Consider the following 48811-nt stretch of genomic DNA (forward strand, 5'->3'; position numbering starts at 1 on the left):
GTCCCAGAAGTCATGAGACATCACAGGCACCCAGGGGTACGTACCGTCGTTGGAAGTGCCGAAGCGTTGGTGCCAAGTGCCGAACCGTCATGCGAAGTGCCGAACCGTCGCGCGAAGTGCCGAACCGTCACCCCGGGGTGTCCGGGGGCGATTACGCCAGGTCCGCGCCCGGGCGGTCATCTGCGCTCCGGCGGTCATGCGTGCGCCCGGGGGGCGTGCCGAGTTGGGTGCCAAGATCACCGGCGGGCGTCGTCAACGGTCGCGGTCCCTGTTCGGCACCCAGATGATCCCAACGGTCCCAACGAATCGTCCCCGCGAGCCGACACCGCCAGCCCGAGAACGTCCCTGGTTCGGCGAGTACGTCCGCGTAAGCCCGAGAACGTCCTTGGTCCGGTGAGTACGTCCGCGTAAGCCCGAGAACGTCCTTGGTTCGGCGAGAACGTCCTTATCAGCCCCAAACCCTCCCGAGGGTGGAGGGCTTGGGGATCACGAGGTCGTATTCGCCAGATCGGCGCCCACCGACCCCAACCACCACACCCTCAAACCGGAAGAGCCAGTTAACGGTTTTTTGAAGGCCTTTGAAGTACACGGCGGACCGCTAACTGGCGTTGCAAACGAAAACGCGACCACGGATCTGGCTAACCCGCGTTGTTGGTGGCCTGCCTGCAGGTAGCGCCCTTGATGAGGCGCTGACGCAGGGAGGCAAGAGTAGTGACGAGTATCGGGAGATCGCGTCGGGCGGTTGCGGCCACAATCTTGGGATCAACCTCCAGGTAGCCATGCGCAATGCGATTGCGCGTCCCCCTGAGAACGTGCCACTCGCCCTTACTAGCCTCGTCTCGAATATGGGGCGGGAGTGAGCCGAGTGCATCGATGCCTGCTGCCAGCCGAAGCGATATCGCATCGAGCGTCATCGGGTCTGTGAGGTCGCGCTGTGCGTAGGACCGGGCGAGCTCAAGGTGGTGGAGAGCCTCGTCAATGAGCTCAAGCGGTGTCCGGCTTGTTGGGCTCATAGGGGAACCGCCTGTTGTAGGACCCGATCGCGCATATACGGGGCTATGGCGGAGTCAGGGACGACGTCAACCCCGGTTCCGAGGATGCCTTCAAGGCGTGCCTCAAGCTGCGCCAGTTCCATGAGGCTCATGACTCGATCCATGTGGAAAAGCAGGTCGATGTCTGAGCCTTCATGTTCTGCGCCGCTGGCAACGGATCCGAAGACTCTTACGTGGGATCCACCCGCCTCTTTGATGCAGTTGATGACCTCCGTGCGGTGTTCACGTAACCGACGAGCAAGCGGGGTAGTGCCATGAAAGCGGAGGAGGCGCGACACCTCGGGTTGAGAACGACCGATTTGGTTGGCAATCTCGGTTTGCGTCATGCCTGCGCGATGGGCGGCACGTACTGCAGAGACGAGACGTGCGCGAGCCGCGCGTACGGTCTCGTCGGTCTTCCGGGCGATTGTTGCGAGCTCGGAGGCATGCGAGGGCGCCGACATGACTAGAGTATAGCAATTCTTATATCAGAAGGTAAGTCGAATGCGTGTGACCTGATCGCGTCTGCGCGGCGGTTGGTGAGGCGTCAGTCGTCTGAGCGCAGCTTGGCGCGCAGGTCGTCCCAGTAGGCCAGTCGCTCGCGGATGCGCCGCTCGTGGCCGTGATCGGTGGGCTCGTACAGGCGCTCGCGCTGCTTACGGGGCGGGAGGTCCTCGGGCATGTAGTCGGCGCCGGAGAATCCCTCCGGGGTGTCCGGGTCGTACTGGTAGCCCTCGCCGTAGCCCAGCTCTTTCATCAGGCGGGTCGGCGCATTGAGGATGTGCGCCGGCGGCATGAGCGAGCCGGTTTGCCGCGCCAGCTTCGTCGCCCGCCCCAGGGCCCGGTAGACACTGATCGACTTCGGCGCCGTCGCCAGGTAGACGACCGCCTGGGCGATGGCCAGCTCACCCTCCGGGGAGCCCAGCCGCTCGTAGGCGTCCCACGCGGCTAGAGTCATCTGCAGCGCGCCGGGATCGGCCATGCCCACGTCCTCGGAGGCGAAGCGCACCAGGCGCCGCACGACATACAGTGGGTCCTCCCCGCCGGCGAGCATGCGCGCCAGCCAGTACAGGGCGGCGTCCGGGTCGGAGCCGCGCATGGACTTGTGCAGCGCGGAGATGAGGTTGTAGTGCTCCTCTGAGGACTTGTCATACAGGGGTGCGCGGGAGGTGACGACGGCGGCCAGGTCCTCCTCATCCAGGTCAACCGGCCCGGTGGTAGCGGCGCCTGCGCGTATGGCGGAGTCCTCGGCCGCGGTCGGATTAGTACTCGCAGGTCGACCAGCGGGTGCGGTCGCGGCTGGGCTGGTGCCGCTGCTCTCCTGTGAGCCCGTCACCCCCTGGGAGTCCGCATAGCCGATCACCTGCTCGACCATGCCCAGCAGGTAGCGGCCGTCGCCGTCGGCCATGGTCAACAGCGCGCGGCGGGCGCCGTCGGTCAGGGGGAGCCGGCGCCCGAGCAGCGCCTCGGCGCGGGTGAGGAGCTCGGCCAGGGCGCCGTCGTCGAGCCGGTGCAGCACCAGAACCTGGCAGCGGGACAGAAGCGCCCCGTTGAGCTCGAAGCTGGGGTTCTCGGTGGTGGCGCCCACGAGCGCCACGGTGCCGTCCTCCACGTACGGCAGGAAGGAGTCCTGCTGGGCGCGGTTGAAGCGGTGGATCTCGTCGACGAACAGCAGCGTCCCCTGGCCGACCTCGCGGCGACGTGCCGCTGCGGCAAACACCTTGCGCAGGTCGGCTACGCCGGAGAAGGTGGCCGAGACCTGCTCGAACACCAGGCCGGTGCGGTCCGCCAGCAGCCGGGCGATGGTGGTCTTGCCGCAGCCGGGCGGGCCCCACAGGATGATCGAGGCCAGGCGTCCGGCGGCCACCATTCGTCCCAGCGGGGCGTCCGCGGCCAGCAGATGGTGCTGACCGACTACCTCGTTGAGCGTACGCGGCCGCAGTCGGTCCGCCAGCGGCCGGGTGGGATCGTCGATGATCGGGCCGCCGGCATCGGCTGCGGCGTCGAAGAGCGAGGGGGCGTCCTCCGTACTCATAGCTCCAGGCTACGGGGTGACCCCCGACACCGTCTGCGCGCGGCTACTGCGGCGTCTGCCAGGTGGTGGCGCTGCCCGCACCCTGTTCGCCGTTGTAGGAGCACGGATCCGGGGCGCGGGCTTGGCCAAGGTGGCACTGAATGCACCGCTTTAGGGGCCTGTCCGGGGGCGGGTGCTCGGTGATTCTGTGGAATCTGGCTGTTTCTGACAGTGTGGTGCGCGCGATGCGATTGAAAGTGGTGCATCTGGTGACAGGTGTGGGCCTGCGGGTGGGTGGCAGTACGGGAAGGGGCTTGCCGCTGACCGAAAAATAGCTATCATATTGCTATAGCTGTCGCGGGTGTCTGGAGGGTGTCGCCTCCGCCGCAGCGGCAAGAACTGGAGTCATCATGTCCACGGAGCCCCGCGTCCCCACCGCCCAGCAGGAGTCCAGTGCCGTTAAGGGACGAGTGGACATTGTGGAGCGTTCCGCCGCCAGTTCCGGATCCGGTGTGGCGTTCCTGGTGCTGCTCCTGCTGCTGGGGCTGTTCGGCCTGTCTGTCGCGGTCTTTGTTGCAGGCGCTATCGCCGTGGACCAAGGCAATTCAGGTGGGGTGCTGCGTCTGGGCGTAGGTGCGGTGGGCCTGATCATCCCGCTGCTGCTGTTCACCTCCTTCACCATCGTCTCCCCCGGGCAGACCAGCGTGCGCCAGTTCTTCGGCCGCTACATCGGCACCGTGCGCCGTACCGGCCTGGTCCTGGTGCCGCCGCTGACGTCCGGCAAGAAGGTATCCATCAAGGTCCACAACTTCGAGACCAATGAGATCAAGGTCAACGACCTTGATGGCAACCCCGTGGAGATCGCGGCCATTGTCGTCTGGCAGGTGGCCGACACGGCCCGGGCGGTCTTCGCGGTCGAGGAGTACGAGGCCTTCATCAAGGCGCAGGCGGAGTCGGCACTGCGGCACGTGGCCACCACCCACCCCTACGACGAGCCCGGCCCCGGCGAGACCTCCCTGCGTGGCGGCACCGACCTGGTCTCCGCCGAGCTGGCCGAGGAGGTGGCCGCGCGCGTGGCGATCGCCGGACTGGAGATCATCGAAGTGCGCATCTCCTCCCTCGCCTACGCGCCGGAGATCGCCCAGGCGATGCTGCAGCGGCAGCAGGCCGGCGCCGTCATTGCCGCGCGCGAGCAGATCGTCGAGGGTGCGGTCACCATGGTGGATCAGGCCCTCAAGCGGTTGGAGGCCGACGACATCGTCTCCATGGACGACGAACGCCGCGCCCAGATGGTCTCCAACCTGCTGGTGGTGCTCTGCTCCGACCAGCGCACCCAGCCCGTCGTCAACACCGGCTCCCTGTACGCCTGAGGTCGGCTCGGTGACGGAGGGCGCCGATGACGGGCGGTAAGCGCAAGCAGGTTCTGCTGCGGCTCGACCCGGCGGTCCACGCGGCCATCGCCAAGTGGGCCGCCGACGACCTGCGCTCGGTCAATGCGCAGATCGAGATCATCCTGCGGCGCGCCCTCGACGACGCCGGTCGGGGCGTCAGGGCCGCACCCATGCGGGGGAGGGGCCGGCCCCGGAAGTATGCCGGCGTCGGGGACGGCGGTGTCGAGGAGGGCGGTGTCGGGGAATGACGGCGCGCGTGGAGTCGACCGGTGGAGCGACAGCGCAGTCGAGCGCGGCAACGGGGCCGGAGCGGACTCTCGTGGTGTGCCGGAGCTGTGCCACACTCGATGCGCGTATCCCAACGGCTCTCGCTGAGGAGGACCGCCGCTTTGTGGAGGTCATAGCAGTCGACTGGCGGGGCGCAGCCCGGATGCGTGGTCGGGGGTACCGGAATCATGGGTGTCCGGATCTATGACAAACGGGTCCGGCGGCGTCGGTGACTGCGGACGAATCGCTGGAATCATGCGGGTGCCGGATCGGGGCTGGCGGGCATCGGTGGTCGTTTGTCATCGATTTTGACACCGTGTCTCCGGACAGCCGGTTCGCAGACCGCCGGGCGGACAGTGGGGCAAGGCCTGACCCGGGTGTGGCGCCTGGTACCAGATACGTCTCCATATAGGAACCGAATTCCTTGCCGAGCTCGTAGTCGGGGCCTCCGGGTGGCAGTTCGACGCCGCGAAGACGGAAGCCGGACGAGAAGCTGTGATAGTCCATTGGCAGTCAGCGCCCGCCGTCTTGAGCCAGATGCTCCGCCAAGTAGCGTCCCGTGATCGAAGCCGGGTCGGCGACCAGCTGCTCCGGGGTGTCGGCGGCGACCACGCGGCCGCCCGCCTCGCCGCCCCCGGGACCCATGTCGATGACGTAGTCGGAGTTCGCGATCACGTCCAAATCGTGCTCGATCACCACGACCGTCGCGCCGGCTCCGACGAGCCGGTCGAACACGTCCAGCAGCTCCTGCACATCCAGGGGGTGCAGGCCGATCGTCGGCTCGTCGAACACAAACACCGCATCCTCCTGCCGCCTGCCCATTTCGCTGGCGAGCTTGAGGCGTTGGGCCTCACCACCGGAGAGCGCGGGAGTGTCCTCCCCGAGCGTCAGGTACCCGAGTCCGAGATCATCCAGGACGGAGAGCCGCTCGTGGATCTTCTTACTGCCCGTGAACACCTCCAGGGCCTCGCTGACGTCCATGCCCATCAGCTGCGGCAGCGAATATGACTCCATGGAGTGTCGCGGCGTCCAGAGGATCTCCTCGGCGTCTTCGCCGTAGCGCTGTCCACCGCAGTCCGGGCAGGTGATGGTCACATCCGGCAGGAACTGCACGTCTAGGGAGATCTGCCCGGTGCCGTCGCAGGTGGGGCAGCGCAGTGAGCCGGTGTTGTAGGAGAACGCGCCGACCTTCAGGCCCCGCGCCTTGGCGTCATCCGTGCCGGCGAAGGTCTTTCGAAGATGGTCGAGTATGCCGCTGTAGGTGGCGACGGTTGAGCGGATGTTGGTGCCGATGGGTGAGGCGTCGATCAGGTTCGCCCTGCGAATGCCCTCGGCTTCGATGCGCCTGACGTGAGCGGGCAGTGCCTGCCCCTCGCACCGGGCCCGGAGCCCGGGGATCAGACTCTCCAGCACCATGGTGGTCTTGCCGGAGCCGGACACGCCGGTGACCGTGGTCAACCGTCCCCTCGGCACCTCCACGTTCAAGGCGTGGACCGTGTGTATGGGGGCGGTCTCCAGGAGGATCGTCCCCAGGTCGAACATCTCGGAACGGTCGGTACGGCGTCGGCTCAGCAGCTCCGCACCCTCGGCCAGGAAGGGAGCGATCTTCGAGCGCGGGTTGCGGGAGACCTCGTCGATGCTGCCCTGGGCGATGACGGTGCCGCCCTGGCTTCCGGCCAGGGGACCCATTTCGATCATGTGGTCCGCCCGCCTGAGGACGCGCACGTCGTGGTCGACGAGCACCACCGAGTTGCCGTCGGCGATCAGACTGTCCACGACCTCCATCAGGCCGTCGATATTCGACGGGTGCAGGCCGATGCTGGGCTCGTCGAGCACGTAAAGCACGCCCGTGGTCTCGTTGCGCACCGCGCGGGCGAGCTGGACCCGCTGCCGCTCACCGGTGGACAGCGTGCTGCTGGCGCGGTCGAGCGCGAGATAACCCAGGCCGAGGTCGTTCAGGCGCCTGGCGTTGTCCAGGAAGGAGGTGATGATGCTGTCCGCCATCGGCCGCATGTCCTCGGGCAGGGTGGCGGGAAGGCCCCGCACCCAGGGAACCAGCGCGTCCAGCGTCATGGCGGTGGCCTGCCCCAAGTTCCTGCCCGCCAGCGTGGTGGAGAGCACCTTGGGGCTCAGGCGGGTGCCGCCGCAGTCCGGGCAGTCGGCCGCGTGGAGATACTTCTCCACGCGTTTCATGCCCTTCTCATCCTTGACCTTGGACAGTGCGTTCTCCACGGTGTGCACCGCGCTGTAGTAGGTGAAGTCCATCTCGGCGGCCGTGTTGGTCTTCTCGTTGACGTACAGGAAATGCCGCTTCTCGGCGGGGCCGTGGAACACGAGCTCCCGCTCCTGCTCCGTCAGTTCCCGGAACGGGACATCCGTGCGCACGCCCATCTCCCGGACGATGTCCTTCATGAGCGACCACATCAGGTTCTGCCAGGGGGCGACGGCGCCCTCGTCGATGGTCAGCGACTCGTCGGGCACCAGGGTCGACTCGTCCACCGTCCGCACCGTGCCCGTGCCCGAGCAGGTGGGGCACGCGCCCTCGGAGTTGAAGGCCATCGCCTCCGCGCCGGGGCCGAAGAACTCCTCCCCGCAGACGGGGCACTTGGTCGGCACCATCAGGGCGACGTCCATGCTCGGCGGGCAGGGGTGCCCATTGGGGCAGCAGTGGCTGCCGAGTCGGGAGAACATCAGCCGCAGGCTGTTGAGCAGCTCCGAGGCCGTGCCGAAGGTGGAGCGCACGCCGGGGATGGCCGGCCGCTGGTGCAGGGCCAGGGCCGCGGGCACATGCCGGACCTCGTCCACGTCCGCACGGCCCGCCTGGGTGATCCGACGGCGCGTGTAGGTGGACAGCGCCTCCAGGTAGCGCCGGGAACCCTCCGCGTAGAGCACCCCCAGTGCCAGGGAGGACTTGCCCGAGCCGGATACGCCGGCGATGGCCACCAGCTTCCCGAGCGGCACCTCGACGTCGATGTTCTTCAGGTTGTGGACGCGGGCGCCGCGCACACTGATGGTGGTGGGGCTGGACCGAGCGGTGCCGGTGGGGGCGGTGGCGGACATGGGGCTCACGCTACGTTGAGTCGCCGACACAAACACCTCCATCGCTTTAGCATCCCTGCTCGATGCTTGGTGCATGAGGCGCTTCGATACCAATGCGGCGCCCGAGCTCATCCGTGCCGCACGACGTGACGTGGGGTTGACGCAGACTCAGTTGGCCGAACGCGCTGGCCTGCGGCAGCCGAGTCTGGCCCAGATGGAGTCGGGCAGGCGCCCCGTATCCGACGAAATGCTGGAACGCACATGGTTTCCGGCACCTCGCGAGACTCGTTCCATGGCGGCTCGGACGCCTATGACGTCGCATCAATGGTGATCATTCGGCTGGCGGCACTGTTCGAGCGACCCGAGTTCGCGCCGTATCTAACGGCTGTCACTTGCGAGGAGCGGCTGGCGATTAGCACGACGCGGAACATTGCGGGCAACACGGGTTACCGATCCATGAATGACGACCTGTTCTGGGCTGCGGTGACGCAGCGGGTGCCGGAGATTCTGGACCGCCTGACCGAGGAGTCGGCAGGGCGGGAGGACCGCTGACGGGCGAATGGTTCGTGGGGCGTCGCCCCGCTTGAGCCAGCGCTGGCCGCCACCGCCGTCCGAGACGGCTGCGAGGTGCGAGCCGGAACGGGACTGATTTATGTCGGTGGTCGCGCCTATCCTGGCTCCGATGTTGCCGACGTTGCCAGATGAGTTCGCTCCCGCCACGCGCGCCTGGTTTGACACCGCCTTCCCGGCCGGGCCGACGCCGGTCCAGCGGCGCGCCTGGGCGGCCATCGGCCGCGGCGAGAACGCCCTTGTCATCGCCCCCACCGGCTCCGGAAAGACCCTGGCGGCCTTCCTGTCGGCCATTGACCGCCTCTCCCGGTCCGCGGCGCAGGTGGTCCAGGGCGATGACCCCGCCCCGGCTGGCGCTACCCCGGCTGGCGCTACCCCGGCCGACGCCGCCCCGGACGGCGCCGTACCAGCCGAGCGCCGTCGCACGCGGCAGCCGCGCGGGCGCGGCGTGCGGGTCCTGTACATCTCCCCGCTGAAGGCCCTCGGCGCCGACGTGGAGCGCAACCTGCGCCGCCCCCTGGCCGGCATCACCGCGGCCGCCGAAGACCTGGCCGAGCCCGTCGCCCCCATCACGGTGGGCATGCGCACAGGCGACACCACCCCGGCCGAGCGCCGCCGCCTGCGCACCCGCCCGCCGGACATCCTCATCACCACTCCCGAGTCGCTGTACCTGATGCTCACCAGCGCCGTGCGCGAGACGCTGCGCAGCGTCGAGACCGTCATCGTCGACGAGATCCACTCCTTCGCCGGCCAGAAGCGCGGCACCCACCTGGCCCTATCGCTGGAGCGCCTCGACGACCTCCTGCCCCGCCCCGCCCAACGCATCGGCCTGTCCGCGACGGTGCGCCCGCGCGCGGAGATCGCCCGCTTCCTGGGCGGCATCCACCCGGTGAGCGTCATTGCCGACGACGACGTCCACGCCACTCCCGACGTGACCGTCGCCGTGCCCGTGGCGGATATGGCGCGTGTGCCGGCCACCTGGGACCGCCGCGAGCGGGCACTGCGGGGCACGCCCCACCGCGGCGGGACGGCGGGGGAGGGGATAGGCGCCGGTGGCCGTCTTACCGGTTCGCCTGCGGGTTCCGGCACCGGCGGCAGAAGCGGCAGACAGGCCTGGCGCAGCGACCGGGCGCTGCGCCAAGCCATGGCGGTGGAATCCATCGGGGCGACGGGTGCGCCTGTCGGCGGGCGTCTTGTCGGTGCGCCGACTGCCGGGCAGGCCACTACCGAAGGACTTGATGCGGATGCGGCATCCGTCGGTAAACGCGACACCGGTGCGGGCGCCCCGGCCCGCATGACGGCCTCCATCTGGCCGCATATCGAGCACGCGCTGCTGGAGCAGATCCTCGCCTACCGCACCACGCTCGTATTCGTCAACTCCCGGGGCGCCTGCGAACGCCTCACCGCCCACCTGAACGAGGACTACGCCGCCTACCTGGCGGAGCGCGGCGCCGCATCCGCCCTGGCGGTAGGAGACCAGGCCACCGCCCCAGGCTCACTGGCCGCCGAAGCCCCGGCCGTCGCGGAGGACGCCGTCACCGCCGACGTAGCTGCCCCGCAAGCTCCGGACGTGGCAGCCGACCTTCCCGACTCGCCCACCAGGGGCGAATCCGGCTACCTGGCCGACGCCGCGGTCCTGATGGACTCCAACCTGCCCGCCATGGGTGAGCCGGTCCGCCACCACGAGTCCTGGGAGATGGGGGCCTCCCAGCACACCCAGCCCCTGCCCGCGGGGGCGCCCGTGATCGCCAAGGCGCACCACGGCTCCGTCTCCAAGGAGCAGCGCCGCGAGGTGGAGGAGGAACTCAAGTCCGGCCGGCTGCGCTGCGTGGTGGCGACCGCCTCCCTGGAACTCGGCATCGACATGGGTGCCATCGACCTGGTCCTCCAGGTGGCGCCCCCGCCGTCGGTCGCTGCCGGATTGCAGCGCGTGGGCCGGGCCGAGCACCGCGTCGGCGGCAGGCCCCGCGGGATCATCTACCCCATCCAACGCACCCAGCTCGTGGACGCCGCCGTCGTCGCCGAGGGTATGCGCGCCGGCAGCATCGAGCACACCGCCCTGGTGCCCAACGCCCTGGACGTGCTCGCCCAGCAGACCGTGGCCGCCGTCGCCGTCGAGGACCGCAAAGCCGACGACTGGTACGCCACCGTCACTCGCGCCGCCCCTTACGCGACCCTGCCGCGCAGCGCATTCGACGCGGTCCTGAACCTGCTCGCCGGCGGCTACGTCTCCGCCGGCCTCGCCGACCTGGTCCCGCGGATCGTCTGGGACCGCGCCACCGGGGCGCTCACCGCCCGGCCCGGCGCGCAGCGGCTCGCCGTCGCCGCCTCCGGCACCATCCCCGACCGCGGCCTGTTCCCGGTGATGCTGCCCGAGGGCGACGCCGCCGCCGGCCGCCGCCGCGTGGGGGAACTGGACGAGGAGATGGTCAACGAGTCCAGCGTGGGGGACGTGATTACCCTGGGCACCGCCTCCTGGCGCATCCGCCAGATCGAGCCCGACCGCGTAATCGTCGACCCGGCCCCCGGCCGCAGCGCCCGCCTGCCGTTCTGGCACGGCGAGGGGGCGGGCCGCCCGGCGGCCACCGGTGCCGCAAAGGGCGCCTTCCTGCGTCAGGCCGCCGCGGTCCTCGGCGACGGCGGCCTCGCCGACCCGCCGGAACCGGCCCTGACGCAGCGATTGGCGCGCGCCGGCCTGGATGCGAGCGCCCGAGCGAATCTGGTGGCGCTGCTGCGCGAGCAGCGGGCGGCGACCGGCGTCGTCCCCTCCGACACCACCCTGGTGCTGGAGAGCTGCCGCGACGAGAACGGCAGCTGGCGACTGATCCTGCACAGCCCCTTCGGGCGTCGCGTGCATGAGCCCTGGGCCATGGCCGTCAAGGAGCGGGCCCGCCGCAGGCTGGGGGTCGACCCGCAGATTGTCACCGCCGACGACGGCATGGTGCTGCAGACCCCGCCCACCGACCGCCCGCCGGGCGCGGAGCTGTTCACCTTCGACGCCGCGCAGATCGAGCAGCTGGTGCGCAGCCGCGTCGACCATACGGCGGTATTCGCCGCCCGCTTCCGCGAATGTGCCGCCCGCGCCCTGCTCATGCCGGCCTCCCACCCCGGCCGTCGCGCCCCGCTGTGGCTGCAACGCATGAAGGCCGGTCAACTGCTGGAGGCCTCCCGCCAGTTCCCCGGCTTCCCCGTGTCGGTGGAGGCGGCGCGCGAATGCCTCCAGGACGTCTGGGACCTGCCAGCGCTGCGTGGCCTCATGGAGCGCCTCGCCGCGGGCACGGCCACGCTGGTGGAGGCGGTCACGCAAGTGCCGTCGCCCTTCGCCGGTCCGCTGCTGTTCGGCTACACCGGCGCCTTCCTGTACCAGGAGGACCTGCCGCATGCCGAGCGTCGCGCCCGGCTGCTCTCCCTGGACCCCGACGTCGTCGCCGAGTTCATTGGGGACGGTGGCATCGCCGACCTGCTGGATCAGGAGGTCATGGCGCGGGTCGACTCCGAGCTGCAGCGCCTGGCCCCCGGGCGGCGGGTGCGCGCCGACGCCGAGGGGCTGGCCGACCTGCTGCGCGAGCTGGGCCCGCTTTCGGTCGGCGAGCTCGTGGCACGCTGCCGGGCCGACGATGACGCCGCGGTGGGTGAGGCGCCAGCGCGTCAGGACTCGGACGGTGACGGCAGCGCAGATGCCGCTACGGATGCAGGCATGGATGGCGGAATGGATGCCGGCGTGGCTGTCGCGGCCGGGAGCGATGGCGGCGTGCGCGCCGGGCTCGCGGAACTGGAACGGGCGCGGCGCGCCTTCCCCGTGCGCGTGGGTGGGCGCGAGTGCTGGGCCCGCGCGGAGGACGCGGCGATGCTGCGCAGTGCCCTCGGCGTGGCGGTGCCCGACTGGGCGCAATGCCAGGGCGATGCGGATGCATCCCTCGCCGCGGGAGCGCGCGCTGATGCCTGCGCAGCCCTGGGCGGGCCGGATGCGGCCGACATTTCGCCGAGCCCCATCACCGTGCCCCGCACACCACTGGCCGACCTGTTGCTGCGCTACGCCCGCACCCACGCCGCGGTGACTGTTGAGGCTACGGCGAAGGCCTTCGGGCTGGGCCCGGCTGTGGCCATTGAGGTACTGCAGGCGCTGGTCGACGAGGGCGCCCTCATGCGCCTGGGCGGCGGCGATCAGGCCCGCTGGATGGCGCCCGGCGTGTTCACCAGGGTGCGCAACCGTTCACTGGCCAAGGCACGCGCCGCCGTGAAGCCGGTGCCGGCCGCGGCCCTGCAGCGGCTCGTGCTGGAACGCGCCGGCATTACTGCGCGTGCGGAGGAGGCGGGCGCCGTACCAGTGGCGGCGGGGTCGCGGGCAGCGCCCGGTACCGCCGTCGGCAGCGGTGAAATCGGCGTCGGCGTCGCGCCCGGACACGGCGTGGAGGCGCTCGCGGAGGCGATTGCCGCCCTGGAGGGCGTATGGCTGCCGGCCGGACTGTGGGAGGCGGTGGTCTTCCCAACCCGGGTCGCCGACTACCGTCCCGCCATGCTGGATGAGCTCATCGGCTCCGGGGAGGTGGTCTGGGTCTGCCGGACACCGGACGGAGCCGGGGCCGGACGGCGGGCCGAAGCGGATGCCGGGGCGGCGGACGGGACCGGGGCCGGGCGGTGGGCCGAAGCGGATGCCGGGGCGGCGGACGGGACCGGGGCCGGGCGGTGGGCCGAAGCGGATGCCGGGGCGGCGGACTCTGCGACGCCCTCCGCCGGGGCCGCCCCGAGGCCACCGGCGACGACCATTCCCCCGGCGGCACCCCGCGACCTGCCGGCCCCGGGCCGGGGTGGTGCCGCGCTGGGCGAGATCGCCTTCTTCCCCTCCGACTCCCCGCTGGCCCCCATGGTCGGTGATCCCGTGGGCAGGGACGAACTAGCGGCGCAGGAGCAGTGGGGACTGGTGCTCGCCGGGCGGCTCACGACCGAGTCCTTCGCGCCGGTGCGTGCGCTCCTCCAGCCGCGGCCGACCGCCGCCCCGCCCCGGCGGGTGCGCAGTCGTCGCGCCCGCCGTTACGGCGGATACCGCACCGGCTACTACACCGGCCGCGCTCGCCCTGCGGGAGCCGCGGGCTCGCCGCAATCGACGCAGCCAACAGCGCCGCCGTCGACTCCGCCCATAGCATCGACATCGTCGACCCCGCCCGCAGCACCGGCGCCGCCGGAATCGAGTCCCCGGCGACAGTCGGCTTCGAACGGCGGCGCTCCCACCTTCGGCAGCACCACGACCTCCCACGACCCGGCACTCGCCGCAGCGCTCGCGACCGCCTCCTGGCGCCGACTCTCCCCACCGCAGGCCACGGCCGAGGAGCAGGCCGTCGCCGACGTCGAATCCCTGCTCGACCGCTACGGCGTCGTCGGCCGGGACGTGGCGCTCGCCGCCGGAGTGCCGGGAGGCATCGGCCCGCTGCTGCCGGTGCTGCGCCGCATGGAGGATGCCGGCGTGGTGGCGCGCGGAGCATTTGTCGAAGGGCTCGGGCCGAGTCAGTTCGCCGACCGAGAGACCGTCGACCGACTGCGCGCCCTGGCCGTGAAGGATACGGATGCCGACGACATGCGCTCCGAGGCGGCCGACCACCTCGTTGCGTCCGCCGCTGCGGCGTCGAACGAGCCCACGACCGGGCGGGAGTCGGCACCCCCGCCCATCGCCCGCCCCGAGCCGCCGGTGGTCTTGGACCTGAAGGATCCCGCTTGCCTCGTGGGCGGCGTCGTCCCCTGGCCCGAGCCGGCACTGCCGCCCGAGTTGGCGGCACGGGCCACGGATATCGCAGGCGCCCCAGATGCCGGCGAGTTGCCGCGCCCGGCCGCGCGGCAGGGTGCACACGTCGTCCTGATCGGCGGGCGGCCGGTGCTGCATGCGGCCGAGCGGCTGCGCGCCCTGACCTGCTACACCACCGAGACGGCGGAGCTGGAACAGGCGCTGAACGCCGTCGTCGCCGCCGAGACCCGCGCCGCGTTGCGAGACACTGCCCGCCCGGGCAAACGCGTGGTGGAGACGCTCAACGGCATCTCCGCACTCGACCGGGTGGTCGGCGACCTGCTTCAGACGGCTGGGCTGGTGCGTGACCCGCGCGGCATGCGCCTGCACATCGACCCCTACCGGAGGTGAGCCGTGCCCGACCCGTGCCCGCTGACCGGAGCCCTTCTCGACTCACCCGTCCGGCCGGGGACAGGCTGGCCGGAGGACCCCGCCGACGCCGGGGCGTTCTCTGCTACGCCACTTCGGTGTTGGGAACGCCAGTTAGGGGTTTGCTGAAGGGTTCTGAGGCCTTCAGCAAACGCCTAAAGGGCGTAGCAGACGTTGAACTGGCGTAGTAAACGAGTTCTTCGTGTTCGCGGCTGTGGTGGTTCGGGCCGGCGGTTGCGGTGTGGTGGCCGTGTTCGGGTGTGAGAGGGCGTCGTCGGGCCGGAGGAGTGGACGGCGCTGTCGCCGCATCCCCGGCCGACGGGTCCTCACACGGGGGTCGGCTGCTGGCCGCGGTGGACGGCCTCCAGCATGAGGGTGGCCACGTCCGTGACGCGCACGTCGGCGCCCTCGGAGGCGACGCCGTCGGAGAGCATCGTGGTGCAGAACGGGCAGGCCGTGGCGACCACCTGCGCGCCGGTGCCAATGGCCTCCCGCGAGCGCTCCACCGCGATGCGCGTGCCGATCGACTCCTCCATGAAGGCGCGTGCCCCGCCCCCGCCACAGCAGAAACCGCGGTCCCGGCTGCGCGGCATCTCCACGGTGGTGGCGCCGGTCGCCTCCAGCAGTTCACGCGGCGGGGAGTAGATGCGGTTGTGGCGGCCCAGGTAGCAGGCGTCGTGGTAGGTGACGGTCGGGGCAGTAGGGGATGGGGCGGCGTCCCGCGGGAGGGTGTCTCGGCTACCACCCGCGGCCCTCGTGCCTCGGGCCGCTCCCGCCAGCCCCGCCACGCCTTCGACGCCCTCCCCCGGAGCGCCGCCGACCCCAGCCTCTGCGGCGGGCTTCGCCGTCTGCGGCGGGGCCGGGCGCAGCCGCCCCTCGCGCACCAGCCGGCTGAGCAGCTGCGTGTAGTGCACCACCTCGTAGTGCCCTCCAACCTGCGGATACTCGCGGGCCAGCGTGTTGAAGCAGTGGGCGCAGGTCACCACGATCTTCTGCGCGCCGACCTCATTGAGCGCCTCGACGTTCTGCGCCGCCAGCGTCTGGAACAGGATTTCATTGCCAGCGCGGCGGGCCGGGTCGCCGGTGCAGGCCTCGCCGTCGCCCAGGACCGCGAAGGACACCCCCGCGGTGTGCAGCAGCTCGGCGACCGCCCGCGTCGTCTTCTTCGCCCGGTCCTCGTAGGCGCCCGCGCAGCCCACCCAGAACAGGTAGTCGACCTCTTCGGCCGACTCGATGTCCTCACCGATTACCGGCACGTCGAAGTCCAGGCCCTTGGCCCAGTCCATGCGCTTGCGCGCCGCCAGCCCCCAGGGGTTGCCCTTGGACTCCAGCTTGCGGAACATCTGCCCCAGCTCCTTGGGGAAGGCGGAGGCCATGAGCACCTGCTGCCGGCGCAGGTCGATGATGTGGTCCAGGTGCTCAATGTCCACCGGGCACTGGTCCACGCACGCCCCGCAGGCGGTGCAGGACCACAGCACGTCGGCCGGGATCACCTCGCCGGCCAGGGGTGCCGGCCGCATGGCCACGCCCGTCTCAGTGGGGGCGGCCTTGGCGGCCAGGAGGGCGCCCAGCACATCACCGGTGTGGGCGCTGCCCGCGGCCAGGCCCAGATCGTCGTCGTCCTCCAGGCCGTCGGTCATGCCGGTCAGCCGCCCGAGCGGGCCGCGGGAACCTCGGCGCTGAGCCAGCATCTCATCGGTGACATCGTCGGGCTCGACCCCGAGCGCGCTGGCCGCCCGCAGGTAGGGGGCGGCGGCGGCGTGATGGTCGCGCAGGGCCAGGGTGAACAGCTTGGGGGACAGGGGCTTGCCGGTGTTCCACGCCGGGCACAGGTCCTGGCAGCGGCCGCACTCGGTGCAGGTGGAGAAGTCCAGCAGGCCCTTCCAGGTGAAGTCCTCGATGCGCTCCACACCCAGCTTGACCTCGGTGCCCGCCTCCTCGGCGGCCTCCATGGCGGCGTCGAGGTCGTCCAGGGTGTCAGCGGTCAGCGGCCGGCCGTCCGGCAGCGCCAGCGGCTTGGCGGGGCCGAGCGCCTTGGTGCCGTCGGTGTTGCGGCGCGCGTAGAGGTTCACGAAGGCCAGGAAGCGGTGCCAGGCCACGCCCATCGACGGCTGTCGGCCCACCACCACGAACCAGCTCATGGAGATGACGACCTTGATGGTCGCCACCACCGTGATAGCGGCCGCCAGGGTGTTCGCGCCCAGCGGCGCCAACAGCGGGCCGGTCCAGGCGGTCAGTGGGAAGTGGGTCCAGTGGGCCAGGGCGGCGTCGGCCGGGTCGGCGGACAGTGCGAGCTGGGCGTGCTCCAGCATTCGCAGCACCAACACGCAGATCACCACGCCGGCCACGACCGCCTCCACGAAGTGCGCCTGCCCCTGGCTGGAGCCGGCGAAGCGGGACGTGCGGGTGCGGGTGCCGCCGGCGGAGTCGGTGTTGAAGGGGGGTGCGGCGGCGCGGCGGCGGGTAAGGCGGCGGCGCACCATGATCAGGTGGACGATGCCCGCCAGGCTCAGCCAGGCGATGAGCTCAACCACCCACGCCCACCAGGCCTGCTGACCCAGCCACGGCAGCTCCCAGTGCGGGCCCGCCAGCACCTGGCCGTAGCCGGTGACCAGGGTCAGGAACAGCAGGGGGAAGCTGACCATCACCAGCCAGTGCGCGGCCCGGATCCAGGGGCGACCCTTGAAGGCGGTGTGGCCGAGGACCTCGCCGAGCATGCGCGCCAGGCGGCGGCCCACCGGGCGCAGGCGCTCGCGGGGGACGGGCCGGCCCACGCCCATGCGGTTGGCGATGGTGCAACAGGCGTGGCCGAATACGAAGACGCCGATCACCGTCGTGACTGCGACGATGATGGTGCACACGACGCGGATGCCCATCAGCCAACTCATGGCGTCAGCCTACGCAAGTGCACGGGTGCCGGGGTGCAGGCGTCACCAAGGCGCGGCTGGGATGCGAGTGGGATGTGGATGAAAGGTGCGTCGGGGCGCGGGTGAGGTGGCTGGGGCGGGGCTGGTGGCGGCTCGGGTGTGGGCGGAGGCTGTCGGCGTGGCGGCGGGGTGTCATTGGATGCACCACTTTCAGCGCCGTGACCGCTGCTCGTGCTAACGGTGATCGCGGAATCCTGCGGCTTCGTCGTGATCCTGATGGCGCCGCGATCCGAAAGTGGTGCATTCTGTGACAGGAGTGGGCGTTGGTTCGATGGACGGGACGCGGGAAGGCGTCCAGCGAGGGTGCTGGGGCGAACATGGCCGATGGCCGGGGAGGACGGGCGTTGGTTCTGCGGGGCACAGCAGGTGTGACGCACGCTCAAGAAACGAGTGTGTTGGCGGAAATGGCTTAATTTTGCGGTTTTGAGCAGGCGGTGTATGGCCCTGTGAGGCCTCCTGCGTGCGGCGGGGACGTCGGCGCACATGGGAGACTCCGCGGTGGATTCGGCAGTTTGGGGCGAAATGGCGGAATTTCAGTGAAAAGTCTGGTATTGCGGGAGTCGTGAAGGCGTCTTAAGCGTGCGGCTGGGCAGGTGGCAAGCGCAGATGCCTTGAGCGACACGGCCGGCGGCCATGAGGCCGCCGGCACGCCAGATGTAGGCGGTGTCGCCGGTGTCCACGCCCCGGTTGATAATCGCCGCGTTGAGGTGTGGGCTGGTTGGGGAGCGGGTCATGGCCCGGCGATCGCCTGGAGCGCGGCGAGGTGGGTCTGCCAGCGTGAGCGGCCCTCCTGGGTCAGGGACATCCAGGTGCGGGGCCGCTTGCCCACGTATCCCTTGCGGATGGCGACGATTCCCAGCTGCTCCAGTTGGGAGGCCTGGCGGCTGAGTACCGAGTCGCTGACTTGGAGGGTGTCGCGCAGCGTGGGGAAGTCGGCCTGCTCCACATTGGCCAGGGCGGCTACCAGGGAGAAGCGCACGGGGTGCATCAGCGCGTCAACAAGCTGGTGGCGCGGGTGCTGGGGCGTGTCCCCGGAGGCAGAGGCTGCGGGGTCTGTGGCAGGGCCTGTCATCGGACCTCCCGCAATGCGCCCCACACGGTCACGGCGATTAGCGCCAGGACCGCAATGATGGTGAACCATAGTTCACCGACCCAAAAGACGGTGCTGCCGAATGCTGTCACTCCCCAGACGGCGACCCACGAGAATATGGAGACGCGCCAGCGGCGGGTGAAACCCAGGCTGGCGGCGCGGGCGGTCATGACCATGGCGGCGATGAGCGCGCCGAGCCAGATCAGGAAGACGGTCAAGGGGAGCAGAATCAGCCTCTCGTCGGTGAGGCTGACCAGGTAGATGGCGACGGCCAGCATGGAGCAGAGCGCGCCAAGGCCGATGAGGAAGAAGGCGTAGGGGGTCCCGGCCCCCGAGGCGGCAGCGGTGCCCAGGTGGTCGGCCTGGCGTAGTAGATCGCGCGCCTGCTGGGGACTCACGCTCTGGAATTCGGCGGGATGGGGGCCCGAGGGGTGAAAGTGAGAGTCCGAGGACCCCAGGCCTGTCTGCTGAGGGTCGGCGGGGTGGAGGTCGTGGTCAGGCACAGGAGGTCTCCTTTGTGGCGGGAGTGGGCGTGACTGCGCGGGTGATGACCCAGGGGGTCACCGCACAGGAGATCGTGACGTGGAGTCCTATGACGCCGGCGCTGATCATGTCCGCGGAGCCGTGGACGAGGCCTGTGGCGATGGCGGCCAGCAGCGCGAGGGTGGCAATGGCCAGGCCGGCCGGTACCACAGGATGGTGGCGGGAGGCGCGGGATGAGTGAAGGGGCGGGGTCAACGGGACGTGGGCGGCGCCCGCGCTGCCGGGGGTGCCCGGTGTGTGCGGGCCGACGCTCGCGGCGTGGTCGGATATGAGATTCGATTTGGTTCTCATGGGGCGACAGTAGCAAGTACTTTCCAGATCGGCAAGTAGTTACCGAAGAGCGAGTTGTTTCGCAAGGGTGAGGTGGGTTCCCGCCTGGATGCACCCGTGGCGGATCTCGGAACGGGCTCGGCCTCATTGGGTGGTGCTCGTATGCACGCAGGTGGTGGTGGCCGAGGCTGCAGTGGCCCCGTTCATATCTGGGCACCTCGGCATGAACAGGCACCGATGACTACGCAGACCTCACCCCAGTCCACGGGCGCGACCGCAAGGTCCGGCCAGGATTCCGGCACTGATGCTGCTCCGGCCCTGCCCGAACCCGGGCAGGTTGTGCAGGTGCGGGGCGCCACCTGGGCCGTCACCGACGTGCGCGAGCAGGGCCTGCCCCACAGCCCCGCCGACGATTCTCGCACCTGCCTGGAGCACCTGGTCTCACTGCAATCGCTGGCCGAGGACCGCATGGGTGAGGAACTCACCGTCATCTGGGAGCTGGAGGTCGGCAACTCGATCGTTCCGGACCGCGGCCTGCCCGAGACGATCTCCACTGATGCCTTCGATGACCTGGACACCCTGGGCGCCCACCACCGCGCAGGTCGCGCGTGAGCTCAGGGGTGCCATTGTGATGCGTGCGCGGGCCGGTGAGGCGGGAAGCGGCCGCGCAATCACGCCAAGTTCGTGGTGGTGGATCACCAGATCGTGGTCGTCACGAGCGCGAATGTGTCCCGCAGCGCGGAGGAACAGAACGTCGAACTCGGGCTGCGCCTGGACGAGCCGCTGCTCGCCCGCGCCATCGAGGACCAGATGCGCGCCCTGGAGCCGCACGTCTACGAGCGAGTGGTCGGCGACTGAGTGCAAGGGCGGGTGCGAGCGGGTCCAGCTGCCGCGTGCGCGGGCCGCCTCGAGCCCTTCATGCGCGTCCTCCCGAGTGCTCAGTGCAGGCCGGTAGCTCGCGTCGGACTCCTGTGGCAACATCGACGTAGGCGGCATCCGCCGGCTCCGCCCGAGACCCTGACCAGCCGGCGAGAACCGAGGCTATCATGAGCGAGCGCGAAGACGTGCGTGGTGATGAGAGACAGTCGCAGGCCACGGCACTTGTCGGAAACGAGGGCGATGAGAAAGAGGCCGACCAGGAGCCTGAGTCGCAGAAGAACGAGTCGACGAATGGTACTGAGAATAAGACGGGGGCTGAGCAATCCGGCCGCGTACAGCGCATCCTGAGATGGGTCAGGGGCCCGCGCGCTGCGCAAAAAGATGACTCTGCGATCGTCCCTCTTGACCTTGGGCAGGACCCAAGTCTTGAGGAGGGTAAGGACGGTCGGATCGGCTCGAGGGAGAAACGAGACAAGCGTTATGAGCGAGGCTTAGTCTGGGAGCATGGTGGTAACATTGCTATGCTCACAGTGCCGGGGTTGCTGGGTATTTGCGTGTGGGCGTTGTGTGTAATGATTGACCATCACGGCGACAATTCTCCCGAGCTGTTGCTCTCGGAATTGGCGAAGATTAGGGCGGTAGGCAGGCGGTGCATAGCTGCCGATGTGACTACCGGAGTGGAGGGGCTAAATCGCTGCTCTTTCGGATTGGATGGATCTGTTTCAACGGGGGTGACGTTAGTGTCCGCACTGCTTGCGGCCGAGTGTGCCATAATTGCGGTGTTTGGATTTCAAGTCCGCGCATCTGTTAAACGGGTCGGGCGGCGCGATACGATAATGAACAGCGTATGGCGGACGCCTAGGGGGGCGCTGTTGTTCTGGCTGGCTATGTATTGTGTGTGGGTGCCCGCTTTATACGTCTGCTTGCTGTGGACGCCTGACCCGGCTGCGTTTCGGCAGGGGCCTAAGGTTGCGGTGCTGGTGTCGATCTGGCCCATATGGTCTGTTGCTGCTGTGTCAGTTGTAATTCCGATCTGGCTTTATGGGCGCGCGATCGACTATGTGACGGAGGATGTGAAAGCGCGTCGTCGCGCAATATGGTGGGAATATGAACAGGGGTATCTTCGCGTAATAAACAGGCATGTGCGTTGCCCAGGTGGCGATGAACTCTTAATGCGGAACAAAGTGTTGGAGCACGTTCGTAGCCGGGGAAAGGCTGTACGCATGTGTTGGTGGGTGGTGATGGCGTTGTTGCTTCTTATTGTTCCAATACTCCTCGCCGTCTTTTTTCGCTGGGGGCAGGCCGCTGTAATCATTACCGTGTCGTCGCTTGTCCTGGCCCTCTGTGTGCGTGCTTTCGCGTGGGGGTGTAGTTGGGGTAAGGGTCAGGGTGTCTTTTTGGCGGTAGTTGCGGTGGCGTCTAGTCTTATTGTGGGTGTTCTTGTGTTGCTGACCATGCTTTCGGGTGTCCTAGCTGTGCCCGATTTGCGTCTAGTTGTACGTATTTTAACGGCGTCTGCGTATCTCCTAATGACCTGTTTGTGGATGATAGTGATCATGTGTGGTTATGATGGTGCCCGTCATCCTATTGTTGTAACTTGCGCTCGTCGGGTGATGCGCCGTAGCGATGAGCTGGTGTGGCTGCGCGCGCAGGAGAGAAGACTTGCACTCATGGGGATGGGTGAGAGTGCTGTGAAAGCGCGGCTCGGAGGGCTCCGCCGTGCCGCGTCGCGCAAGCGCCCGTCAAAGCGCTTGCGTGGTGAACGCGTCGAGAGGACGCGTCGAAATGACAAGCGCTGCTGACGGCGCGTCGGAAGCACTGTCACTGAATGGATCAGCTCATTGGCTCCCCTGATGGGTCGCGTCGCGGAGGAAGGAATGCGGACATGACTTCGACGCGGGGGCGCACGCCGTGGCCACGCTGTTTCTCGACCAGCCCCATCTTGACCAGGCCGTTGATGTCGCGCGTCACGGTCTTCGAAGTCTTGCTCCGATACGCCTCGGCTAGACCCCGGTTAAGGATTGTTACGTCATCGACTGGGGTCCAAAGGCCGACGGGCAGGGCCAGCACGAGGTCTCTCATCCTGGTTCGCGCCTGAGTGTGCTGACCATGGAACCGCTCGTGGACGTAGGACTGCCACATGATGGATAACTGCATCTCCTGCACTTGCACGATCTGCTCGCGCAGACCATCCACAAGGCACTGTGCTGCGTAGTGGATAAAGTCCTCTGCCGGGTAATCGGGGCGTACGCTGGTCTGCTCCAAGATGGAGTAGTACATGTCGCGGGTTTTGTTGTAGTGGTCGGACAAGAGATGGGCGGCGGGTACTGGAACTCCAGCACGTATGAGTAGTTCAAACTCCAGCAGGCGGGACATGCGTCCGTTCCCGTCGCCGAAGGGGTGAATCCAAGTCAGATGCAGGTGGGCCAGCGTGGCGAGTATGAAGGCCATGGGCGTCCGCAGGGCGGGGTCGTCGCTCAACTGGGACAGCTCGTTGTTCAGCCATTCGCATAGACAGTCGACTAGATACTCGCAGTCTTCCGGTGGCGCGCCGCGGTAGCGTCCGACCAGCACATCGTGCGTACGGAACGCACCGGGAACAACGTCTTCGTTCTCCGGCTGACCTACCATCAGGCGAGCGTGTTGATCCTTTAATCGTGTGGCTGACAGCGGCGGGGCGTTGTCGGGCAGGCACTCTTGAATGATGTCGTTGAACAAAGACACTAGGTTCTCGATCTCCTGGCGTTGATACGCACGCGACGGTGTAGTTCTGGCTCGCCCTTCGACGATGTCGCGTACTTCGGCTTCGGTCAGAGTGTTGCCTTCGATGCTGGTTGTGCCGTACGTGCCACGCTCCAGGCTGATCCGGTTGAGTCCCTCTGCGAACGAGGGGGCATGGCCGATCCGGCCAGGTGCTCACATTTTGAGGTGGCCTCGCCTAGCAGAACCCAGGTCCTGGGATTCATTCTGTCCGCTCTGAACCTGAAGGTGATCCATGGATGAGTGCTGGGATAACGCCGATTGGGTGTGGTTGACACGATTATGACCACCTGTTCTGACCAATGACTGTGTCCACTGTGGTGGATGGCGTAACGGGCTGTGGCTGTCGGCGCATGCGGGACCGAGGTGAGTGCCTGCAGCCCCATGAACGTGGCGGTTGGGATGCGGGTGGGAAGGGATTGGGGCAGAACAGGTGCGGGCGTCGGGCCTCACTGACCTGTCTGGCGCTGGCCGACATGACGGGTGTCATGGGTGGTTCGCGTTAGGAGGTCGGCATCCCCCGTGTCCGATTCTGCCGCCGACATTCCCGCGCCCGGAAGCAGGGACGCCTGCAACGCTACTTCGGGGTTAACAACGCCTGTTAACGGCTTGCTGAAGGGCTGCGAGGTATACAGCAGGCCGTTAAGTAGCGTTGTTAACGCCTAACCGGCGTAGTAGACGCTTCAGCCACTGCGCCCCGAACATGAAAGAGTCGGGAATCGGTTCGGCTGTGTGGTTTGCGGGGCTGTTGCCGGTGCTCGTGGCGAGGGGCATTGCGTTGTAGGCGGCGGTGGGATGGGTGCATGGGGTCGGCGGGGGCCGGGATGAGTTGCGGCGCGAGGTAGCTGGAAGCTGGGGCGGGTCATGGTGCGGGGCCGGTCGAGTGAGTTTGCACGCATGCGGTTCGGGCGCGCGACCGGGATCGGCTTGATTCTGCGGTTTGGATTTTGTTGCGGGATGGTTGAGGGGCCTCCAGCGTGCAACGAGGGGTCCGCTGCACGCTGGAGGCTCAGGACCGGATTCTGCTGTTTTGAAGAGATCGGCGGAATCGCGGGAAAAAGTCTAGGAATGCGGGTTGTGAGGGAGAGGTTGTTGCGTGCAGTGCAGCCCCAGTGCCGTCTGGGGAACACGACCGTGGGCACCCGCCCGGAGCCCGGCCCCCAACGCAGCTCCAGCGGCGTTTGGACACAGGCGAGTTTCTCGCCCCGCCGAAGCCGATACGCTGCCTGCGCGTCGGTATCACCCGGGTGTGGGGCGGCCTTCTCGTGTCTGGCGGCGATACGCCGCCTGCGCGCTGGTATCACTGGCAACACGCGGGCGCTCCCTATACGCTGCGAGTGCGCAGGCTGATCACCACCGTCTGGGGATTCCCGTCAGCGCAGAGCTGGGAGCGTGCGAGCGCCTGCCAGCGCGCATTCGGGAGCGCCGCAGGCTCCTCGCCGTTGGTGGCGTTGCCACTGAAAAGCATGATCGCAATGGACCCTGGGGAACCATCATGAGCACACACCGGAAGACCGACGACCATCACGAGCCCGACGATCCCGACATTGCCCAGGCGATGCGGGCCCGCCGCCAGGAACTCGGCCTGAGCGTGCTGGAGATGGCTGCGCGCGCCGGCGTCTCCGAGCAGACCTGGCGCAACTACGAGGCCGGCCGCACCCAGGTGCGCGGCGACAAGCAGGCGGGCGTGTGGGAGGCCCTCGAATGGGAGCCGCCCATCCACGTGGCCGCCCTGGACGGCCTCCGCGCCGCCCTTCGGGGCGGCGCCACGTCGGCTGGCCCGGGCGGCGCGATGCCAATCGGTCCAGGCAGCTTCGGCCCCGGCTTCGACGGCCCGGGCGGATTCGGCACCGCCTTCGGCGTCCCTGGATACGACATCCCTGACGAGGCCTACGACCCCTTCGAAGGTCTCGACGCGGAGGACCTGGCCGCTCAGGCCGCGGCCGACCTACCCGTTCCCGACTGGGACGACATCCCTACCGTCCTGTCCGAGGTCTACTCCCCGCGGCTTGCACGTACACTCGGGGAGGACGCCGCCCGCTGCTTCGCCCTGGGGACCTTCCTGTTCGACATGTCCGTAGCCGAGGACCTCGAAGGCCTGGCCTCACTTCCCCGCGGTGCCCACCTGGGCCAGCTCGACGAGACCCACATCGGCTCCACCCTGCCGCAGCTGTGGCTGACCCGCTACGACTACGAGTTCGTCTTCCAGCTGCGCGGCACCGCCCGGGACATGACCCTGCGCCTGACCGACGCCGGCCCTGCGAGCGCTGAGCCGCTGGTACGCACCATGGCCGACGCCATCGTGCTCCATGACATCTTCAACCTCGGCGGTGTCATCGCCGACTCGCGTGGTGCCGGCATCGACGAGGACCGTTGGGAGGCCTGGGTGGACGCCCTGTCCGGCCCGGACCAGCCCGCTCACGCGCTGATCGCCATGGGCCTGGTCCCGCCCGCCGACGCGCCCGATCACTTCAACAACTGGTTCGCGCCGCTGCCGGCCCCCTTCATCCCTGACTGGGACGGCGCGCGCGACGGCTCCAGCCCGACGACGGCGCCGGCCGCCCCGGGCGACGCCACCGTCACCCCGCTGCGCCGCAGTCACTGACGGCGTCGCCGCCGTAGTCAATGGTGAAGTGACGCAACCGCAGGGGCGGCGATGGGTGTCACTGCCCGCCCTCAGGCCTCCAGCGCGGTCGCTTCGCCCACGCCCGGCACGACTCCGCTGCGGCGGGCGTGGATCTTGGCGGCCTGCCGCAGCGTCAGCTGCCGGGTCAGCGTCATGATCGCGCCGGATACCAGGGCGAAGGCAACAACCTCTCCGAGTCGGTAGCTGAGCACCTGATCCTCGTCCTGCGGCGCCGGCTTGCCGGTGACAGCCTTCCACCCCGCGGCCACGGCCCTCTCGGCGATAGCGCTCGAGGCCAGGAGCGAAAGAGCGGATGCGGCTGTCCAACCGAGACTGTTCTTCATGGTGACTACCCCCTGAAATCTGCTTGATGACTGGACACCTGACGGCGGCGACGGTAGGCGGGCCGCTCACCGCCCCGCCCCGATCCTGTCACACGGTATAGGGACCATATGCGTGGACTCACCCCACCTCGGGTTTTGCCCGGGTTTTTGCAGCGGCCTCGCAGGCGCTGTTCCGTGCCCCCGTCGGCTCCGGCCCGGAGCATTGGGCCGCGGCGCCCTGCGCAACGCAGCTGGCCGCCGCGCTAAGCTGGCCCCACAACGACAGGGGAGCGCCCCGTCGTCGGCGGGGCCGCCCCGCCCGCGGCCACGGCGCTGAGAGTGCGGGCAGCCGCAGACCCTCGAACCTGCTCCGGTTCGCACCGGCGAAGGAAGTCGAGATCTCCCCGGGCGCACCGACTGCGCCCGGGCCCTCCGGACCACCATCCAGGAGGAACATTATGAGCACCAGGAAGGCCGCCGTCCGCGCCGCCGCGTCACCTCTAACCGCCCCGTCCAACGGCGTCGCGCTTGCCGCATCGACGCGCAGCGCCCACCGGCTTGCCGCCATCCGCCCCAGCCGCCGCGCGCTGCTCACCGGAGGCGCCACCGCCGCCGTCGGCCTGGCGCTCGCGGCCTGCGGCTCCGGGACAGGCGGCTCCGGCACGAGCTCCACGGCCTCGGACGGTACCGTCACCGTCGTCACCTATGACTCCTTCGACCTGCCCGATGAGCTTATCGCCGCCTTCGAGGCAGACACCGGCTACACCCTGGAGATCGCCCGCTCCGGCGACGGCGGCGAGGTCGCCAACAAGCTGATCCTCACCAAGGACGCCCCGCTCGGCGACGCCGTCTTCGGCATCAACAACACCATGGCCTCCCGCATCCTCGCCGAGGGCGTCATCGACACCGACGTCGCCCTGAACCTGCCCGACGGCGCCGCTGACTACCTGGCGCCCTACATCGTGGACGACACCCCCGCGCTCGTGCCCATCGACTTCGGGGAGGTGTGCGTCAACGTCGACACCTTCTGGCTCTCCGACCACGGCCTGGAGGTGCCCGCCATCTTCGAGGACCTGACCGACCCCGCCTACAAGGACATGTTCGTCGCCATCAACCCCACCACCTCCTCCACCGGCATGGCCTTCCTGCTGGCCACCATCGGCCACTTCGGTGAGGACGGCTTCGCCCAGTACTGGAAGGACCTGGTCGCCAACGGCACCAAGATCGACGAGGGCTGGTCGGACGCCTACTACACCGACTTCACCGCCGGCGGCGGGGACGGCGCCTACCCGATCGTCGTCTCCTACTCCTCCTCGCCCGCCGCCACCCTCAACGACGACGGCATCGCAACCACCGCCGCCCTGCCACGCACCGCCACCCGCCAGGTCGAGTACGCGGGCGTGCTGGCCGGGGCCGCCAACCCCGACGGCGCCGCCGCCTTCGTGGCCTGGATGCTGTCGCGCGACGTGCAGGAGGCCATCCCCGACGCCATGTACATGTACCCCGTCGACCCCGACGCCGCCCTCGCGGACGACCTCGCAAACTTCGGTGCCACCGCGGAGGATCCGATCGTCGTCGACCCCGACGACATCGCCGCCCACCAGCAGGAATGGCTGACCACCTGGGCCCAGGCCGTTGGCCAGTGACGGTGGGAATGGAGGCCGGCCGGTGACGACGGCGCGTAACAAGTGCCGGTCTGGGCGTGTAACGAGTGCCGGTTTCGGCGTGTTACAAGTGCCGGTCTCGGCGGGGGCACGGGCGACGGCGGGGGAACGGATCGGCTGGGCCCTCGCCGTCGCCGTCCCGCTGGCCTTCCTCGGCGTGTTCTTCGCCTGGCCGGTGCTGACCCTCATCGGGCGCGGCCTGGCTCCCGACGGCGCCCTCGACCTGGGTGGCTTCGGCGAGGTGCTGACCCGGCCGCGCACCTGGCGGGTGATCGGCCAGACCCTCATTCAGGCCACCGGCGCCACCGCCATCTGCGTGGCCCTCGGCATCCCCGGGGCGCTCGTGCTCTACCGGCGCCGCTTCCCCGGCCAGGGCCTGCTGCGCGGCGTGGTCACGGTGCCCTTCGTGCTGCCCAGCGTCGTCGTCGGCACCGCCTTCCACGCCCTGGTGACCACCGGCGGGCCCCTGGGCGGGCTGCACCTGGACGGCACCCGCACCGCCGTGATCGCCGCCCTGGTGTTCTTCAACTACGGCTATGTGGTGCGCAACGTCGGCACCATGTGGTGCCGGCTCGACCCGCGCGCCGTGGAGGCGGCCCGCACCCTGGGCGCTTCCCCGTGGCGGGCGTGGCGCACCGTCACCCTGCCGAGCCTGCTGCCCGCCATCGCCTCCGCCGCCGCCACCGTCTTCCTGCTGTGCGCCACCGCCTACGGGGTGGTGCTGGTGCTGGGCGGCACCGGCGCGGGCACCATCGAGACGGAGATCTACCAGCTCACCGCCCGCTACCTGGACCTGCGGGCCGCCGCCGTGCTGTCGGTGGTGCAGCTGGTGGTGATCGCCGCCGCCCTGTGGGTGGGGGAGCGGGCCCGCCGCGCCCGCCAGGCCCACCTGGCGCTGCGCACCGATGTGCCCGCGACGCCGCTGCGCGTCGCCGACGCCCCGGCCCTGGGAGTCACCGCCCTGACCATTTGCGGTCTCCTGGTGGCGCCCATGGCGGTGCTGGTGATCCGCTCGCTGCGACGCGCCGGGCACTGGACGCTCGCCAACTACGCCGACCTGTCCACCACCGGCGGCGACAACGCCCTGCTCGTCTCGGTCTGGGAGGCGGCCGGCAACTCGCTGCGGGTGGCCGCGGCCGCCACGGTGATCTCCCTGACGGTGGGGGTGGCCGTGTGCCTGGTGCTTTCCCGCAATCCGCGGCGCCGCCTGCTGGCTCGCGGCATCGCCCTGTTCGACGCCGCCTTCATGCTGCCACTGGGGGTGTCCGCGGTGACGGTGGGCTTCGGCTTCCTGATCACCCTGGCGCCGACCGGGCTGACCCGCAGCTGGTGGATCCTGCCGCTGGCGCAGGCGGTGGTCGCCGTGCCGCTGGTGGTGCGCACCCTGCTGCCGGGCGTGCGGGCGATCGACCCGCGCCAGCGGGAGGTCGCGGCCACGCTCGGCGCCGGCCCGGGCCGAGTACTGGCCAGCGTGGACGGGCCGCACCTGCTGCGCGCCGCCGGCCTGGCCGCCGGCTTCGCCCTTGCCACCAGCCTGGGGGAGTTCGGGGCGACGTCGTTCCTCGCCCGCCCGCAAGGGCCGACGCTGCCGGTGGTCGTCTACCGGCTGGTCGGCTCCCCGGGCGCGCAGAACCAGGGCATGGGCCTGGCCGCCGGGGTGGTGCTGGCGGTCGGCGCCGCCGCCCTCATGCTCGCCTGTGAGCGCCTCCAGACCCCCGCCCGCCGCCGATCCGACCCACCCGCCCCCTCGCCGAGACCGGCACAAGTAACACACTGAGACCGGCACAAGTAACGCACCGAGACCGACACAAATGACGCCCGTCCACAACCCAGGAGAACCCGCATGACCGCTGCCCCTGCGGTTCCCGCGCCCGCCGACTCGGGCCTGAGCGTACGCGACCTGAGCGTCGTCTACCCGGCCGGGCGCGGAGCGGCGCCCCTGACCGCCGTCGACGCCGTCTCCCTCGACGTCCCGCGCGGCCAGATCCTCGCCCTGCTCGGGGCCTCCGGCTCCGGCAAGTCCTCGCTGCTGCGCGCCGTCGCCGGCCTGGAGGACATCGCCGTCGGCACCATCACCTGGGATGGGCACGACGTCGTCCCCGTCCCCGTGCACCGGCGCGGCTTCGGGCTGATGTTCCAGGACGGTCAGCTGTTCCCATTCCGCGACGTCGCCGGCAATATCGCCTACGGGCTGGCCGGGTTGCCGCGCCCAGAGCAGGCGCGCCGGGTGGAGGAGGTGCTCGACGTCGTCGGCCTGCCCGGCTACGGGGACCGGGCGGTGACCACCCTGTCCGGCGGGCAGGCGCAGCGCGTCGTCCTCGCCCGCGCCCTGGCGCCCCGCCCGCGGCTGCTGCTCCTGGACGAGCCACTGTCCGCCCTCGACCGCGCCCTGCGCGAGCAACTCGCCACCGACCTGCGCGCAATCCTGAAGGCGCAGGGCACCACCGCGCTGTATGTCACTCACGACCAGGACGAGGCCATGACTGTCGCCGACCGGGTCGGGGTCATGGAGGCCGGTCGGCTCCTACGAGTGGACACCCCGGAGCGGCTGTGGGCCGACCCCGGCAGCGCGCGAGTCGCCCGGTTCCTCGGGTTCGGGCCGCTGCTCGACGCCGACGCCGCCGCACGCCTGGGCTGGTCAGGTCTCCTGGAGGGACGGCCCGGGGAGTTACTGGCGCTGGCGCCCGGCGCACTGACCGCCTACGCCGTCGGCGGCGCGGGCGCGGGCGCCGACGGCGCAATCGGTGCGAGGGGCGGGGCGAGTGTGCGGGTGCCCGTTACCGCGGTGGGAATGCGCGGCGGGCAGCGTGTGATCGGGGTCGAGCTCGCAGGAGAGTCGGTCGTCGCCGTGCTGGCTCCCGACGGCGCTGAGCCGGTGCAGGCTGGGCAGGAGGTGAAGGTGCAGCTGGACTCGCGCCGCACCGCGGTAGTACGGGCGTGAGCGCGCGGCTCCGTCATATCTACCGACTTCGGCGGTTATATCTACCGACCTCGGCGGGGGTGGCGGGGCGGCGCGGGGGACGGAGGTGGGGGAGAGCGGGGAGAGCGGGGAAGAGCGTCAGTCGCCTAGGCGGGCGCGCGGGGCCCGCCAGATGCCGAAACGCTCGATCTCGGCCCGCAGCGCCGGCCGGGCGGCGATCTCATCCCATAGCAGCGTCACGCGTCGCATCCGGTCGTCAATGAGCATGACTACCTGGTGCTCGGTGTCGTAGCCGGTCAGCTGCAGGTGGGACATGTCCGCCCAGCGCACGGAGTCGCTGCCCGTGAGCAGCCAGGTGCCGGTGTGATCCCGCCGCCGTCCATGCCACAGAGCGGTCAGCGTGTGCTCGCCGACGAGCACACGCTCCGGCCTGGAGATGTCGCGCGCTGCCTGCGGGTTCCGGGGGAGCGACACCTCCAGGCGTGCGGGCTCATCGGGAACGGCCCAGATCAGGTAGCCGTAGCGGTCGGCCAGGGACTCCGTCTCACCGTTCAGGGGAACGTGTACCGAGGCACACAATTGATCGTAGGCGCGGCGCACCCCGGCGGTGGTCGGGTGCAGCTCGGCGCTGCGGCCGGTCAGGTGCAGGTGACGGTCGAGCGCAGCCAGCTCATCTGCCCCGAACTCATCCAGAGCGGCGTCGACGACGGCGTCCGGCACGGGCAGCGGGTTGTGGATCAGCTGCTCGATGATGCGGCGCAGCAGCATTGCGGTGGGTTCCTGCTGGCCTAGGTGCAGACAGCAGTAGGTGACATCGCGCAGGTCCACGACGCTCAGACCGAGGTCGTCGTACACGTTGAAGGCCCGCAGGGTCTTAAGTGTTTGCTGCGCCAGGGCGTGCATGGCCACGAGCGTGTTTGCCCCCGGCTCGCCGACCGCGCTCAGCAGCACGCGGCCGTCCTCGTTGCAGGGCAGCAGGGCGGGCCGCCTGTCGAGGTACAGGGGCGGGCGCGCCGGCGCCGTCCCGTAGGCGGGCTGAGCGGTCCAGCCCACGCCAACCAGGTATGGGTCGTCGGTGTCGAATACGTGCCGTACCTCGCCGCGGCGCGGGTCCAGGCGGGTGAGCAGGGCGCGTACGGCATTCCCGGCCTCCTCGCCGTCGGGCCCGTGGACGCGCAGGTTGCCGAGCGTGTGAGTATTGGTGCCGATGTAACTGGCCAGGTCCCGGTCCCAGGTGACGCCGGGGCGGGGTACGGGCTGGGCGTCTGTACTCAGTAGCCGAGGGTCTGCGAACAGCTCACCGAGGTGCGCCCAGGCGCGCAGTACGGCCTCGCGCTGTCCCCGCACGGCGATGGTGAGCCTGACGGCGTCGAAGCCGGCGTGCGCCTCGGGCACGGCGACCTCCCCGATGCCGACCTCCACCGGCCGCTGCAACTCTGCACGCAGCGCCCCGCACAGGCGCGCCAGGGTGTCGAGTGCGGCGGGCGGCTCGTCGGCGCCGCCGTAGTCCAGGCTTAGTCCCAGCAGCGCCTGCCCGGGCTCCCGGTCAACGCTGCGCACCATCCAGTCATGGCCCGCGAAGGACTTCCACTCGTGCTCGGGCTCGACGACGTCGCTCATCTCGGTTCACCTGCCTGACTGCGTGCCTGGATACTGGTTGCGGCCGGGTGCGGCGGGACAAGTGGCCCCGACTGGCCCCGGCGGGGCGCGGTCATTGGATAAGTCCGAAGGTACCGCGCGGCAGGCGCCAGATGCCGCGGCGTTCCAGCTCGGCGCGCAGCCCGGGTCGGGCGGCGACCTCGTCCCAGTACAGGTTGACGGTGCGCAACCGGTCGTCGATCAGCTCCAGGTACTGGTCGGAGGGGTCATAGCAGGCCATCACCAGGCGGGTGGAGTCCACCCACCGGTAGCCCATGGAGTGGTCTGGGTGCCAGCGTCGGGGCAGTCCTCGCTGCTCCCACTTGAACTGGTGCGTCTGTATCTGGTGGGCGGTGAGCTTGATGGCGTCGGGGTGGCCGTCGTCGCGCCGGTGCTGTGGCCCGTCATGGAGGAGGATGACGTCGCCTCCGGGCTCGTCGATGTGCTTCCAGAGCAGGTAGCCGGCCTGCTTCGCCAGTGGCTCGGTCTGATCGCGCAGCGGCAGGTGCACCGAGGCACGGATCTGAGCCAGGGCCCGCCGCACGCCGTCGGCGGTCGGCTGCACGTTGCCGGCCCTACCGCTGGTGCGCAGCCGCAGGGCGTCGTCGACCGTCTCGGAGGGGCCGTAAAGCTCCAGCGCCCGCTCGATGAGCGCCTCGGGCACGGGCTGGGGTCGGGCGACGACGGCGTCGTGCACGGCCATCACCTCCTCACCGCCCAGGCGGCCGTCGTTGGTGTTGAGCGCGAAGCAGCAGTAGAAGGCGTCCCGCAGGGTGATGAACTCGTAGCCGAGGCGTGCCTGCATTCCCATGCGGTCCAGCAGGTCGGCGATCAGGGACTGCATGACGAACCCGGCCACATAGGCGTCGGCGCCCGGGGTGGCGGTGGCGGAGAGCACTACGCCGTCGTCGGGCGGGCACAGCACCAGGGCCGGACGCCGGTCGAGGTAGACGGGCGGGCGGGTCGGAGGCGCCGCGGCGGGCGGGTCGGCCGTCCAGCCGACGCCGACCAGGGTGGGATCGTTGGTGATGAACACGTGCCGGACCTCGCCGCGGCGCGGATCCAGGTGGGCGAGCAGCTCACGCGACAGCAGTCGGCCCGCCTCGCCGTCGGGGCCGTGGATGGGCATGTCCGCCAGGTTCATGGCGGTCACGCCCGCATAGGTGGCCAGATCCCGGTCCCAGGCGTTGACCTGACGGGGGAGCAGCGGCGCATTGGCGGGCAGGTCCGGGCGGGCGAAGAGCTCTCCCAGATGCGTCCAGGCGCCGAGAACGGCGGCGCGGCGGCCGCGGATGCGCAGCCCCAGCATGGACGGCTCCAGCTCGACGGCGACCTCGGGCACCGAGACCTCGCCGACGCCGACCTCGATCGGGCGCTGCAACTCGGCGCGCAGCGCCCCGCACAGGCGGGCGGCGGCGTCCAGACGGGCGGGCGGCTCATCCACCAGGCCGTAGTCGAAGTAGGCGGCCAGCAGCAGCTGCTCGGGATCGGGATCGGCGAGCACCAGCCAGTCGTGGCCAGCGGCGCTGGCCCAGGAGCCGACGTCGCCGACGTCCGGGGGCGCGACAGGGCTGGGCGCGGGGGAAGCGCTCGCGGTGGGGGCGTTCGCAGGGCTGATGCCGTATCCGCCGTCGCTCATGGGGGTCCTTCCTGCGCCGCGGCCGGGAACCGCGCACACTCGCAGGCTACTCGGGTGAGCCCGCGCCGCCATGGGCAGCGGTGCCCACGGGCGAGTTGCCGACCTCGGCGGGGAACGGCGGGGCTGCTCCGGGACGGATCGACGCGACGGACGGGCGCCGGACGGCTAGGCTGGAGACGTGAAGATCCTGCTGCTGGGGTCCGGCGCGCGCGAGCACGCCCTGGCCCGCGCCCTCGCTTCCGACCCCGCCACCACCGAACTCGTCGTCGCTCCCGGCAATCCCGGCACGGCCGACATCGCCACCAACATCAAGATCGACCCCACCTCCCCGGAGGAGGTGGTGGACCTGGCCACCCAGATGGCCGCCGACCTGGTCGTCGTCGGCCCGGAGGCGCCACTGGTCGCCGGGGTCGCCGACGCCGTCCGTGACGCCGGCATCCCCGTCTTCGGGCCCGGCGCCGAGGCCGCCCAGCTGGAGGGCTCGAAGTCCTTCGCCAAGCGGGTCATGGCCTCGGCCGGCGTGCCCACCGCCGACTCAGTGACCTGCACCACCGAGGCCGAACTGGACACCGCCCTGCGTAACTACGACGCCCCCTACGTCGTCAAGGATGACGGCCTGGCCGCCGGCAAGGGCGTGGTGGTCACCTCCGACCTCGACGCCGCCCTCGCCCACGGGCGCGCCTGCCTGGCGAAGGAGAACGGCACCGTCGTCGTCGAGGACTACCTGGGCGGCCCGGAGGTCTCCCTGTTCTGCGTCTGCGACGGCGCCACCGTCCGCCCACTCGCCCCCGCCCAGGACTTCAAGCGGCTCGGCGACGGCGACGTCGGCCCCAACACCGGCGGCATGGGCGCCTACACGCCGCTGACCTGGGCCCCCGATGACCTGACCGAGCAGGTGCTGCGCGAGGTCGCCCAACCGGTCGTGGACGAGATGGCCCGCCGCGGCACCGCCTTCATCGGCCTGCTCTACTGCGGCCTCGCCCTGACCGACAAGGGCCTGCGCGTGGTCGAGTTCAACGTCCGTTTCGGCGACCCGGAGGCCCAGGCCGTCCTGGCCCGCCTCGACTCTCCGCTGGCGCAGCTGCTGCTGGCCGCCGCCACCGGCCGCCTGGCCGAGGTCCCCGCCCCGCGCTGGTCGGAGCAGGCCGCCGTCGACGTCGTCCTGGCCGCCCCCGGCTACCCCGGCACCGTCACCACCGGCGGCCTGATCACCGGCATTCCCGACGCCGAGGCCCTGGACGGCGTCCACGTCCTGCACGCCGGCACCGCCCGCGACGACGACGGCAACCTGGTCGCCTCCGGCGGGCGGGTGCTGTCCGTGGTCGCCCTGGGGGACACGGTCGCCGACGCCCGCGCCCGCGCCTACGAGGCCGTCGCCAAGATTCACCTCGACGGCGCCCAGTACCGCACCGACATCGCCGCCGGGCGCTGAGCCGACGCATTTGGTCGTGCCCATCGCCGCGGGCACCGGGCGGTGGCAGGATGGACTCATGAGCGTAACCAGCAGCCCTGACGCCGCCGCCCCGCCGGGAGCCGCACAGTCGCCGTCGGCCCCCGCCCTGCCCGGCTGGAGCCACGTCTCCTCCGGCAAGGTGCGGGACGTATACGCCCCCGCCGGTGTCGGCCCCTGGGCCGGGCGCGACGTGCTGCTTATTGTCGCCTCCGACCGCATCAGCGCCTACGACCACATCCTGTCCACCCCGGTGCCGGACAAGGGCAAGGTGCTCACGGCACTGTCCGTGTGGTGGTTTGAACAGCTGGCCGACATCGTCTCGAGCCACCTGGTGAGCCTGGACGTGCCGGCAGCGGTCGCCGGCCGCGCCATGATCTGCCGCCGCCTGGAGATGTACCCGGTTGAATGCGTCGCTCGCGGCTACCTCACTGGCTCCGGCCTCGCCGAGTACCGCTCCTCCGGCACCGTGTGCGGCCTGCCCCTGCCCGCGGGCCTGACCGAGGCCTCGCGCCTGCCCGAACCGATCTTCACCCCCGCCGCCAAGGCCGAGCTCGGCGAGCACGATGAGAACGTCTCCTTCGAACGCGTGGTGGACATGGTCGGCCGCGAGGCGGCCGAGGCGCTGCGCGAGACCACCCTCGCCCTGTACGCCCGCGCCGCCGACATCGCCCGCGACCGCGGCATCATCCTGGCGGACACCAAGTTCGAATTCGGCCAGGACCCCGCCACCGGTGCCCTGATCCTGGGCGACGAGGTTCTCACCCCCGACTCCTCCCGCTTCTGGCCCGCCGACGCCTGGGAACCGGGCCGCCCCACCCCCTCCTTCGACAAGCAGTACGTGCGCGACTGGCTCACCTCCCCAGCATCCGGCTGGGACCGCCGCTCCGGCGAGGCCCCTCCCGCCCTGCCCGACGACGTCGTGCAGCGCACCCGGCAGCGGTACCTGGAGGCCTATGCGCGCCTGACCGGCAAGCCACTGGACCTGGGCGCATGACTGCGCCGATGAGTTCCGGACCCGCCGTCGACGCCCCCGGCACGACCCGCAGCTTCCACCCCGGCCCCGGCTTCGTGATCGCGCTGGTCGCCGTCGGCGCGGTGCTGCTGCTGGCGCTGGCGGCGGCCGTCTCCAGCGCCTTCGGCGCCCGGGGGCTATCCGCCATCCTCGGCGGCGTGGCGCTGGTGATAGTTGGCCTCGGGCTGCTGCTACTGCTGCGCGTGCCCGCGCGAAGCCTCGTCGTCAACGCGCCCCGGCTACGGCTGGAGCGCAATCGGGCGCGGATGGCGCGGCGGCGTGGGACGCAGCAGGCCGCCGCGCCGGGGCGTCCGGAAGAAAATGCGCCGTTGACGGTGCCCGGCACCGACCTGATCATTCCGGACTCCGGCGGGCGTAGGGAGCTGATCACCCTCGACGTCGTGAGCGGGCCGCTGACCACCGCGCTGGCCGCCACCGGTGCGGGGCGGAAGGCCGACGAGCTGCTGGCTGGAACCACTGCGGGAGAGACGATGATCCGGGTTGCCCAGCTGCTCGCGGGCACGCTCGGCTTCCTGCTGCTCGCCCTCGGGCTCGCCTCGATCCTCGGGCAGGTGATCGCGTGACGCCGCTGCGCGACCGGCGCCCGGAGCATGAGCGCGGCCCCGTCGACTGGGGCACTGGGGCACGTGCCTCGGCCTACGCGGGAGACCGTGGCGGATACACGCATGCGGGCGTCGGCGGGGACACCGCGCCAGACGTGGACTGGGGGACCCCGATCGCCGATGACGCGCCGCGCACACGTCGGAGCGCTCCCGGGACCGATTGGGGCATAGGACGCGGCCCTGCACCCGTCACCACCGGCACGCCCGGACGGACTCCCTGGCCGCAGGCGGTGCGCCGACAGCGCCTGGCGGGTGTGCTGTTCGCGCTGGCCGGCCTGGCCCTGGCCACCTGGTCCGCGATGCACCTGGCCACCAACGCCGAGGCGGGGCATCCGTGGCTGCCGCCGTGGCTGGTGGTGGTGCTCGGCGGCGCCGGCCTGGTCTCCGCCGCCGGATACCTGGCCTGGGCCGGTGGCACCGCCGTGCGCAATGAGGCCGAGCGATGGGAACCCACGGTCGTGGACGCCGCGGCGGGACTGACCGACGGAACGGTTGACGTGGCGGACCCGCACCACCTGCTGCCGGCCTCAAGCACTGCGGAGCGCGCACTGCCCCCGGGACGGCAGGGCCCGGGCGTGTCCGGCGCGGACGGAGTGCGCGTGGACTCCGGGCCCAAGCCGGTGATGGGCACCTCCACCATGGACCAGTCGGTGCACGCCCCGGCGGGCGTTGCCGGGGCGGTCGGCGGGTTCATGCTCGCAGCCGCAGTGGTGTGCGCGATTCTGGCGCTGGTGCTGGGGACCGAGTGGCTGCTGGGTACCGTGGCGCTGGCGCTCGGCGGCATCCTCGCCGTCCGCCTGGCCGGCGACTGGCTCGGCACGATCTAACCCGCCGAGGTCGGTAGATATAACCGCCGAGGTCGGTAGAAGTTGCGGGCGGCGCCGGTTTGTGTGGTCGTGGGCGGGTAGGCTGAGCCTGGACCCGCTCCCGCCCGACCGCATCCAGGAGGACCGATGGGACGCATCGTCGTCGAGGTCATGCCCAAGCCCGAGATCCTTGACCCGCAGGGCAAGGCCGTCATGGGCAATCTCCCACGCCTGGGATTCGACCAGTTCACCGGCGTGCGCCAGGGCCGGCGCTTCGAACTGACTGTCGAGGGCCCGGTCACCGAGGAGCATCTGGCGGCCGCCGCCGAGGCCGCGGAGAAGCTCCTGTCCAACCCGATCATTGAGGACGTCGTCTCCGTCAGCGCCGCGCCGGCCGACGGCACGGACGCTACATCCAACTCCGAGGAGGCCTGAGTGACCCGCATCGGCGTCATCACCTTCCCCGGCACGCTCGACGACGTCGACGCCGCCCGCGCGGTCCGGCTTGCCGGGGCTGAGCCAGTCTCCCTGTGGCACAAGGACGCGGATCTTCACGGCGTTGACGCCGTGGTGGTTCCGGGTGGCTTCTCCTACGGCGACTACCTGCGCTGCGGCGCAATCGCCCGCTTCGCCCCCGTCATGGATGAGGTCATTGTGGCCGCCGAGCGGGGCATGCCCGTGCTCGGCATCTGCAACGGCTTCCAGGTGCTGACTGAGGCTCACCTGCTGCCCGGAGCGCTCATCCGCAACAACCACCAGAAGTTCATCTGCCGCGAGCAGCGCCTGCGCGTGGAGTCCACCACCACCGCCTGGACCAACCTGTTCGAGGAGGGGGAGGAGATCGTCGTCCCGTTGAAGAACGGCGAGGGCAACTTCATCGCGTCCCCCGACGAGCTGGACCGCCTGGAGGGTGAGGGGCTTGTCGTCTTCCGCTACCTGGACAACCCCAACGGCTCCGCGCGCGACATCGCCGGCGTGCGCAACCAGCGCGGCAACGTCGTCGGCCTCATGCCGCACCCCGAGCATGCGGTGGAGCCCGGCTTCGGCCCGGACTCTCCAGCCGGCGCCCGCCAGGGCGTAGACGGCCTGCGCCTGTTCCAGTCCGCCATCAGCGCGCTGGTCGGGGCCTGAGCATCACTCCGGTTCCGTTCGGCTCTCATCCACATTGCCTGTGGATAACTTCTTGTGAGCCAGACCTTGCGGGTCGACTGGCCCGGAGTGCGGACGCCGTCGGCGCGAGCGCCGAGGTTGCGGCCACACCGCCGGTAACCGGCTCACTGCCGCGGATGCGCCGCGAATCACTCGGCTCGCGCGCGGCAGTAAAAACGCGTCATTTCAACGATTTGACGGCGCCGTCGGCGTTGCGGTAGTGGGGCGAAAGCGGAGTCGGAGCGAGGCGCCGGGGCGCTCCCTGGATGCGCGGGCCTGCGCCCAGGAGCCAACCCACAGGTTGATCGGCGTCATTTCCGTCGTCTCCCGGGCTGTGCACAAAGCTGTGGAAAATTTCTGTGGATAACCTTGCGGGCGGCCCTGCGCGAGCCTGCCGGGGCAGTTGTGACAGGGGTCTCCCAGGACCGCCAAAGCCATGTGCTACTGGTCACTCCAGGGTGCGGGCGATGGCGTCCACCAGCTCCAGCAGGTGCCGGTCGGGCAGAAAATCCCGGCGCACCGACTCGTGCGCCGCCAACCCCATGTCACGGGCCCGCTCCGGGAAGCGCAGCACATCGGCGACGGCCTGCGCCCATGCGGCCCCATCGGCGGGGTCCACCAGAACGCCGTCGACGCCGTCGTCGATCTGGTCCTGGATACCTCCCACCGCGGAGGCGACCACGGGTGCCTTCTTCCACATGGCCTCAGCCACCGGCAGCCCGAAGGCCTCCACTAGGGAGCGCTGCGTGACCACATTGGCCACCCGCTGAACAGCGTTCACCACGATCGCGTTGACGTCCCGGTCATGCATGGGGATGGCCGCGATGTGCACGCGCGAGGCCACAGAGTCCGGCAGCAGGTCCCAGCGATCCAGCACCTCCCCCAGCACCGCAGCGGATTCAGCGTCGCGGTTGGGATCCGGGTCCGGCCCTACCAGCAGCAGGTGCGCATCTGCGGGCAGCTGGGCGACATTCTCCGCAAAGGCGTCTACCAGCTCCTTGCCGCCCTTCAGACGGTCCCAGCGGGACACCTGGGCGACCACGCGCACTCCCTGTGGCACAGGCAGCCCCGCGCCCGCCAGCGACGGCAGCTCGCCCAGGGAGTCAGGGCGCCCGTCCTCGTGCACGAAGGCCACGGCGTCGAAGGGGGGCTCGCCGTCGAACACACCCGCCAGGCGCGCCACCGACCAGGCCTCATCCAGGTCCAGCACCCGGTTCTTCGGGGAGTCGGGGTTGATCGAGGGGGCAATCACCACGCAGCGCTCAGGTTCCACGAAGGGCGGGCGGTAGTTGGGGCGGGAGACGACCACGAGGTCGACTTCCTCCAGGTAGCGGTCCAGGAAGGCCCACGCGTGCTGGCCGGTGTCGCCAGTGTCCTGGGCGCCCAGGTGGCAGCGCCAGATGACGGTTGCGCCGGCGGCCTTCAGCGCCTTCGCCAGGCCGGCCGTGGGCGGGTCGTGCAAGATCACCACGTCGCCGTCGCGGATCTCGTCGACGACGTTCTCCGCGTTGGAGGCGATAACGTGCTCGTAGATGTCGCGCTGCTTCTCCGCGAGCTTGCCGCCGTCGCCGCGGTCGCCGTGAATGCCGGCGTGCAGGCGCGCAGCGATCGTGTTGAACTCGCGCGGCGCGTCCAGCACCAGCCAGCGGGCGTCGATCCCGATGTCCAGCGCGTAGCCGACCAGCGGGGCGACGATCTCCGCCGGCCCCGACGCCGCTGCCGAGGTGGGCGTGATGGTCCAGACGGTGCGTCCCTCCAAGAGGGTTTGCGCCGCGGTGACGCCGGCACGCAGGCGTCGGGTAGCGACCTCATCCAGGTGGCTCTCGAGGTCCGACAGGGGGAGCGGGGCGACGTCGATGGTTCTCATGTCCCGATACTGCCCCAAACCCGTGTGATGCGCAGCACTTTCGACGGCGTGCCGTGCGCATCGACTTGTCGTGTGGCGCTCAGTCGCCGCTGTGCCCTTGCGCGGCGGGGCGGCGGGGCGTGAGGGTAGCGGCATAACAAGTGCACGTGGGCTGCGCCGACCCGCAAACGTGCCCTCCGCCCTCGTCGTTTCTGAAGGGAACCTAGTTATGAGCCAGACTCCGAGTACCCCTTACCCAGGCCAGCCGTATTCCGCGCCGCAGCCTGCCGGATACGGGTCGGGTTCTGGCCCCTACGGGCCTGCCGCGATGCCCGGCTATGCGCAAGCGGCGCAGGCTCCTGCCTACGGCAATGGGCAGCCGGGCTACAGCCAGCAGCCGTATGCGCAGCAGACGGCGTACCCCAGCCCCGCCTACAACGTCCCGTATGGGCAGGCGGAGTACATGCAGCCTGGCTACACGCAGCGCAAGTCGAAGGCCGCGGCGGCGGTGCTGGCCTTCTTCCTCGGCGGCGCCGGCGTGCACAACTTCTACCGTGGACAGACCCGTCGGGGCATCGCTCACCTGTGCCTAATCGTCGCGATGATCGCGCTGTTCGTTATCGGCGGCATCATCATTGTGGCGAATACGGATGACTACGGATACACGCCGGATGGGCCCTCCATCGCGGCCGGATTCACGTTCTTCTTGTCCTGGACCGTCGTTGCTGCTAACAGCATCTGGGCCTTCGTCGAGTTCATCATGATCCTGGTCTCCGACGACGGCAGTCTCGAGTGAAGGCGCGCCGCGTCGTCTCCGCAAGGTAATCGCCGCCGAGGTCGGTGGAAGGTACGTGCCGAGGTCGGTAGATGTGGCTGTCCGGGCGGGTTTTGGCGGCGCGGTGATCCGGGTCGGTTACTCTTCCGCTGAAGGAGCCGATTGTGGAGACACTGCATGGGTTCGACGAGCGCGTCGGGGAGTTTCAGGTCAACTCGGTCCCCGGCGAGCCGGTATTCGGGCTGCCCGCGTCGCTGGAGGAGAAGGTGACGCCGCGCGTCGGCGTGCTGCGGCCCTTCTATGGGGACACGATCGCCTACTTCCTCGACGATCGGGTGCGGGAGCTAGCCGGGGAGATCGCACATGATCTCCACGGTCGTTTCGGCGAATCGCTGTCGCGGCCGCTGCCCACTGAGATGGCGCATGTGACGCTCCACGATCTGCATGCCGGCCCGGACCGGGCGCAGGTGTGGCCCCTGGTGGAGGCCGACGCGGGGAAGGCCGCAGAGCTGGTTGCGCGGGCGCGCGCGGTCGGTCCGATCCGCACCAGGTGCACGACGGTCTTCAATCTGGTGAACACGAGCGTCGTCGTCGGGATCAGAGCGGCGGATGAGGACGAGCACCGCAAGCTGCTTTCGGCTCGTGCCCTGTTTGACGAGATCGTCCCCTCCGGGCCGTTCACGCCCCACATCACGCTTGCCTACTACCGGCCGACGGCGCCCACGCCGCTGGCGCCCGGCGCACTGCGCGCCGCGCTCAGCGAGTTCACCGCACGGGTCACGGGCACGCCCGTCATGCTCGCCCCCGAGCGTCTGCACGTACTGCACTTTGACTCGATGGGCAACTACTGGCCGGCTCAGTTGTTGCCCTTGGCGCCGTCGTAGTCCGCGGCCGGGCGCGTGCGCACCGCGTCGGGGCGCACGGGGGTGCAGCGGTGGCTGCGACCAGGAACCGTTAACGCAGCAGGCGGGCGGGGCCTCAGCGGCAACCGACCTCGGTACGTAACGTCTACCGGTCTCGGCATGTAACGTCTACCGGTCTCGGCATGTAACGTCTACCGACCTCGGCGGAGCTGGAGGGGTTGGAGGAGTTGGAGGAGATGGAATGGAATAGGTGCGAGGCCGCTCCGCCGGGTAACCTCTAACCCGGTTCCACCGCCCACCCAGGAGCAGCCATGTCCGCCGTCGAGCCCAACGCCGTGACCGAACCCGCCCGCCCCGCCGACCACCCCGATACCGTCGCCCACGCCGCAGCGACTCCCGACCAGGCGATGCCCTACCGCGAACTCGGCCTCAAGGACGAGGAATACGACTCCATCAAGACCATCCTCGGTCGCCGTCCCACCGCCGCGGAGCTGGCCATGTACTCGGTGATGTGGTCCGAGCACTGCTCCTACAAGTCCTCCAAGCTCCACCTGCGCCAGTTCGGGGAGAAGACCACGCCCGAGATGCGCGAGCACCTGCTGGTCGGCATGGGGGAGAACGCCGGCGTCGTCGACATCGGCGACGGCTGGGCGGTCACCTACAAGGTCGAGTCCCACAACCACCCCAGCTTCGTCGAGCCCTACCAGGGCGCCGCCACCGGCGTCGGCGGGATCGTGCGCGACATCATCTCGATGGGCGCCCGGCCCGTCGCCGTCATGGACCAGCTGCGCTTCGGCGCCGTCGACCACCCGGACACCGCCCGCGTGGTGCACGGGGTGGTGGTCGGCGTGGGCGGCTACGGCAACTGCCTGGGCCTGCCCAACATCGGCGGCGAGACCGAGTTCGACTCCTCCTACCAGGAGAACCCGCTCGTCAACGCCCTGTGCGTGGGCGTGCTGCGCCACGACGACATCCACCTGGCCAACGCCTCCGGCGCGGGGAACAAGGTGGTCCTGTTCGGTGCTCGCACCGGCGGCGACGGCATTGGCGGTGCGTCCATCCTCGCCTCGGAGTCCTTTGAGGACGGCATGCCCGCCAAGCGGCCCAGCGTGCAGGTGGGCGACCCCTTCATGGAGAAGGTCCTGATCGAGTGCTGCCTGGACCTGTTCGGCGCCGACCTGGTGCTCGGCATCCAGGACCTGGGCGCCGCCGGCATCTCCTGCGCCACCAGCGAGCTGGCCTCCAACGGCGACGGCGGCATGCACGTGGACCTGGAGAACGTGCTGCTGCGCGACCCGACCCTGACTGCCGGGGAGATCCTCATGAGCGAGTCCCAGGAGCGGATGATGGCGGTCGTCGCTCCGGACAAGCTCGACGACTTCATGGCGGTGATCGACAAGTGGGACGTCGAGGCCAGCGTCATCGGCGAGGTCAACGGCTCCGGGCGACTCACCATTGACCACTTCGGGGAGCGGATCGTGGACGTCGACCCGCGCACGGTCGCCCACGAGGGGCCGACCTATGACCGCCCCTACGCCCGCCCGGCCTGGCAGGATGCCCTGAACGCCGACACCTCCGATGACCTGCCCCGCCCCGAGACGGTCGCGGAGCTGGCGGAGCAGGTGCGCGCCGTCGTCACCAGCCCCAACCAGGCCTCTACCGCCTGGGTCACCGACCAGTACGACCGCTTCGTGCGCGGCGCCACCGCCCTGGCCCAGCCCGACGACGCCGGCGTGATCCGCGTGGATGAGGTCACCGGCCGCGGGGTCGCCATTGCCACCGACGCCAACGGCCGTTTCACCAAGCTCGACCCGGCCACCGGCGCCGCGCAGGCGCTGGCCGAGTCCTACCGCAACGTGTGCACCGTGGGCGCCCGCCCGCTGGCCGTCACCGACTGCCTCAACTTCGGCTCCCCGGAGGACCCCGACGCGATGTGGCAGCTGGTCGAGGCGATCACCGGCCTGGCCGACGCCTGCCGCGAGCTGGGCGTGCCCGTCACCGGCGGGAACGTCTCCCTGTACAACTCCCACGGCAAGGTCAAGGGGCTGCCCGACTCCTCCATCAACCCGACCCCCGTGGTGGGTGTGCTCGGCGTGATGGACGACGTGCGCCGCGCCAACCCCTCGGGCTGGCAGGAGGAGGGGCTGGCCATCATCGCCCTGGGCGAGACCCGCGACGAGCTGGACGGTTCGGCCTGGACGCGCGTGGTGCATGATCACCTGGGCGGCCTGCCGCCGCACGTGGACTTGGAGGCGGAGGCCGCGCTCGGGCGCGTGCTGGTGGCGCTGAGTGAGGTGGACCTGCCCGATGGTTCCCGGCTGGTGCGCGCCGCCCACGACCTGTCCACCGGCGGGCTGGTGCAGAGCCTGGTCGATGCCTGCCTGCGCTTCGGCGTCGGCGCGGCCATCGACTTGGCGGCTGTGCCCGGCGACGTCGACGACTTCACCGCGCTGCTGTCCGAGTCCGGTGCCCGCGCCCTGGTGGCGGTGCCCGAGGGTGCCCTGTCGGCGGTGGCCGCTGCGGCCGAGGCGGAGGACGTGGCCTGGGGACGCCTGGGCACCACCGGCGGGGACATGCTCGTAGCCACCGGCACCGATCTACTGGCCGACGGCGGGTCCGGCCGCCCGCTGGTGCTGGACCTGGATGAGCTGCGCGCGGGTGTGGATGCCACCCTGCCGGCGCTGTTCGACTGAGGCCGCCCGGGAGGGCGTTGAGGGAGAGGGTGTTTCGCGAGGGCGTTTAGAACGCCGGTTCGCGGTCTGTTACGCCGGTTCGGGGTCTACTACGCCACTTAGGGGTTTGCTGAATGGCTCGGAAGCCTTCAGTAGGCCGTTAACCGGCGTTGTTAACGGCGAAGTGGCGTAGTAGATGTCCGGAGTGGGGGTGAGCGTCTACGCGTTGTGCTTGGCGGGGTATTCGTGGTGCCGGGCAGCGGTTGCGGAAATGGTGGTAGGCGCTGTTTCACGACCTTGGGCCGCACTGCACGACCTTGGTGCGTGTTGTACGACCTCCCCGGGGTCGTGGAATGTGCACCAAGGTCGTGGAACGTGTCCCGGGGCCTGCGGTTCGTACGCCTCCGCCGTGGAAATTGGCGTTTGCTGAGAGCACCACGAATCATCCCGGAGACATGTGTGGAGCATCGCGGCTGGTTTGAAGGCTCTTCCGGCTCAGGGGGTGTGGTGTTGGATTCCGGCGTGGCGGGCGCGTGGGGTAGCCGACGATGTTGGCTATGACGGTTCTGGTATTGGCGTGCCCTCGGCTGCTTGAGGGGGCCGGCCCGCGGTGGCTCTCTGTTGGTGCTCGTTCCGGTGCGTGGCGGCCCGAAGTGTCCAGATCTATGACAAACGAGGTAGGAGGCGGCAGCGACGGCGAACAGAACGTTGGAATCATGCGGGTGTCAGATCGGCACCAGCGGCCGCGAGCGGTGTTTGTCATCAATTTTGACAACCACAGGAGCATCATTCCGCCCCCGCCGCTGGGCACCCGGACACCACCCGCCAGTACCCAACCCACCAGGCACGCGCCACGCCCACAAACCAGGAGAGCCTGATCGGGTGTGATTACACCTCGTACCTGATGCCGATGCTTTCATTGAGGTTGTTGACCAGGTCTCGGATGGCGCGGAGGAGGACGACGCCGAACACGAGATTGACAACCCATCCGCGCGTCCACCAGACGTATTCGATCGGCCACAGCCCGTAAAGGATCGTCCAGGTAACTAGCGAGGCGGTGAGCGTGACGGCGGCCAAGATCGCTCCCCAAATGGCGGCGCGCAGTGCTTCCGTATCCAGAAGGACGAAGCAGGAGACAAGGCCGAGGATGCACAGAAGAATGGTCGAGTTCGAATACGCCTCCGCAATTAGGGCCACCAGGTCAGTGCCGTCGGAGAACTCCTCGTCAAGGCGTAGGACGACCTGCAGCAGCAGCGCCAGAGACCATGCGGCGACCGTCCACCATTCGGCCCGTCGACGTCGTGGAAGTCGGGTTGGCTCCTGCAAGAGGATTGGGTCGACCGATGGCGATCCCCACCGCTTACTGTCGGTGCGGCCGTGGCTGGACGAGGAGGTCCTGGAGCTCGAGGGAGTGGACCTTGAAGAGTCAGTGGCGCTCATACCGGGATCATGCCAGTCGGCGATGCCGACGGCAGCGTGGACGTACCGAGTGCTGCCGCAGCCTTGGCCGATCTCGGCACGTAACGTCTACCGACCTCGGCACGTAACGTCTACCGACCTCGGCGCGTAACGTCTACCGATCTCGGTGGGGGATGGGGAGCCCGCTTGGGGCCTGGCTGGAGCGGGGCGGCGCTCCTAGCCTGAAGGTGCGCGGCCGTCCGGGCCGCGGGAGAGGAACCACCATGACCGCCACCACCGACGAATCCGTCTTCGCCGCCGAGAACGTCTTCGGCAAGGGCGAGCTGAACGCCGCCTTCGCCCAGTACTTCATCGGCGATAGCTACCTGAACAACCTCGTCGACGACCCCGAGTGCGCCGTCGGCATCCACAACGTCACCTTCTCACCCGGCTGCCGCAACAACTGGCACATCCACCACGCCACCTCCGGCGGCGGCCAGGTGCTCATCTGCACCGCGGGCTCCGGCTGGTACCAGGAGGAGGGGCGCGACGCCGTCTCCCTCGAGCCCGGGTCCGTGGTATTCATCCGTGCCGGTGTCAAGCACTGGCACGGCGCCAAGGCCGACTCCTGGTTCTCCCACATCGCGCTAGCGGTCCCCGGGGAGAACACCTCCAATGAGTGGCTCGAGCCCGTCGACGACGCCGCCTACGCCGCTCTGTGAACGGCTCCTGCAGTACTCGCGGCCCTGATCTCATCCTGCGTCCAACATGGGGTCGAAGCCTGAGATGTTTCGTCTCAGTTACCCCCGGGGTGCGACGCTAGCGCCCAGCGCGGGACGCCCGCTCTGCTCAACGAGGTGCTCCTGCGCCGCTATCGCAACCACGTCAAGCCCCGAGGGCCGCGGTAGGTGATACTGACTGGTGATTCAGACAGGTGAAGGAGATCCCGCATGCAGGATGTTGTCGAGAAGGTTTATGAGCAGGTTGTGGCCCGCAACCACGGTGAGGCTGAGTTCCACCAGGCCGTCCGTGAGGTGCTGGAGTCGCTGGGCCCAGTCATCGCCAAGCACCCCCACTACGCCGAGGATGGCCTCCTGGAGCGCATCGTGGAGCCGGAGCGGCAGATCATGTTCCGTGTGCCGTGGGTGGATGACGCCGGCGCCGTACACGTCAACCGCGGCTTCCGCATCGAGTTCAACTCGGCACTGGGTCCCTACAAGGGAGGCCTGCGCTTCCACCCGAGCGTAAACGCCGGCATCATCAAGTTCCTCGGCTTCGAGCAGATCTTCAAGAACGCCCTGACCGGACAGGGCATCGGCGGCGGCAAGGGCGGCTCCGACTTCGACCCCCACGGCCGCTCCGACGCCGAGGTGATGCGCTTCTGTCAGTCCTTCATGACCGAGCTGTCCCGTCACATCGGCCCCAACACCGACGTCCCCGCCGGTGACATCGGCGTCGGCGGCCGCGAGATCGGCTACCTGTTCGGCCAGTACAAGCGCCTGCGCAACTCCTACGACGCCGGCGTGCTGACCGGCAAGGGCCTGGCCTGGGGCGGCTCCTTGGCGCGCACCCAGGCAACCGGCTACGGCACGGTCCTGTTCGCCCAGTCCATGCTGGCCACCAAGGGTGACTCCCTGGAGGGCAAGAGGGTTGCTGTCTCCGGTGCCGGAAACGTCGCCATCTACGCCATTGAGAAGGCTCAGCAGCTCGGCGCCAAGCCCATCACCTTCTCCGACTCCTCCGGCTACGTGGTCGACGAGGCGGGCGTGGACCTGGAGCTGCTCAAGCAGGTCAAGGAGGTTGAGCGCGGCCGCGTCGCCGACTACGTCTCCCGCCGACCCGGCGCCCGCCTGGTCACCGAGGGCCGTCCCTGGGACGTCCCGGTCGACGTCGCCCTGCCTTGCGCCACTCAGAACGAGCTCGACGCGGACAGCGCCACCACCCTGCTGCGGAACGGCTGTGCGGTAGTCGCCGAGGGGGCCAACATGCCCTCCACGCCGGAGGCCATCGAGGCGTTCCAGGCCGCCGGCATTCTCTACGCTCCCGGCAAGGCCTCCAACGCGGGTGGCGTGGCTACCTCCGCCCTGGAGATGGAGCAGAACGCCGGCCGCACCCGCTGGGACTTCGCCACCGCGGAGGCCAAGCTCACCGGCATCATGGCCGACATCCACGACTCCTGCGTAGAGGCCGCCGAGACCTACGGTCGCCCTGGTGACTACGTCCTGGGCGCCAACGCCGCCGGCTTTACCCGCGTGGCCGACGTCATGATCGCCCATGGCATCGTCTGAGCCTGGGCGCGTCGTGCGCGCCGCTGCTGTTCTGCCGGAATAGCCTCCTCGGCCATTCTGGTAGGCGGGGGTCACCCAATCGGATGAGCCGATCGGCGGTTGCGGCGAGCTGCCGGATCACCCAGACGTCACGGTTCCGGCCACCCGGAGCAGGGAGACGGCGCCCAGCCGCCTGGTCGCAGGCGGCTGG

General features: G+C 69.7%; 37 protein-coding genes and 1 pseudogene. 23 read left to right on the top strand and 15 right to left on the bottom strand.

Annotated elements, in window-relative coordinates; all coding sequences use genetic code 11:
- Positions 1-638: 638 nt before the first annotated feature.
- The 3 genes from GZ998_RS12535 to GZ998_RS12545 all read right to left on the bottom strand — a co-directional run bounded on the left by GZ998_RS12535 (position 639) and on the right by GZ998_RS12545 (position 3066).
- Positions 639-1013 carry a DUF86 domain-containing protein gene (locus GZ998_RS12535; RefSeq protein WP_219110086.1) on the bottom strand — a complete coding sequence of 125 codons (375 nt, stop codon included), beginning with the start codon at positions 1011-1013 and terminating at the stop codon, positions 639-641.
- The gene (locus tag GZ998_RS12540) at positions 1010-1495 is read right to left on the bottom strand and encodes a nucleotidyltransferase domain-containing protein (protein WP_219110089.1); all 486 of its coding nucleotides are present in this window, start codon (positions 1493-1495) and stop codon (positions 1010-1012) included. The genes GZ998_RS12535 and GZ998_RS12540 overlap by 4 nt, the downstream gene beginning before the upstream one ends.
- An 83-nt stretch (positions 1496-1578) precedes the next feature.
- Positions 1579-3066 carry a replication-associated recombination protein A gene (locus GZ998_RS12545; RefSeq protein WP_219110091.1) on the bottom strand — a complete coding sequence of 496 codons (1488 nt, stop codon included), beginning with the start codon at positions 3064-3066 and terminating at the stop codon, positions 1579-1581.
- A 389-nt stretch (positions 3067-3455) separates the two neighbouring features.
- On the opposite strand from GZ998_RS12545, the gene GZ998_RS12550 reads away from it, so the two are divergent.
- Together GZ998_RS12550 and GZ998_RS12555 are read left to right on the top strand one after the other, a co-directional pair.
- A complete protein-coding gene (locus GZ998_RS12550; RefSeq protein ID WP_162679098.1) occupies positions 3456-4415 on the top strand; it encodes an SPFH domain-containing protein in 960 nt (319 codons plus the stop codon).
- A gap of 26 nt (positions 4416-4441) precedes the next feature.
- Positions 4442-4684 carry a hypothetical protein gene (locus GZ998_RS12555; protein WP_219110093.1) on the top strand — a complete coding sequence of 81 codons (243 nt, stop codon included), beginning with the start codon at positions 4442-4444 and terminating at the stop codon, positions 4682-4684.
- 532 nt (positions 4685-5216) lie between these two features.
- On the opposite strand, the gene GZ998_RS12560 is transcribed toward GZ998_RS12555, so the two are convergent.
- Positions 5217-7763 (bottom strand): ATP-binding cassette domain-containing protein, encoded by a 2547-nt coding sequence (locus tag GZ998_RS12560; protein WP_219110095.1) that lies wholly within the window; start codon positions 7761-7763, stop codon positions 5217-5219.
- A gap of 73 nt (positions 7764-7836) precedes the next feature.
- Here GZ998_RS12560 and GZ998_RS12565 point away from each other — a divergent pair, with 73 nt between their 5' ends.
- The 3 genes from GZ998_RS12565 to GZ998_RS12575 all read left to right on the top strand — a co-directional run bounded on the left by GZ998_RS12565 (position 7837) and on the right by GZ998_RS12575 (position 14439).
- On the top strand, positions 7837-8073 hold the full coding sequence (locus tag GZ998_RS12565; RefSeq protein WP_161923364.1) for a helix-turn-helix transcriptional regulator: 237 nt from the start codon (positions 7837-7839) through the stop codon (positions 8071-8073).
- Positions 8004-8294, top strand: coding sequence for an antitoxin (locus GZ998_RS12570; protein WP_257506070.1), 291 nt, complete (start codon positions 8004-8006; stop codon positions 8292-8294). The genes GZ998_RS12565 and GZ998_RS12570 overlap by 70 nt, the downstream gene beginning before the upstream one ends.
- A gap of 130 nt (positions 8295-8424) precedes the next feature.
- A complete protein-coding gene (locus GZ998_RS12575; protein WP_219110099.1) occupies positions 8425-14439 on the top strand; it encodes a DEAD/DEAH box helicase in 6015 nt (2004 codons plus the stop codon).
- A 344-nt stretch (positions 14440-14783) separates the two neighbouring features.
- On the opposite strand, the gene GZ998_RS12580 is transcribed toward GZ998_RS12575, so the two are convergent.
- The 4 genes from GZ998_RS12580 to GZ998_RS12595 form a co-directional block, all read right to left on the bottom strand.
- Positions 14784-17345: a (Fe-S)-binding protein gene (locus GZ998_RS12580; protein WP_219110103.1), complete on the bottom strand. Its 2562-nt coding sequence runs from the start codon at positions 17343-17345 to the stop codon at positions 14784-14786.
- A gap of 769 nt (positions 17346-18114) precedes the next feature.
- A complete protein-coding gene (locus GZ998_RS12585) occupies positions 18115-18456 on the bottom strand; it encodes a transcriptional regulator (protein ID WP_219110106.1) in 342 nt (113 codons plus the stop codon).
- Positions 18453-18872, bottom strand: coding sequence for a hypothetical protein (locus GZ998_RS12590; protein WP_161923369.1), 420 nt, complete (start codon positions 18870-18872; stop codon positions 18453-18455). Before GZ998_RS12590 ends, GZ998_RS12585 begins: the two co-directional genes overlap by 4 nt.
- 97 nt (positions 18873-18969) lie before the next feature.
- Positions 18970-19308 carry a hypothetical protein gene (locus GZ998_RS12595; protein WP_219110108.1) on the bottom strand — a complete coding sequence of 113 codons (339 nt, stop codon included), beginning with the start codon at positions 19306-19308 and terminating at the stop codon, positions 18970-18972.
- 216 nt (positions 19309-19524) lie between these two features.
- On the opposite strand from GZ998_RS12595, the gene GZ998_RS12600 reads away from it, so the two are divergent.
- From GZ998_RS12600 to GZ998_RS12610, 3 genes and pseudogenes are all read left to right on the top strand, one after another.
- On the top strand, positions 19525-19899 hold the full coding sequence (locus GZ998_RS12600) for a hypothetical protein (RefSeq protein WP_219110110.1): 375 nt from the start codon (positions 19525-19527) through the stop codon (positions 19897-19899).
- Between the two features lie 60 nt (positions 19900-19959).
- A pseudogene (locus GZ998_RS12605) lies at positions 19960-20145 on the top strand (phospholipase D-like domain-containing protein); the annotation flags it as partial.
- Positions 20146-20333: 188 nt separating this feature from the next.
- A complete protein-coding gene (locus GZ998_RS12610; protein WP_219110113.1) occupies positions 20334-21968 on the top strand; it encodes a hypothetical protein in 1635 nt (544 codons plus the stop codon).
- Between the two features lie 31 nt (positions 21969-21999).
- On the opposite strand, the gene GZ998_RS12615 is transcribed toward GZ998_RS12610, so the two are convergent.
- Together GZ998_RS12615 and GZ998_RS12620 are read right to left on the bottom strand one after the other, a co-directional pair.
- Positions 22000-22890 (bottom strand): Fic family protein, encoded by an 891-nt coding sequence (locus tag GZ998_RS12615; RefSeq protein WP_219110115.1) that lies wholly within the window; start codon positions 22888-22890, stop codon positions 22000-22002.
- Between the two features lie 1360 nt (positions 22891-24250).
- A complete protein-coding gene (locus tag GZ998_RS12620) occupies positions 24251-24394 on the bottom strand; it encodes a hypothetical protein (RefSeq protein WP_161923374.1) in 144 nt (47 codons plus the stop codon).
- 27 nt (positions 24395-24421) lie between these two features.
- Between GZ998_RS12620 and GZ998_RS12625 the strand changes: the two genes are divergently transcribed.
- Positions 24422-25531: a helix-turn-helix domain-containing protein gene (locus tag GZ998_RS12625; RefSeq protein WP_219110116.1), complete on the top strand. Its 1110-nt coding sequence runs from the start codon at positions 24422-24424 to the stop codon at positions 25529-25531.
- A 71-nt stretch (positions 25532-25602) separates the two neighbouring features.
- Here the strand turns inward: GZ998_RS12625 and GZ998_RS12630 are convergent, their stop codons facing one another.
- Positions 25603-25896, bottom strand: coding sequence for a DUF4235 domain-containing protein (locus tag GZ998_RS12630; protein WP_161923376.1), 294 nt, complete (start codon positions 25894-25896; stop codon positions 25603-25605).
- A gap of 437 nt (positions 25897-26333) precedes the next feature.
- On the opposite strand from GZ998_RS12630, the gene GZ998_RS12635 reads away from it, so the two are divergent.
- From GZ998_RS12635 to GZ998_RS12645, 3 genes are all read left to right on the top strand, one after another.
- Positions 26334-27521 carry a thiamine ABC transporter substrate binding subunit gene (locus GZ998_RS12635; RefSeq protein ID WP_219110118.1) on the top strand — a complete coding sequence of 396 codons (1188 nt, stop codon included), beginning with the start codon at positions 26334-26336 and terminating at the stop codon, positions 27519-27521.
- Positions 27522-27609: 88 nt separating this feature from the next.
- Positions 27610-29316, top strand: coding sequence for an ABC transporter permease (locus tag GZ998_RS12640; RefSeq protein ID WP_374939213.1), 1707 nt, complete (start codon positions 27610-27612; stop codon positions 29314-29316).
- Positions 29317-29382: 66 nt separating this feature from the next.
- On the top strand, positions 29383-30480 hold the full coding sequence (locus tag GZ998_RS12645) for an ABC transporter ATP-binding protein (protein ID WP_219110122.1): 1098 nt from the start codon (positions 29383-29385) through the stop codon (positions 30478-30480).
- 117 nt (positions 30481-30597) lie between these two features.
- Here the strand turns inward: GZ998_RS12645 and GZ998_RS12650 are convergent, their stop codons facing one another.
- Both GZ998_RS12650 and GZ998_RS12655 read right to left on the bottom strand, forming a co-directional pair.
- Positions 30598-32079 (bottom strand): hypothetical protein, encoded by a 1482-nt coding sequence (locus tag GZ998_RS12650; RefSeq protein WP_162678826.1) that lies wholly within the window; start codon positions 32077-32079, stop codon positions 30598-30600.
- A gap of 91 nt (positions 32080-32170) precedes the next feature.
- Positions 32171-33736: a hypothetical protein gene (locus GZ998_RS12655; RefSeq protein ID WP_219110124.1), complete on the bottom strand. Its 1566-nt coding sequence runs from the start codon at positions 33734-33736 to the stop codon at positions 32171-32173.
- Between the two features lie 178 nt (positions 33737-33914).
- On the opposite strand from GZ998_RS12655, the gene purD reads away from it, so the two are divergent.
- The 6 genes from purD to purQ all read left to right on the top strand — a co-directional run bounded on the left by purD (position 33915) and on the right by purQ (position 38761).
- Positions 33915-35168, top strand: coding sequence for a phosphoribosylamine--glycine ligase (purD, locus tag GZ998_RS12660; RefSeq protein WP_162678828.1), 1254 nt, complete (start codon positions 33915-33917; stop codon positions 35166-35168).
- 58 nt (positions 35169-35226) lie between these two features.
- Positions 35227-36183: a phosphoribosylaminoimidazolesuccinocarboxamide synthase gene (locus GZ998_RS12665; RefSeq protein WP_219110126.1), complete on the top strand. Its 957-nt coding sequence runs from the start codon at positions 35227-35229 to the stop codon at positions 36181-36183.
- Positions 36180-36785, top strand: coding sequence for a hypothetical protein (locus tag GZ998_RS12670; protein WP_161923384.1), 606 nt, complete (start codon positions 36180-36182; stop codon positions 36783-36785). Before GZ998_RS12665 ends, GZ998_RS12670 begins: the two co-directional genes overlap by 4 nt.
- Positions 36782-37651 (top strand): PsbA protein, encoded by an 870-nt coding sequence (locus GZ998_RS13260; RefSeq protein ID WP_308807265.1) that lies wholly within the window; start codon positions 36782-36784, stop codon positions 37649-37651. Before GZ998_RS12670 ends, GZ998_RS13260 begins: the two co-directional genes overlap by 4 nt.
- Positions 37652-37777: 126 nt before the next feature.
- Complete coding sequence (purS, locus tag GZ998_RS12680; protein WP_161923385.1) at positions 37778-38065, top strand: phosphoribosylformylglycinamidine synthase subunit PurS; 288 nt, start codon at positions 37778-37780, stop codon at positions 38063-38065.
- Entirely contained in the window at positions 38066-38761 is a 696-nt protein-coding gene (gene purQ, locus GZ998_RS12685; RefSeq protein ID WP_161923386.1) for a phosphoribosylformylglycinamidine synthase subunit PurQ, read from the top strand.
- Positions 38762-39227: 466 nt separating this feature from the next.
- On the opposite strand, the gene GZ998_RS12690 is transcribed toward purQ, so the two are convergent.
- Positions 39228-40646: a glycosyltransferase gene (locus GZ998_RS12690; protein WP_219110128.1), complete on the bottom strand. Its 1419-nt coding sequence runs from the start codon at positions 40644-40646 to the stop codon at positions 39228-39230.
- 208 nt (positions 40647-40854) lie between these two features.
- Here GZ998_RS12690 and GZ998_RS13265 point away from each other — a divergent pair, with 208 nt between their 5' ends.
- The 3 genes from GZ998_RS13265 to purL all read left to right on the top strand — a co-directional run bounded on the left by GZ998_RS13265 (position 40855) and on the right by purL (position 44956).
- On the top strand, positions 40855-41421 hold the full coding sequence (locus GZ998_RS13265; protein ID WP_162678832.1) for an NINE protein: 567 nt from the start codon (positions 40855-40857) through the stop codon (positions 41419-41421).
- A 143-nt stretch (positions 41422-41564) separates the two neighbouring features.
- Positions 41565-42284 carry a 2'-5' RNA ligase family protein gene (locus GZ998_RS12700; RefSeq protein ID WP_162678833.1) on the top strand — a complete coding sequence of 240 codons (720 nt, stop codon included), beginning with the start codon at positions 41565-41567 and terminating at the stop codon, positions 42282-42284.
- Positions 42285-42574: 290 nt separating this feature from the next.
- Positions 42575-44956, top strand: coding sequence for a phosphoribosylformylglycinamidine synthase subunit PurL (purL, locus tag GZ998_RS12705; protein WP_219110130.1), 2382 nt, complete (start codon positions 42575-42577; stop codon positions 44954-44956).
- A gap of 867 nt (positions 44957-45823) precedes the next feature.
- On the opposite strand, the gene GZ998_RS12710 is transcribed toward purL, so the two are convergent.
- Positions 45824-46261 carry a hypothetical protein gene (locus tag GZ998_RS12710; protein WP_161923391.1) on the bottom strand — a complete coding sequence of 146 codons (438 nt, stop codon included), beginning with the start codon at positions 46259-46261 and terminating at the stop codon, positions 45824-45826.
- A 356-nt stretch (positions 46262-46617) separates the two neighbouring features.
- Here GZ998_RS12710 and GZ998_RS12715 point away from each other — a divergent pair, with 356 nt between their 5' ends.
- Together GZ998_RS12715 and gdhA are read left to right on the top strand one after the other, a co-directional pair.
- Positions 46618-47055: a cupin domain-containing protein gene (locus tag GZ998_RS12715; protein WP_219110132.1), complete on the top strand. Its 438-nt coding sequence runs from the start codon at positions 46618-46620 to the stop codon at positions 47053-47055.
- Positions 47056-47283: 228 nt separating this feature from the next.
- On the top strand, positions 47284-48621 hold the full coding sequence (gene gdhA / locus GZ998_RS12720) for an NADP-specific glutamate dehydrogenase (protein WP_161923393.1): 1338 nt from the start codon (positions 47284-47286) through the stop codon (positions 48619-48621).
- Positions 48622-48811 lie beyond the last annotated feature (190 nt).

It is taken from the genome of Actinomyces sp. 594 (genome assembly GCF_019325145.1).
GTDB lineage: Bacteria > Actinomycetota > Actinomycetes > Actinomycetales > Actinomycetaceae > Actinomyces.

Coding starts and splice junctions, on each gene's coding strand:
- GZ998_RS12690 (WP_219110128.1), bottom strand. CDS start 40,646: ATGAGAACCATCGACGTCGCCCCGCTCCCCCTGTCGGACCTCGAGAGC.
- GZ998_RS12540 (WP_219110089.1), bottom strand. CDS start 1,495: ATGTCGGCGCCCTCGCATGCCTCCGAGCTCGCAACAATCGCCCGGAAG.
- GZ998_RS12550 (WP_162679098.1), top strand. CDS start 3,456: ATGTCCACGGAGCCCCGCGTCCCCACCGCCCAGCAGGAGTCCAGTGCC.
- GZ998_RS12570 (WP_257506070.1), top strand. CDS start 8,004: ATGGTTTCCGGCACCTCGCGAGACTCGTTCCATGGCGGCTCGGACGCC.
- GZ998_RS12565 (WP_161923364.1), top strand. CDS start 7,837: ATGAGGCGCTTCGATACCAATGCGGCGCCCGAGCTCATCCGTGCCGCA.
- GZ998_RS12670 (WP_161923384.1), top strand. CDS start 36,180: ATGACTGCGCCGATGAGTTCCGGACCCGCCGTCGACGCCCCCGGCACG.
- GZ998_RS12545 (WP_219110091.1), bottom strand. CDS start 3,066: ATGAGTACGGAGGACGCCCCCTCGCTCTTCGACGCCGCAGCCGATGCC.
- GZ998_RS12610 (WP_219110113.1), top strand. CDS start 20,334: ATGAGCGAGCGCGAAGACGTGCGTGGTGATGAGAGACAGTCGCAGGCC.
- purS (WP_161923385.1), top strand. CDS start 37,778: ATGGGACGCATCGTCGTCGAGGTCATGCCCAAGCCCGAGATCCTTGAC.
- GZ998_RS12560 (WP_219110095.1), bottom strand. CDS start 7,763: ATGTCCGCCACCGCCCCCACCGGCACCGCTCGGTCCAGCCCCACCACC.
- GZ998_RS12635 (WP_219110118.1), top strand. CDS start 26,334: ATGAGCACCAGGAAGGCCGCCGTCCGCGCCGCCGCGTCACCTCTAACC.
- GZ998_RS12575 (WP_219110099.1), top strand. CDS start 8,425: ATGTTGCCGACGTTGCCAGATGAGTTCGCTCCCGCCACGCGCGCCTGG.
- GZ998_RS12555 (WP_219110093.1), top strand. CDS start 4,442: ATGACGGGCGGTAAGCGCAAGCAGGTTCTGCTGCGGCTCGACCCGGCG.
- GZ998_RS12650 (WP_162678826.1), bottom strand. CDS start 32,079: ATGAGCGACGTCGTCGAGCCCGAGCACGAGTGGAAGTCCTTCGCGGGC.
- GZ998_RS12630 (WP_161923376.1), bottom strand. CDS start 25,896: ATGAAGAACAGTCTCGGTTGGACAGCCGCATCCGCTCTTTCGCTCCTG.
- GZ998_RS12620 (WP_161923374.1), bottom strand. CDS start 24,394: ATGCTTTTCAGTGGCAACGCCACCAACGGCGAGGAGCCTGCGGCGCTC.
- gdhA (WP_161923393.1), top strand. CDS start 47,284: ATGCAGGATGTTGTCGAGAAGGTTTATGAGCAGGTTGTGGCCCGCAAC.
- GZ998_RS12655 (WP_219110124.1), bottom strand. CDS start 33,736: ATGAGCGACGGCGGATACGGCATCAGCCCTGCGAACGCCCCCACCGCG.
- GZ998_RS12665 (WP_219110126.1), top strand. CDS start 35,227: ATGAGCGTAACCAGCAGCCCTGACGCCGCCGCCCCGCCGGGAGCCGCA.
- purL (WP_219110130.1), top strand. CDS start 42,575: ATGTCCGCCGTCGAGCCCAACGCCGTGACCGAACCCGCCCGCCCCGCC.
- GZ998_RS12600 (WP_219110110.1), top strand. CDS start 19,525: ATGACTACGCAGACCTCACCCCAGTCCACGGGCGCGACCGCAAGGTCC.
- GZ998_RS12715 (WP_219110132.1), top strand. CDS start 46,618: ATGACCGCCACCACCGACGAATCCGTCTTCGCCGCCGAGAACGTCTTC.
- GZ998_RS12580 (WP_219110103.1), bottom strand. CDS start 17,345: ATGAGTTGGCTGATGGGCATCCGCGTCGTGTGCACCATCATCGTCGCA.
- GZ998_RS13265 (WP_162678832.1), top strand. CDS start 40,855: ATGAGCCAGACTCCGAGTACCCCTTACCCAGGCCAGCCGTATTCCGCG.
- GZ998_RS12625 (WP_219110116.1), top strand. CDS start 24,422: ATGAGCACACACCGGAAGACCGACGACCATCACGAGCCCGACGATCCC.
- GZ998_RS12595 (WP_219110108.1), bottom strand. CDS start 19,308: ATGAGAACCAAATCGAATCTCATATCCGACCACGCCGCGAGCGTCGGC.
- GZ998_RS12645 (WP_219110122.1), top strand. CDS start 29,383: ATGACCGCTGCCCCTGCGGTTCCCGCGCCCGCCGACTCGGGCCTGAGC.
- GZ998_RS12535 (WP_219110086.1), bottom strand. CDS start 1,013: ATGAGCCCAACAAGCCGGACACCGCTTGAGCTCATTGACGAGGCTCTC.
- GZ998_RS12585 (WP_219110106.1), bottom strand. CDS start 18,456: ATGACAGGCCCTGCCACAGACCCCGCAGCCTCTGCCTCCGGGGACACG.